Source organism: Chryseobacterium metallicongregator (genome assembly GCF_031324065.1).
In the GTDB taxonomy this organism is placed as follows: Bacteria; Bacteroidota; Bacteroidia; order Flavobacteriales; family Weeksellaceae; genus Chryseobacterium; species Chryseobacterium metallicongregator.
Genome location: NZ_JAVIXS010000008.1, coordinates 57,672 through 115,342, shown reverse-complemented (window position 1 = coordinate 115,342; position 57,671 = coordinate 57,672). Strand labels below are relative to the sequence as shown.

At 35.4% G+C, this 57,671-nt stretch carries 59 protein-coding genes, 1 tRNA gene and 1 pseudogene (2 of these 61 cut by a window edge); 16 read left to right on the top strand and 45 right to left on the bottom strand.

The genetic code is table 11. The features are described 5' to 3' along the window. From REB14_RS12315 to REB14_RS12290, 6 genes are all read left to right on the top strand, one after another. On the top strand, positions 1-445 hold the 3' portion of the coding sequence (locus REB14_RS12315; protein WP_079240384.1) for a lysophospholipid acyltransferase family protein. 293 nt of this gene lie to the left of the window's left edge; only the last 445 of its 738 coding nucleotides appear in the window; its start codon lies off the left edge, out of view; it ends in the stop codon at positions 443-445. 30 nt (positions 446-475) lie between these two features. Then, positions 476-1,921, top strand: coding sequence for an MFS transporter (locus tag REB14_RS12310; RefSeq protein ID WP_079240383.1), 1,446 nt, complete (start codon positions 476-478; stop codon positions 1,919-1,921). After that, positions 1,911-2,972, top strand: coding sequence for a DUF3810 domain-containing protein (locus REB14_RS12305; protein WP_079240382.1), 1,062 nt, complete (start codon positions 1,911-1,913; stop codon positions 2,970-2,972). The genes REB14_RS12310 and REB14_RS12305 overlap by 11 nt, the downstream gene beginning before the upstream one ends. A 719-nt stretch (positions 2,973-3,691) precedes the next feature. Then, positions 3,692-5,206, top strand: a complete 1,515-nt coding sequence (locus REB14_RS12300; protein WP_309522326.1) for a vitamin K epoxide reductase family protein — start codon at positions 3,692-3,694, stop codon at positions 5,204-5,206. Between the two features lie 190 nt (positions 5,207-5,396). After that, positions 5,397-7,592, top strand: a complete 2,196-nt coding sequence (locus REB14_RS12295) for a peptidase domain-containing ABC transporter (RefSeq protein WP_079240380.1) — start codon at positions 5,397-5,399, stop codon at positions 7,590-7,592. Positions 7,593-7,748: 156 nt separating this feature from the next. Continuing rightward, positions 7,749-9,047 (top strand): HlyD family secretion protein, encoded by a 1,299-nt coding sequence (locus tag REB14_RS12290; protein WP_079240379.1) that lies wholly within the window; start codon positions 7,749-7,751, stop codon positions 9,045-9,047. 418 nt (positions 9,048-9,465) lie between these two features. Here REB14_RS12290 and REB14_RS12285 read toward each other — a convergent pair. The 7 genes from REB14_RS12285 to greA form a co-directional block, all read right to left on the bottom strand. Then, positions 9,466-9,539, bottom strand: a tRNA-Met gene (locus REB14_RS12285). A gap of 44 nt (positions 9,540-9,583) precedes the next feature. Continuing rightward, positions 9,584-10,876 (bottom strand): TlpA family protein disulfide reductase, encoded by a 1,293-nt coding sequence (locus REB14_RS12280; protein ID WP_309522325.1) that lies wholly within the window; start codon positions 10,874-10,876, stop codon positions 9,584-9,586. Positions 10,877-10,937: 61 nt separating this feature from the next. Continuing rightward, complete coding sequence (locus REB14_RS12275; protein WP_309522324.1) at positions 10,938-11,135, bottom strand: signal peptidase; 198 nt, start codon at positions 11,133-11,135, stop codon at positions 10,938-10,940. A 29-nt stretch (positions 11,136-11,164) separates the two neighbouring features. Continuing rightward, complete coding sequence (locus REB14_RS12270; protein WP_079240376.1) at positions 11,165-13,141, bottom strand: T9SS type A sorting domain-containing protein; 1,977 nt, start codon at positions 13,139-13,141, stop codon at positions 11,165-11,167. A gap of 74 nt (positions 13,142-13,215) precedes the next feature. Beyond that, positions 13,216-14,403 carry an ATP-dependent Clp protease ATP-binding subunit ClpX gene (gene clpX, locus REB14_RS12265; protein WP_034695858.1) on the bottom strand — a complete coding sequence of 396 codons (1,188 nt, stop codon included), beginning with the start codon at positions 14,401-14,403 and terminating at the stop codon, positions 13,216-13,218. Positions 14,404-14,471: 68 nt separating this feature from the next. Continuing rightward, the gene (locus REB14_RS12260; protein ID WP_047429226.1) at positions 14,472-14,861 is read right to left on the bottom strand and encodes an HIT family protein; all 390 of its coding nucleotides are present in this window, start codon (positions 14,859-14,861) and stop codon (positions 14,472-14,474) included. Positions 14,862-14,918: 57 nt separating this feature from the next. Further along, a complete protein-coding gene (greA, locus tag REB14_RS12255; protein WP_034695856.1) occupies positions 14,919-15,389 on the bottom strand; it encodes a transcription elongation factor GreA in 471 nt (156 codons plus the stop codon). A gap of 109 nt (positions 15,390-15,498) precedes the next feature. Here greA and REB14_RS12250 point away from each other — a divergent pair, with 109 nt between their 5' ends. Further along, the gene (locus REB14_RS12250; protein ID WP_079240375.1) at positions 15,499-15,954 is read left to right on the top strand and encodes a hypothetical protein; all 456 of its coding nucleotides are present in this window, start codon (positions 15,499-15,501) and stop codon (positions 15,952-15,954) included. 35 nt (positions 15,955-15,989) lie between these two features. Here the strand turns inward: REB14_RS12250 and REB14_RS12245 are convergent, their stop codons facing one another. Together REB14_RS12245 and REB14_RS12240 are read right to left on the bottom strand one after the other, a co-directional pair. Continuing rightward, entirely contained in the window at positions 15,990-16,145 is a 156-nt protein-coding gene (locus tag REB14_RS12245; protein WP_158521337.1) for a hypothetical protein, read from the bottom strand. 10 nt (positions 16,146-16,155) lie between these two features. After that, the gene (locus tag REB14_RS12240; RefSeq protein ID WP_309522323.1) at positions 16,156-17,634 is read right to left on the bottom strand and encodes a hypothetical protein; all 1,479 of its coding nucleotides are present in this window, start codon (positions 17,632-17,634) and stop codon (positions 16,156-16,158) included. 159 nt (positions 17,635-17,793) lie between these two features. Here REB14_RS12240 and REB14_RS12235 point away from each other — a divergent pair, with 159 nt between their 5' ends. The 3 genes from REB14_RS12235 (at position 17,794) to REB14_RS12225 (ending at position 20,548) form a co-directional block, all read left to right on the top strand. Beyond that, positions 17,794-18,165 (top strand): helix-turn-helix domain-containing protein, encoded by a 372-nt coding sequence (locus tag REB14_RS12235; RefSeq protein ID WP_309522322.1) that lies wholly within the window; start codon positions 17,794-17,796, stop codon positions 18,163-18,165. A gap of 9 nt (positions 18,166-18,174) precedes the next feature. After that, on the top strand, positions 18,175-18,624 hold the full coding sequence (gene dtd / locus REB14_RS12230) for a D-aminoacyl-tRNA deacylase (RefSeq protein ID WP_079240372.1): 450 nt from the start codon (positions 18,175-18,177) through the stop codon (positions 18,622-18,624). A 265-nt stretch (positions 18,625-18,889) separates the two neighbouring features. Beyond that, positions 18,890-20,548 (top strand): S8 family peptidase, encoded by a 1,659-nt coding sequence (locus REB14_RS12225; protein ID WP_079240371.1) that lies wholly within the window; start codon positions 18,890-18,892, stop codon positions 20,546-20,548. A gap of 86 nt (positions 20,549-20,634) precedes the next feature. Here the strand turns inward: REB14_RS12225 and REB14_RS12220 are convergent, their stop codons facing one another. From REB14_RS12220 to REB14_RS12160, 13 genes are all read right to left on the bottom strand, one after another. After that, the gene (locus REB14_RS12220) at positions 20,635-21,147 is read right to left on the bottom strand and encodes a hypothetical protein (RefSeq protein ID WP_079240370.1); all 513 of its coding nucleotides are present in this window, start codon (positions 21,145-21,147) and stop codon (positions 20,635-20,637) included. A 60-nt stretch (positions 21,148-21,207) separates the two neighbouring features. After that, complete coding sequence (locus tag REB14_RS12215; protein WP_079240369.1) at positions 21,208-21,747, bottom strand: hypothetical protein; 540 nt, start codon at positions 21,745-21,747, stop codon at positions 21,208-21,210. A gap of 54 nt (positions 21,748-21,801) precedes the next feature. Next, positions 21,802-22,455 carry a DUF1361 domain-containing protein gene (locus tag REB14_RS12210; protein ID WP_309522321.1) on the bottom strand — a complete coding sequence of 218 codons (654 nt, stop codon included), beginning with the start codon at positions 22,453-22,455 and terminating at the stop codon, positions 21,802-21,804. Between the two features lie 57 nt (positions 22,456-22,512). Beyond that, entirely contained in the window at positions 22,513-23,883 is a 1,371-nt protein-coding gene (locus tag REB14_RS12205; RefSeq protein ID WP_309522320.1) for a DUF4153 domain-containing protein, read from the bottom strand. A 28-nt stretch (positions 23,884-23,911) separates the two neighbouring features. Beyond that, positions 23,912-24,232, bottom strand: coding sequence for a hypothetical protein (locus tag REB14_RS12200; RefSeq protein WP_309522319.1), 321 nt, complete (start codon positions 24,230-24,232; stop codon positions 23,912-23,914). 9 nt (positions 24,233-24,241) lie between these two features. After that, entirely contained in the window at positions 24,242-24,727 is a 486-nt protein-coding gene (locus tag REB14_RS12195) for a Coq4 family protein (protein WP_309522318.1), read from the bottom strand. A 44-nt stretch (positions 24,728-24,771) separates the two neighbouring features. Next, on the bottom strand, positions 24,772-25,062 hold the full coding sequence (locus REB14_RS12190) for a hypothetical protein (protein ID WP_079240364.1): 291 nt from the start codon (positions 25,060-25,062) through the stop codon (positions 24,772-24,774). 64 nt (positions 25,063-25,126) lie between these two features. After that, positions 25,127-25,417, bottom strand: coding sequence for a winged helix-turn-helix domain-containing protein (locus tag REB14_RS12185; protein ID WP_079240363.1), 291 nt, complete (start codon positions 25,415-25,417; stop codon positions 25,127-25,129). Between the two features lie 6 nt (positions 25,418-25,423). Beyond that, positions 25,424-26,038, bottom strand: coding sequence for a hypothetical protein (locus REB14_RS12180; RefSeq protein ID WP_145953197.1), 615 nt, complete (start codon positions 26,036-26,038; stop codon positions 25,424-25,426). 4 nt (positions 26,039-26,042) lie between these two features. Beyond that, positions 26,043-26,660 carry a hypothetical protein gene (locus REB14_RS12175; RefSeq protein ID WP_047429199.1) on the bottom strand — a complete coding sequence of 206 codons (618 nt, stop codon included), beginning with the start codon at positions 26,658-26,660 and terminating at the stop codon, positions 26,043-26,045. A gap of 166 nt (positions 26,661-26,826) precedes the next feature. Beyond that, entirely contained in the window at positions 26,827-28,332 is a 1,506-nt protein-coding gene (locus REB14_RS12170; protein WP_309522317.1) for a RagB/SusD family nutrient uptake outer membrane protein, read from the bottom strand. Positions 28,333-28,343: 11 nt separating this feature from the next. Next, a complete protein-coding gene (locus REB14_RS12165; protein ID WP_309522316.1) occupies positions 28,344-31,292 on the bottom strand; it encodes a SusC/RagA family TonB-linked outer membrane protein in 2,949 nt (982 codons plus the stop codon). A gap of 438 nt (positions 31,293-31,730) precedes the next feature. Further along, complete coding sequence (locus REB14_RS12160; protein WP_309522315.1) at positions 31,731-32,495, bottom strand: enoyl-CoA hydratase/isomerase family protein; 765 nt, start codon at positions 32,493-32,495, stop codon at positions 31,731-31,733. A 255-nt stretch (positions 32,496-32,750) separates the two neighbouring features. Here REB14_RS12160 and REB14_RS12155 point away from each other — a divergent pair, with 255 nt between their 5' ends. Together REB14_RS12155 and REB14_RS12150 are read left to right on the top strand one after the other, a co-directional pair. Then, positions 32,751-33,302 (top strand): phage tail protein, encoded by a 552-nt coding sequence (locus REB14_RS12155; RefSeq protein ID WP_079240359.1) that lies wholly within the window; start codon positions 32,751-32,753, stop codon positions 33,300-33,302. A gap of 36 nt (positions 33,303-33,338) precedes the next feature. Then, a complete protein-coding gene (locus REB14_RS12150) occupies positions 33,339-34,160 on the top strand; it encodes a T9SS type A sorting domain-containing protein (protein ID WP_079240358.1) in 822 nt (273 codons plus the stop codon). An 82-nt stretch (positions 34,161-34,242) separates the two neighbouring features. Here REB14_RS12150 and REB14_RS12145 read toward each other — a convergent pair whose 3' ends face one another. From REB14_RS12145 to REB14_RS12035, 23 genes and pseudogenes are all read right to left on the bottom strand, one after another. Further along, positions 34,243-34,929: an SMUG2 DNA glycosylase family protein gene (locus REB14_RS12145; RefSeq protein WP_079240357.1), complete on the bottom strand. Its 687-nt coding sequence runs from the start codon at positions 34,927-34,929 to the stop codon at positions 34,243-34,245. Positions 34,930-34,931: 2 nt separating this feature from the next. Beyond that, positions 34,932-35,702: a DUF4241 domain-containing protein gene (locus REB14_RS12140; RefSeq protein WP_309522314.1), complete on the bottom strand. Its 771-nt coding sequence runs from the start codon at positions 35,700-35,702 to the stop codon at positions 34,932-34,934. A 154-nt stretch (positions 35,703-35,856) separates the two neighbouring features. Continuing rightward, a complete protein-coding gene (locus tag REB14_RS12135; protein WP_156118866.1) occupies positions 35,857-36,018 on the bottom strand; it encodes a bacteriocin-like protein in 162 nt (53 codons plus the stop codon). A 120-nt stretch (positions 36,019-36,138) separates the two neighbouring features. Continuing rightward, positions 36,139-36,864, bottom strand: a complete 726-nt coding sequence (locus REB14_RS12130) for an XAC2610-related protein (RefSeq protein WP_309522313.1) — start codon at positions 36,862-36,864, stop codon at positions 36,139-36,141. Between the two features lie 119 nt (positions 36,865-36,983). Beyond that, positions 36,984-39,479, bottom strand: coding sequence for a phenylacetic acid degradation bifunctional protein PaaZ (paaZ, locus tag REB14_RS12125; RefSeq protein WP_309522312.1), 2,496 nt, complete (start codon positions 39,477-39,479; stop codon positions 36,984-36,986). A gap of 47 nt (positions 39,480-39,526) precedes the next feature. Then, a complete protein-coding gene (locus REB14_RS12120) occupies positions 39,527-40,354 on the bottom strand; it encodes an alpha/beta hydrolase (protein ID WP_309522311.1) in 828 nt (275 codons plus the stop codon). Positions 40,355-40,372: 18 nt separating this feature from the next. After that, on the bottom strand, positions 40,373-40,966 hold the full coding sequence (locus tag REB14_RS12115) for an acyltransferase (RefSeq protein WP_047429267.1): 594 nt from the start codon (positions 40,964-40,966) through the stop codon (positions 40,373-40,375). Between the two features lie 95 nt (positions 40,967-41,061). Beyond that, positions 41,062-42,267, bottom strand: coding sequence for a 3-oxoadipyl-CoA thiolase (gene pcaF / locus REB14_RS12110; RefSeq protein ID WP_309522310.1), 1,206 nt, complete (start codon positions 42,265-42,267; stop codon positions 41,062-41,064). An 89-nt stretch (positions 42,268-42,356) separates the two neighbouring features. Continuing rightward, on the bottom strand, positions 42,357-42,770 hold the full coding sequence (locus tag REB14_RS12105) for a PaaI family thioesterase (RefSeq protein WP_034695815.1): 414 nt from the start codon (positions 42,768-42,770) through the stop codon (positions 42,357-42,359). A gap of 9 nt (positions 42,771-42,779) precedes the next feature. Then, positions 42,780-43,088 (bottom strand): hypothetical protein, encoded by a 309-nt coding sequence (locus REB14_RS12100; protein WP_309522309.1) that lies wholly within the window; start codon positions 43,086-43,088, stop codon positions 42,780-42,782. Positions 43,089-43,103: 15 nt separating this feature from the next. Next, a complete protein-coding gene (locus tag REB14_RS12095) occupies positions 43,104-43,571 on the bottom strand; it encodes a hypothetical protein (RefSeq protein ID WP_280214215.1) in 468 nt (155 codons plus the stop codon). Between the two features lies 1 nt (position 43,572). Then, positions 43,573-44,703, bottom strand: a complete 1,131-nt coding sequence (locus REB14_RS12090) for a 3-hydroxyacyl-CoA dehydrogenase NAD-binding domain-containing protein (protein ID WP_309522308.1) — start codon at positions 44,701-44,703, stop codon at positions 43,573-43,575. 40 nt (positions 44,704-44,743) lie between these two features. Further along, a pseudogene (locus REB14_RS12085) lies at positions 44,744-45,093 on the bottom strand (four helix bundle protein). A 35-nt stretch (positions 45,094-45,128) separates the two neighbouring features. Continuing rightward, the gene (locus REB14_RS12080) at positions 45,129-45,929 is read right to left on the bottom strand and encodes an enoyl-CoA hydratase/isomerase family protein (RefSeq protein WP_079240349.1); all 801 of its coding nucleotides are present in this window, start codon (positions 45,927-45,929) and stop codon (positions 45,129-45,131) included. A 142-nt stretch (positions 45,930-46,071) separates the two neighbouring features. Then, positions 46,072-46,536 (bottom strand): 1,2-phenylacetyl-CoA epoxidase subunit PaaD, encoded by a 465-nt coding sequence (paaD, locus tag REB14_RS12075; protein ID WP_309522307.1) that lies wholly within the window; start codon positions 46,534-46,536, stop codon positions 46,072-46,074. A 3-nt stretch (positions 46,537-46,539) separates the two neighbouring features. Further along, positions 46,540-47,349 carry an alpha/beta hydrolase gene (locus REB14_RS12070; protein ID WP_309522306.1) on the bottom strand — a complete coding sequence of 270 codons (810 nt, stop codon included), beginning with the start codon at positions 47,347-47,349 and terminating at the stop codon, positions 46,540-46,542. Positions 47,350-47,355: 6 nt separating this feature from the next. Then, complete coding sequence (gene paaC, locus REB14_RS12065) at positions 47,356-48,105, bottom strand: 1,2-phenylacetyl-CoA epoxidase subunit PaaC (RefSeq protein ID WP_079240346.1); 750 nt, start codon at positions 48,103-48,105, stop codon at positions 47,356-47,358. A gap of 69 nt (positions 48,106-48,174) precedes the next feature. Further along, complete coding sequence (paaB, locus tag REB14_RS12060) at positions 48,175-48,456, bottom strand: 1,2-phenylacetyl-CoA epoxidase subunit PaaB (protein WP_309522305.1); 282 nt, start codon at positions 48,454-48,456, stop codon at positions 48,175-48,177. Positions 48,457-48,473: 17 nt separating this feature from the next. Further along, complete coding sequence (locus REB14_RS12055; protein WP_309522304.1) at positions 48,474-49,076, bottom strand: hypothetical protein; 603 nt, start codon at positions 49,074-49,076, stop codon at positions 48,474-48,476. 6 nt (positions 49,077-49,082) lie between these two features. Continuing rightward, a complete protein-coding gene (gene paaA / locus REB14_RS12050; protein ID WP_309522303.1) occupies positions 49,083-50,021 on the bottom strand; it encodes a 1,2-phenylacetyl-CoA epoxidase subunit PaaA in 939 nt (312 codons plus the stop codon). A 107-nt stretch (positions 50,022-50,128) separates the two neighbouring features. Continuing rightward, positions 50,129-51,214 (bottom strand): 2Fe-2S iron-sulfur cluster-binding protein, encoded by a 1,086-nt coding sequence (locus tag REB14_RS12045; protein ID WP_034695792.1) that lies wholly within the window; start codon positions 51,212-51,214, stop codon positions 50,129-50,131. Continuing rightward, positions 51,214-52,530 carry a phenylacetate--CoA ligase family protein gene (locus REB14_RS12040; protein ID WP_309522302.1) on the bottom strand — a complete coding sequence of 439 codons (1,317 nt, stop codon included), beginning with the start codon at positions 52,528-52,530 and terminating at the stop codon, positions 51,214-51,216. The genes REB14_RS12045 and REB14_RS12040 overlap by 1 nt, the downstream gene beginning before the upstream one ends. Positions 52,531-52,808: 278 nt before the next feature. Further along, positions 52,809-53,387, bottom strand: coding sequence for a TetR/AcrR family transcriptional regulator (locus REB14_RS12035; RefSeq protein ID WP_079240343.1), 579 nt, complete (start codon positions 53,385-53,387; stop codon positions 52,809-52,811). A gap of 372 nt (positions 53,388-53,759) precedes the next feature. On the opposite strand from REB14_RS12035, the gene clpB reads away from it, so the two are divergent. The 4 genes from clpB to REB14_RS12015 form a co-directional block, all read left to right on the top strand. Continuing rightward, on the top strand, positions 53,760-56,354 hold the full coding sequence (gene clpB / locus REB14_RS12030) for an ATP-dependent chaperone ClpB (protein WP_309522301.1): 2,595 nt from the start codon (positions 53,760-53,762) through the stop codon (positions 56,352-56,354). A gap of 138 nt (positions 56,355-56,492) precedes the next feature. After that, on the top strand, positions 56,493-56,645 hold the full coding sequence (locus tag REB14_RS12025) for a hypothetical protein (RefSeq protein ID WP_309522300.1): 153 nt from the start codon (positions 56,493-56,495) through the stop codon (positions 56,643-56,645). A 201-nt stretch (positions 56,646-56,846) separates the two neighbouring features. After that, a complete protein-coding gene (locus REB14_RS12020) occupies positions 56,847-57,383 on the top strand; it encodes a hypothetical protein (protein WP_309522299.1) in 537 nt (178 codons plus the stop codon). A gap of 18 nt (positions 57,384-57,401) precedes the next feature. Then, on the top strand, positions 57,402-57,671 hold the 5' portion of the coding sequence (locus tag REB14_RS12015) for a hypothetical protein (RefSeq protein ID WP_079240340.1). Its footprint extends 375 nt past the window's final position; 270 of the gene's 645 nt are visible here — the first part of the coding sequence; it begins with the start codon at positions 57,402-57,404; its stop codon lies beyond the right edge, outside the window.

Genomic DNA, 57,671 nt, shown 5'->3' with positions numbered 1-57,671 from the left:
TCCGATCTGTTTTGTAGGAAAAAAAGAGCTGGTAAAAATTCCGATTTTCGGAACCATATATAAAAGGATATGTGTAATGGTAGACAGAGCCAGCGCAAAAAGCCGTGCAGATGTATACCGCAGATGTGCAGAGAAGATGGAAGAAGGTAACAGTATTGCCATTTTTCCGGAAGGTGGTGTACCTGACGATACTTCTATCATCCTGGATGATTTTAAGGACGGTGCATTTATGCTGTCTTCAAAACACCATTCTCCAATAGCTGTTTATACCTTTGTGGGACTCAAGGAAATGTTCCCTTTTGAAAACTCAAAAGGCTTCCCCGGAAGAGTAAAGGTATATTTTAATGGAATCATTGAGCCTACAGATTCGCCAAAAGACTTAAAGGCAGAGGCTTATGAGAAAATAAAAAAAACCTTAATCAGGTATTCCGTTGAAAGGAAATAGTTATATTTGTTTGTGAAATCTATAATAAATATGTCAAATTATTCTAAACAAACCAATTGGGCCCAATTCATTCCGTTGGTTACTGTATTCTTCTTTTGGGGATTTGTAGCAGCCAGTAATGATATTCTGATCCCAGTTTTTCAAAAAGCCTTCAATTTATCTCAAACCGAGAGTATGCTGGTACAGATATGCTTCTATGTAGCGTACACTGTAGGTTCTTTAATTTATATGCTTGTATCAAAGAGCCTGAAACAGGATTTGATCAACAAAATCGGGTACAAAAACGGTCTTATTGTGGGACTTTTGATTTCCGCAATGGGAACTTTATTATTTTATCCGGCGGCTAATATGCATTCTTTCCCGTTAATGATCTCCGGATTATTTATTGTAGGTTTAGGATTTTCTCTTCAGCAGATTGTTGCTAATCCGCTTGCTATTGAAGTAGGTCCTACAGAAACGGGATCTCAGAGATTAACAATGGCTGGAGGAATCAACAACTTAGGAACGACTATCGGACCGCTTATCGTTGCATTTGCTATTTTTGGTTCTGCAAGTGCCGGTAATACGGAAGCGAGTATAGAAAGTGTAAAAGTACCTTACCTTATATTAGGAGCAGCTTTTGCTCTGGTAGCTTTAATGCTTAAATTCTCTTCCCTTCCTGCGGTAACTCCCACGAATACTGAGAATACAGATGATACAACTCCGGGAGAACACAGAACTTCGGCTTTCCAGTATCCTCAATTGGTAATGGGAATGATTGCCATCTTCGTTTATGTAGGTGTGGAAGTTTCTACCGCAAGTAACCTTCCTGCCTATATGGAAAAAAATCTAGGATTTGAAACAAAAGATGTAGCTCCCTATATCTCTCTATACTGGGCATCATTAATGATTGGCCGTTGGACAGGTGCTGTAGAAGCATTTGACGTGAATGCCGGCTTTAAAAAGATTTTAAGATTCTTAGCCCCTTATCTTGCGTTTGGAGTGTTTTTATTCGTGAATGCACTTGCCAAGCATGACCTTTCTCCTTTCTATGTATATGGATTCATCATCGTTGCAATGATTATCTGTGACATCTTAAGCAAAGGAAATCCGGCAAGAATGCTTCTAATCTTCTCTCTGGCAGGGATCACTGCATTGCTTATCGGTATGTTTACTACAGGAATGGTATCTGTGTATGCATTTACCAGCGTAGGACTTTTCTGCTCTACTTTATGGCCTTGTATTTTCGCATTGGCTATCAACGGACTTGGAAAGCACACTAACCAAGGTTCAGGATACCTTATTATGATGATTATGGGGGGAGGTATTGTAAGCTTTATACAGGGTTATATTGCAGATATTACCAATATTCATTTCAGTTATATCGTAGGGGTTATTTGTTTTGCTTATCTTGCATTCTATGCGATCCGTGTAAGTGGGATTCTGAAAGCTCAGGGCATTGATCTGGATAAAGTATCTAAAGGTAATGGTCATTAATATAACAACAAAAATATATAAGAAAAAGAGATTTTGGGCAGGTGTTTTACTTGCCCAATTTCTTTTGTTCTATGGATTCTCAAAATCCAAAGTGATGATTTCTTTTTTTGAAAGCTTTTTTGAATTTCAAAAAGGAATTCATCAGATGCTGTTCAGCTGGATTACATTTTCTGTTGGAGATCTTATATACATTCTACTGGGAGCTTTCCTTCTGTATTATGTGATCTCTTTATTCAGGAAAGAGAAAAGAAATCATTCCTTAATCAGAATTCTGATCATCATTAATATTTTTTATCTCATTTATCAGATATTTTGGGGAATGCTGTATTTCCAGACTCCGATTATTAAAAAACTTTCCAGTCAGGAGGATCCCAATATAAATAAGGCAAAAAAATTAGCCGTTGTCTATCTTGAACGATGTAAGCAAACCAGACAGTCTGTTCATGAGGATAAAAATGGAGTTTTTATCATTACCAACCTTACGGATATACAAAAGGAAATCTTGCACCAACAGGCAAAACTACCTTCTTATATTTCAGATAAAAAAGCAACTCAAATTCTGGATATCAAGCCCAGTTTATTCAAAAAAGTAATGAACTTTACAGGAATTTTGGGATACTACAATCCTTTTACTGCTGAAGCTCAATATAACAGTGAATTACCTCATACATTCATCCCTTTCACCACAGCCCATGAAAGCTCTCATCAATTGGGTTTTGCAAGAGAACAGGAGGCTAATTTTGTGGGATATCTGATAGGTATTCACTCTACTAACTCTGAACTGAGATACAGTACTGAATTTTTCACTTTAAAAAGTCTTTTAAGGTTCATTGTTGAGGAAGACCCACAGTTTGTAAAGAATATTCTTCATCAGTACTCTCCTGCCATGAAAAGAGACCGTGCCTATGAAAAAAGTTTTGTTTTTCAGCATCAGGGATGGCTGGATGACTTCTTTGGATTTACCAATAACCTGTTTCTGAAAAGTAATCAACAAGAAGGTTCTGTTACCTATTCTTACTTTATTGATCTGCTCTTAAATTATGAATCATAAATAAAAAAAGAATCGTATCAGGCGATACGATTCTAAAAACACAAATGATGAAAAAAAATTTATTACCTTGACTTGTTCCCTCATTCAAGGCGATGTAAAAGTACGACATATTTTATAAATACAAAAACATTTCCCTCCTTTTTTAAAACTTTATGAAAACTTTATGATTTTTTAAGTTTTTTTGAGTTCATCCCGTATTGTCACAAATCACACAAAACAGCGGCATTACACAACCAAATCAAGGATAAAAGTCATATAAGTTATGAAAAAATCAAAAAACCAAACATTTGTTTAGATAAAAACCATTTCAATTTCATCCTGTTTTCACTGTTTTAAAAATTGGAGTTATCTCTTATATTCTATAGGATATTTCTACAATTTCAAATTCAAAAATTTAAAATATATCCATCATTCTTGTAGCGATTATTAATTCTGTTTTTAATTTAAAAACAAGTATATTTTACCTGCATGAGGAAACTCAATCTATACTTCATCCTGAAAACGTTCAAACACCAGATTGTTGAAATCAAAACTTGTTTCTTCAAAAGAGAATCTATTATTAGTATCAATACCATACTATATTGTAAAGCTCTAAATTCAATACAATAAAATACTGAGGATCAAATAAAATCTACCAACACCCATTTATATCTCACTAATAAAGGAAAATTTTTTTTGTATATTTAAAACATCTGTGTATTTTAGATAAAAATATTAATATGATTTTTGACAAACTAATTAACCATCTAAAACTCGATAAACAGGAATTTATTTTCCAGTTCAACTCCCATCCCAATTATCCATCTGCACTGGCATTTAGTGACACACTCAACTTTATGGGAGTAAAAAATGATGCTTACGAACTTGACAAAGAATATTGGGACGAACTTCCGGAAGAATTTATTGCCATTGTTGAGAACTCATTTTCGCTGGTAAAAAAGTCAGGAAGCAATTATTCCGTATATTCAGAAAAAGCAAAAACCTTCGGTAAAGAAGAACTTTATAATAAATCAACAGATTTTGTACTGCTGTTTGAGAAAACAGAAAATGCAGAAAGTAAACTGGCTTTTAATTTCAAACCGGTTCTTTATCTCATTTTTGCAACTGTTCTTGCCTATTCTTTTATTAGCCAAACCATTTACGAAGCTCTATTTAATGTACTTTCCTTAGCAGGAGTTTATATTTCCCTGGAAATTTTCAATCAGAAATTCGGGAATACTTCTACTGTCATCGGAAGTATATGTGGAGGCGGAGGCGCTACAGCAAGTCAGACAGCCAACTCGTGTGATAAGATCATCAAACAGGATAAAACCAGTATTATGGGCTTAAAGTTTGCAGATTTTTCTCTGATTTATTTTGCAGGACTTGCCGTATTAGGTCTGTTCTTACCAGCAACAGCGTATATCGTAAAAGGTTTCACATTCGTTTCTGTAATTGCCATCGGATATTCTTTATACATCCAGGCATTTGTAGAAAAAACATTTTGTAGAGTATGTCTTTTGATTATTTCAATCCTGGTAGGACAAATTGTAATCAGTAGTTTATTTTTTGAGAATCTGTCTTTCAGTGTGGGGACTCTTTTATTGACTGTTATTCTTTGGGCTCTTGTATTTTCTGCAGTTATCTATTTCAACACTCTTCTTGAGCAAAAAGAAGCTCTTCAAAAATCGAATGCGAAAAATCTCAGATTCAAGAGAAACTATGAGCTTTTTAAAAACCAGATGGAACAAAATCCAAAAATAGAATTTCATGATACTGAAACTTTTGCTGTTGGAAAAAGAGATGCTAAACTTCGTATTTCTATCGTTTCCAATCCATATTGTGGCTTCTGTAAAGATGCGCATAAGCTTGTTGAAGGACTTTTGGAAAAATATCCGGAGAATATTTCACTACAGATGAGATTCAATTACAGCCCAGACAGAGCTCCTGAAAAATACACTCAGCTTATTTCAGATTTAACTCATATCTATCATAACAAACCTGAAAAAGAATTTTTACATGCTGTAGAAGAATGGTTTGAAACTAAGGATGAAAGCAAAATCAATGCGCTTTCCGGAGGAAACGTAACTTCAGAGAATCTGAATCCATTAGTAGACATGTCCATAGAAAACAGTAATGCAGGATTAAGCTTTACTCCTATCTTTATCATCAATGGATATCAGTTTCCAGACAAGTATGATCGTGAAGATATTTTATTCTTTATTGATGAATTAATAGAGGATGATGAGATCTAGTAAATAAATCTCATTCATTTAAAAATTTCACTATCTTAGGAAAAACAAAATAACCATCTGAAAAGATGTAAAAGAGTAGAAAAACGGTGATCAATGGGACTATTTCCAGTTTACCATTTCATTGAATTATAATTGAATTAAAGTAAAAATGTCGTCATTTATTGACGGCATTTTATAATGAGTAGTAGTTTTGAAAAAAAAGTTTCCTTTTTATAAGCAACCAGATACCAAAGATTGTGGCCCTACATGCCTCAGAATCGTCAGTAAGTATTATGGTAAAAGTATATCTCTGCAGCAGATTCGTAACCTTTCCGAAACAACACGTGAAGGAAGCAGCCTTCTTGGCCTGAGCGACGCCGCAGAAAATCTTGGATTCCGGTCAATGGGAGTCCAGATCGATTTCAATACCCTTACAGAAGAAGTTCCTTTTCCATGTATAGCACACTGGAATAAAAATCATTTTGTTGTTGTATACAAAATCGACAAAAATAACAAAGTCTATATTTCAGATCCCAGCTATGGACTGATCACTTATACCAGAGAAGAATTCATCAAGTCCTGGATTGGAGAAAATGCCAACGAAAATACAGAAGAAGGAATTGTCCTGATTCTTGAAACCACTCCTGCATTCTTCCAGACAGAGTTTGATGCTGAAGAGAGTAAGGCAAGCTTTACATTCTTGTCCAAATATCTTCTTAAGTATAAAACACTTGTTATACAATTGGCTATTGGTCTATTAGGAGGAAGTTTACTTTCCCTGATATTCCCGTTTCTTACCCAAAGTATTGTAGACGTCGGGATCCAGAATCAGGATATTAATTTTATCTATGTAGTTCTCCTTGCCCAAATTATGCTATTCCTGGGAAGAATGGGAATTGAGACAATCCGAAGCTGGATTCTTCTTCACCTTTCGGCAAGGATCAATATTTCGATCATCTCCGATTTCTTTATCAAATTAATGAAACTTCCGATAAGTTTCTTTGATACCAGAATGACAGGAGATATCATGCAAAGAATTAATGACCACCACAGAATTGAACAGCTTCTTACAAGCTCTTCACTGAATACATTATTCTCTTTGGTCAACCTTATTATTTTCAGTATTGTATTATTATTTTACGATTACAGACTTTTCATCGTTTATCTTGTAGGAGCTGTATTATATATTGGCTGGATCAGTTTTTTCCTCAAAAAGAGAAAAGAGCTAGATTATAAAAGATTCTCACAGGTATCTCAGGAACAAAGTAAAGTAATTGAGCTTATCAACGGTATGCAGGAAATCAAAATGCATAATGCCGAGAAGCAAAAAAGATGGGACTGGGAATTTCTACAGGTAAAACTATTTAAGATCCGAATAAAATCTCTTTCATTAGAACAATGGCAGTCTGTTGGAGGAAACTTTATCAATCAGATGAAAGATATTCTGGTGAGTTTCCTTTCTGCAAAACTTGTTTTAAGTGGAAACCTTACTTTGGGGATGATGCTTTCCGTTCAGTATATTATTGGACAATTAAACAGCCCGCTTCTTCAGCTTATCGACTTTATCAAACAAACTCAGGATGCCAAGATTTCCCTTGAAAGATTAGGAGAAATCCATGATAAAGATGATGAAGAAGATAAAAATGAGCAGTACGTCACAGATGTTCCGAAGCAAGATATCGAAATCAAAGATATGTCGTTCAGGTACATTGGTTCTGATGTTCCGGTTTTTGAAAACTTAAGCCTTACGATTCCTTATCAGCAGACAACAGCCATTGTGGGAGCCAGCGGAAGTGGAAAAACTACTTTATTGAAACTGTTGATGAAATTCTATGATCCGGACCAGGGTGAAATCAGAATCGGAAATACCAATATGAAAAATATTTCTCCGAGATACTGGAGAGATCATTGTGGAGTTGTAATGCAGGAAGGATATGTATTCAATGATACCATCGCCAATAATATTGCTGTAGGTGAAGATCATATAGATAAACAAAAACTAAGACGTGCTGTAGAGATAGCCAATATCAAAGATTTTATTGAAAGTCTTCCATTAAGTTATAATACAAAGATCGGAAATGAAGGAGTTGGCGTAAGTGGAGGTCAAAAACAGAGACTTTTCATTGCAAGAGCCGTTTACAAATCCCCTGAATATATTTTATTTGATGAAGCTACCTCTGCATTAGATGCCAATAATGAGAAAGTAATTATGGAAAATCTTGAACAGTTCTTTAAAGGCAAAACAGCAGTGGTGATTGCCCACAGACTTTCAACAGTAAGACATGCTGATAAAATCATTGTACTGGATCAAGGAAAAGTAGTTGAAGAAGGAAGTCATGCCGATCTGGTAGATTTAAGGGGAGAGTATTACAGACTTGTAAGAAATCAGCTTGAATTAGGCAGCTAATGGAATTCGAAAAACTTATTAAAGACTAATATTAATAATGAAAAATATAAAATACCTTCCTGATGCAAATACTTCCGCACCGGATAGGTATGACGGGAACTTCCCAATTATTTAAATTATATTCCCAAAATATTGGGAAAATTTTACCTCAAAACAATGAAAGAAGACGTTTTAGACAATATTGAACTCCGCTCAGAGAGTGTACAGGATATTCTTACCCAGCCACCACATTGGATGATCCGCTGGGGAAATACCGCGATATTTATTATCCTCCTGTTGATTCTCTTAATGAGCTACATTATAAAATATCCGGAATTTGTACCGGCTCCTATTATTGTAACTTCCCAGAATCCTCCTGAGAAAATAGAAGCACGAACCAGTTCCAAAATTGAAAAAATATTCATAAAAGACCATCAGGAAGTTAAAAAGAATGATGTTCTGATGGTGATGCAGTCTGCAGCTAACTATAAAGACATTTTAGAGCTTAAAAAACTGGTAGACTCTATCACACCTGATAAATTATATACCTTCCCTATTGCCCAGGCTTCAAGATTTAAACTGGGTGAATTGCAGGGTGAATATAACAGTTTCGCAAAAGCATTTCAGGATGAAGCTCTTTTTACAAGACTACAGCCTTATGCTCCTGAAAATCTGGCCGCCAATCAGAGCATTTCAGAATATAAAATAAGAATTGCTACTTTGAAACAGCAGAAGAACCTGGAATCTATAAAATATGATCTGACAAAGAAAAACTTCAACAGATCTCAGGAATTATTCAACCAAGGGGTTATTTCAGCCATGGAACTTGAAAACGAAAAGATCAAATATCTTCAGGCACAGCAAAACCTTGAGAATATCAAAATCTCCATATCTCAAATGGATGAAGGAATTTCCAATCTGAATAAGACCAAAAGCGGAACTGCCATAAATACAGAAAAAGACAGAATTACATACTCTTCCCAAACTCTACAGCTTCTTGAACAGCTTCGAAAATCTCTAAAACAGTGGGAACTGAATTATCTTGTAATCTCATCCACTGATGGTGTTGCCAGTTTCCAACAATTCTTTGGTGAGAATCAGTTTGTAAAGGTAGGAGAACCCATCCTTTCTATTCTTCCTAAAAATAAAGAGCAACTAGTGGGCAGGATGTCTGTTCCTACCACAAATTCAGGAAAAATAACTCCTGGTGAGAAAGTCCTGATTAAACTGGACAATTACCGATTCCAGGAATACGGTATCATCGAAGGAAAGGTACAGAATATCTCTCTGATTCCTGATGATAAAGGAAATTACTATGTAGATGTAATTTTACCAAAAGGATTAAAAACAAGCTACAATAAAACACTTACATTCGATAAAGAGCTTAGAGGCAGTGCAGAAATTGTAACACAAGACCTGCGACTGATTGAAAGATTCTTCTATCAAATCAGAAAGTTACTTGGATATCAGGTTTAATAACCCTTTTATTAAAAACTAACCCCGTTTTGCAAATTGTAAAACGGGGTTTTTATTATTTATTTTTAAAATTCCGAGTCATCTGATAATGTTTTGCAGAAGTCCAATCAATCTCATTTGTTTAAATTGCCTATTACAGCCACAATCTAACTAAGTAAAGGATTTTATCGCAAAAAATATGATCATTCAAAAAAAGGCAAGAAAACGACGGATATGAGGGCAATCATAGCATTAGTTGGTCATAAAAATTAACCGGACATTATAATGAAGCTAAAGTAGTATAATTATTCCCTTAATATTCCATTAGAAGAATAAAATCGTTAAAAAGTAAAATTCATTGGAAAGAATTAAAAGATAAAAAGACAATTCTTTTAAAAGTAAAAACCGCAATCATTAAATTAATGATTGCGGTTTATTGTAGCGAAGACGGGAATTGAACCCGTGACCTCAGGGTTATGAATCCTGCGCTCTAACCAACTGAGCTACCTCGCCGTTTTGGTGGTGCAAATATAGAAAATATTTCTTTACCTCCAAAATTATTTTAGCTTAAAATATTCTAAAACATCACCAACGTGATCTGGTTTGCTGATTATCTTATTGTTAGCATCCAAAATAAAATACGTCGGAGTTGCATGAATATTATATAAATCTGTATAACTACTATTCCATCCTCTCAATTCTGAATCATTCACCCAAGGAAATGCAGCAATTTTTTTGGTATATGAATTCTTATCCACATCTAAAGACAGCCCTACAATCTGAATATTTTTTGATTTTAAATCATTATATTTTTCCAAAAGTTTTGGAAGTTCACTTTCACAGTGTGAGCATGTAGATGACCAGAACACAACGACCTTCTTATCTGCCTTTATATCGTGTAAAGATTTTGCAGTGGTATTGACAGGTGACTGGAACTTATAATTAGGGAAAACAGCCCCCATTTCAATGTTTGCGTTCGATTTCAATGTAGAAGCAAGCCTGTCAGTAATGGTACATTTAAGATTTTTAGCTAGAGACAGATATTTGCTCTTGTATTCATCCATCTGATAGACATCAAAAATATCAATCAATTCTGACAATACAGTCTGTCCTCTTGGAGTTTCTACTTTTAAACGATCCAGCAACTTATCAACAGAAGCTGTAACATTAGCATTTCCTCCTGAATTCAGATAAGCTACTAATACAGGTCTCAATAACGATGAGCTTTCAAGCATATCATTTGATTTGTCCAAAAAGTTGATTATTTCTTCCTGATCTACTTTCTTGGCTGAATCGGGTGAGTTAGAAAGAAACTTGCTGTAATTCATATTATAATAAGCAATAAATGGGTGTTGCGCAGCATCAATAGAACCTGAAGCACCAGAAAGTCTGTCAATTTCTGTTTTCAAAGCTTTTCCAAAATCTGTATTGTCTTTGTAATATTCTTTGATTTGTGCTAAAGCTGGCAAAATAAGCTCTTTCTTTTGGGAGCCTTCCTGTTGTTTGCTCATCAGATTATTGGCATCGTCCTGATAAATAACATCTTTTACTTTGCTATTCTGAATATCCAATTTAAAGTTGACATTTTTATTTTCAGAAATAAAGCTTACAGTATTATTAGAGCCAGGAAAATAAACTTTCATCATCCCCATATAATGACCTGGATATTTAAAAGTCCATGTACTATTCTTACTTTGTTCTTTAGTAACAATAATATCTTTTGATCCGTTAAGTGTATATAGAATAGCATCCTGGTCTTTAAAGTCTGCCGGAGCCTGAATTGTAACAGTAAATTGAGCCTGTAAAGCAAATGCAGCCAAAACCGCTGATAGCGTATAAATCTTTTTCATAAAGTAAAAATAAAAAAACTCCCTGACTAATCAGAGAGTTTAATATTATTTTAATAAAATTTTATGCTTTTACGCTCTTGTACTTTTTTGTAAAGTAAACAATAAATCCTATTGCTACTATACCCAGTACATATACATACATATCAATTGGTGAGGCAGGTGACCCGGTACCGTTTCCTCCGTTACCTCCTCCTCCCGGGATTGCTGGTTGTGGTGGAGCAGCATTTGCTATAGATACAGCAAATAGGAAAAATGCCAAGACTAGTTTATTAATAGTTTTCATGTGGTTTATTTTAAGATTTTAGTGTTAACAGTTTCTCCCTTATCAGAAACGATTTTTACAACATATGAATTTTTAACTGAGCCATCAAGCTCGATTACAAAATCTCTGGATGTTTCAACCGCTTTTTTAGAGATTACCAGTTTACCGCTCATATCATAAACTTGAATGTCTGCTTTTTTCCATTTTGGATCAAATCTAACAATGTAATTTGTAATAGATGGATCGTAAACAACAAGTGTTCTGGAAACACTAGGAGTTGCTTTATCCACACCTAAAGTAATATTACTTGGTTCACCATAATACAAGTTAGCTTCTTCATTTGTTACAGCTACCACATCTCCCTGTTTAGCCTGTACTAAATTTCCATTTTCCGCTTTATAGTAGAAACCAATTCCTGAAGATAACTGGTGTGCACCAGCAGGAATAAGTTCTGCATTTTCTCTGATCTCGAACTTATAAGATTTAACCTGATCAAGTTTGTAATTAACTAACTTAACATTTTTACCTTGGAAGTTACCCTCATTAGCTTCGTTAATATATAACCAATAGTTAGTATAATTATTATCATACCCACCATTCAATGCTTCTTCGTAAGTACCAATAATTCTGGTACCAGCTGAACTTTGAACTGTTGTAGCAGTAGAAACCTGGTGTCCAGTTGTAAATGATGGAGAAACCACGTAGTACGTTCTGGAAATCTCATTACCATTAGCATCAAGACCAATTACTCCAAGCTGTTTTACAGTATTGGCTGTATTCTTACCAGCCATTTTAGCTGCATTTACACCGTTAGGAGTACCTGCTGTTCTAGCTGTTGATTTGAATCTTCTTAGTGTATTAAAGTCTAAAGTCTGAGCTGTATTATCTCTTAACTTTATTTTAAACGACTGCATAGGTTTGATAACCATTTTATCCAAGTTCACATCTCCAACTGCCGGAGCAACTCCGTCACCTGTAGTAACGTAAGTAACTACCTGAGCACCTGTAGCATAAGTAGAACCTCCAGGAAGTGTAACAACAGTACCTGGATTATATTCAATACCCCAGATATTCTTCACTGCATTTCCGTCTGATCCTGTAACGCTTTCAGTATATCCAATATTAGATAAATCTAAGTTGGTAAGGAAAGGGTTACCGAATTGGTAGAAATTTTGTCCAAATGTTCCAGCCCATGGAGTTGTAGTAAATTCAAATGAATCATCAAGATAAGTATTATACTTTTCGTTGTAAGAATTCACAGCATTACCACCATTTCCGAATACAACATTGGAAGCTCCTAAATTAGATTTTCCTGCATTTTGCAATGACACAGTTCCTGTTAGTGGAGCATACGGTTTTCCATTGATATTGAAAACAGTTCCTGTTGCAGGTGTGCTTGGATTCCAGTCATTACTGGAAACTTTCAACATATAATACCCTGAACCATCAGCAGTAGTAGATGCTAAATTTGTAAAATGTGCAGAAACCGCATTGGCGTTATCCCACTTTAGAATTGGATTACTATATCTACCAGTATTAAAAGTTTTACCAACTTCAGTAGATAATGAACTTAAAGCTTTACCAAAGAAAGGTAAAGCAACTTGTTGGAAATAATTGCCACTACCGTTACTTGTAGTTCTGTACTCTTTGGTGACAATACCTGTAATGTTGGACTGGGATAGTCCATCGATGTACAACTGGCCATACGTGGAAGTAGCAAAAGAAGCAGGGGTATTAAGTCTTAAGATGATATTTCCACCGTCAGTCTTATCAGCACCACCGGCATCAATTGTTTTAAAACCATCTGTAGCAGATCCTACAACCATGATATTTCCATGCACGTCCAAAAGGCCATTACCTTTTGTTTGTACACCTCCACCGCTATAAACTAGGGTGCCTTCGCTCACATACATATTAGCATTAGTGTCAACATGACATAGTATCTGCGCCTGAACAGAATAACTAATTGCTAAAAGACCTATAGCAAATAAACTTTTTCTCATTGTATAAATTATTTGTGTGTTAATACAATCTTCACCCGCAAAGGTATTATTAATTTTCTTAAAAAAAAAATATTTTATCTATTAATCAAAACATTATCTTCATTTAAGATGATATCTTTCTCCTCTCCTATTGAAAACATATAGTCTTCTAGAACTTTTTCGGTGGTCCCTCTAAGCCCTCTTGCACCTAATCCTTTTTCAATAGTTTCCTCTACGATTTTTTCAATTGCTCCGTCTGTAATAACCAAATTTGTGCCATCCATTTTAAAAAGTTCCACAAATTGATTCACGATAGAGTTTTTAGGTTCCTTCATGATTCTTACCAGTGTCTCTTTTGTGAGTTTATCGAGGTAAGTAATAATTGGAAATCTTCCCAAAAGTTCCGGAATTAATCCGAAAGTACGAAGGTCAATTGCATTAATATTTGTTAATATATATTCGTCCTCGTCTGTTTTATTGATTTTTTCAGAGCTGAAACCAATGGCCTGCTTGTTCATTCTTCTTTCGATGATCTCTTTGATCCCGTCAAAAGCTCCTCCTGCAATAAATAGGATGTTTTGGGTATTTACCTGGATATATTTCTGATCCGGGTGTTTTCTTCCTCCTTGTGGCGGAACATTCACAATACTTCCTTCCAGCAGTTTTAATAATCCCTGCTGTACGCCTTCTCCTGAAACGTCTCTTGTAATACTTGGATTGTCCGATTTTCTGGCAATCTTATCAATCTCATCGATGAAAACAATTCCTTTTTCAGCTTTTTCCACATCGTAATCTGCGACCATTAAAAGTCTTGAAAGAATACTTTCAACGTCTTCTCCTACATATCCTGCCTCAGTTAAAATAGTAGCATCCACGATACAGAAAGGAACATTAAGTTCTCTTGCAATAGTTTTTGCCAGAAGCGTTTTACCTGTTCCTGTCTCTCCTATCATGATAATGTTTGACTTTTCAAGCTCTACTTCTCTGTTTTCGTCCTTGGCGTGAAGCAGTCTTTTATAATGGTTATACACAGCAATGGAAAGTTGCTTTTTTGCCTGATCTTGTCCGATCACATACTGATCAAGAAATTCTTTGATCTCTTTTGGCTTTTTAAGCTCCTCCATGCTATTAGCAGGTGAATATTCTGTTTTTGATGCACCATCTTTTACGATAGCATGTGCCTGCTCTATACAATTTTCACAAATAAAACCATTCTGCCCAGAAATCAGCATCTGTACTTCATTTCTTTTTCTGCCACAGAAAGAACATTGGTTGGAATTCATATGATATAATATATATGTATATGTTAAAGAAAATCGTAAAAAATTACTTTTTTACGATTTTCTGGTTGTTAAGAATTAATAATTGAGTGTTGAATCTCTGTATATTCTTCGTTCGTTAATTTTAATCTTTCATTTCTGAAATTCATGTCTTCCATCTTATTTAAAGGAATCAGATGGATGTGTGCATGAGGAACTTCAAGTCCAACCACTGCTACTCCTACTCTTACACATGGAACTGCAGTTTTGATCTTCTTGGCTACCTCTTGGGCAAATCCCCAAAGGTTTTTGTATTCTTCACTTTCAAGATCAAAAATCAAATCCACTTCTTTTTTAGGTACTACTAAAGTATGTCCCTTCACTAAAGGCATTGCGTCTAAGAATGCAATAAAGTTTTCATTTTCTGCAATCTTATAAGAGGGAATTTCGCCATTAATGATTTTTGTGAATATAGTGCTCATTTTATCAGAAGTTTGGGTTAGATATTTAGAAGTTCAGAAATAGAAAGGAATATCAGACTATAAAGAGATGTCTAATACTTCGAAAGACAGTTTGTTTCCGTTAGGTAAAGTAATTTCAGCAATTTCGCCAATAGCTTTTCCTAACAGTCCTTTTGCGATAGGTGTGTTCACAGAAATCTTTCCTGTCTTCAGGTCGCTTTCGTTATCCGGTACCAATGTAAATACCTGCTCTTGCTTGGTAGCATTGTTTTTAAGTTTCACTGTTGTTAAGATTGAAACTTTTGAAGTATCTAATTGGCTTTCGTCTATAATTTTAGAAGTAGAGATAACATCTTTCAGCTTAGAAATTCTCATTTCAAGCATCCCCTGAGCCTCTTTAGCCGCGTCGTATTCTGCATTTTCAGATAAATCTCCTTTATCTCTTGCTTCTGCGATCTGCTGAGTAATTTTTGGTCTCTCCACAGTTTCCAACTGTTCCAGCTCAGCTTTCATTTTCTCTAGGCCCTCCTTAGTAACATAGCTTGCCATAATTTTCAAAATTTAGTTTTAGTATAAAAAAATAATCCGACATTTGCCGGACAATGTTTTCGTGTTGTAATCGTTTAATTTTTACAAATATATAAAAATTTAAATTGAAATGAAAAAAACTTTTTCAATCTTATCCATTTTCATTTTATTGATTTTCAGTAATTTAACCATAAACTCATGTGGAAGCAGAGAAGATACCGTGAACTGTTTCCCCAATGTTCCTATTAATGTATCTCTTAATTTAAACCTGCCTGCTTATTACGCTCTGAACAATATTAACGGCTGGATTTATGTGAACGAGCAACAATCGGGAACCAGAGGATTGATTATTGTCCGGACAGCAAACGGATTTAAAGTCTATGACAGGAATGCCCCGCATCTATGCCCCGATAACAATACAACTCTTGAGGTAAAAGACAATATTGCCATTATATGTCCGCAGGATAATACAAGATGGATCTTAAGTACAGGGCAGCCGGAAGATGGAGCAAAAACGTCTCTTCCTCCTAAAACTTATCCTTACAGTTATGATGCTGCAAGTAAAACTTTAAATGTTTATTATTAGAAAATAGAAACCGCAGAGACTTTCTGCGGTTTATTTTATTTTTCTTTTTCTAATACATCCAATCTCTTCTTTATTGATTTAATTGATCTAACAAGATAAATTCCTCCAATTAATATAGCAATGTATAAAATAAAAGTTAAAGTTTGAATAATTATAGCAATGGTACTTGATGATGAAATTGTAGTTTCCATGTAAAAGGTTTTAATTTGGTAAATCTATGAAAGATGCTGAAATTATTTGACCTGTAGTTTGATTTATTTTTACCAAAACTTTTGCATAGTTTTTATATTTGACATCGATACCAACAAGTGAAACACCTACTTTCTCATACCCAAAAACTTCTAATGATAAAACATTATTGTTAGTATTTGAAGTATAATTTGATTGCGCCCATTCATATACGAAACCTATTCCAATATATTCTTCGGAAGTTACAGAATCATATGTCCATAAATTATTTGTCTTTTTTAATTTAATTTCAATATTAATACCTGTATTATAAATTCCCATTCTGTTAACTCTAAGTCTGGTAATTTTTTCTTGTCCATTATCAAAAATTGTAGCTTCAGAATATGATGAATTATTTATGTCATTAGCTAGAAAATTTTCAAACTCACTCATTGTATGAAATGTTAATACATTATTTGAGTTTGTAAAATTTTCAAACGTAATATTAGGATTGCCATTTGGATCTATAAACCAATTTTGAAATTGCTTATAAGCTGCATTAGGTGATATATTGAGATCAGCATAATTCTTAAAATAATTAATGCTCCAATGTAAAAACTGTGAATTATTTTGATTTAAATTATTATAAAAATACGAGAGCAGCTGGCCTCCAATATATTGATTATTCTGGATATATGTATATTCATCAGATGTAAGTTCTGGAAGACCTGCTTCACCTAACATATAATTGAAACTGTCCTGAATTGACATTTCATTGGTAGTGCCACCTCCTGTACTACTTCCTCCCCCGTCATATGTTCCCATATTGGGAAATCCTTTAGGAGGCTGCCCTCCACCTGAGCATACTTCTGTAATTTCTACAATATAATAAGGTTTCTGACTTGCTGTACATTGAGCTATTTGGCTCGGACTGTGATGTTCACCATTACATTCTACCTCAATAAGTCTGATGCTAAAAGAGCAACCTGCTTTATTCATAGAATTCTTTGACATTGCAACCTTATCAGGAAGCGGTGCTCCATTAGAGAATTCTTTCATTCCCATTGGCCTCCCATCCAGCGCTGTAAATTCTACTGTTCCTGTAAAATTATCAATCTGATAGTTTTTAGTTCTGTCTTCAGGAGTATATTTTGCAGTAAATCCTATACTTTTATTTTCATTATCAATACTATACACTAAAACATCTGAGGATCGGTCTAAATGCCTCACTACTGTACTGTAAGAGGTGACATTATTCTGTACAATAACAGTTACTGTACTTTCATCAGATAAAGCAGAAAAGGAATCTACATTTTTACTGTAAACCTGTGAGGGATTGCTTTTAGCTTCTGTAAGATAGTTTTTGAAGGCTAAAGCTTCTTTAAGCTTGACTGTTTTTCTGTAATCAGATTGGGAAATATTGGTTTCAGAATTATCTGAGAGTTCTGTTCTACACCCAAACAGAAAGAGTGCTAATGCCATGAGCATTAATAATTTAATTTTTTCCATCATGTGTTGATTTAATTTAACGTTTCAAATATAAAATTTATCCAAGTACTTTACTGCTCTATTTTCGGGAATCTTATCCCTTTTTTCGGGAGAAAGAATTTTTGTGAATTGGAAAGAGAGTTTTTGTTACTTTTGTTATAAATAAATTTATTACATATTGCTATGAATATTCAGATAGGAAGTAAAATAAGAAGATTGAGAGAAAATAAGGGCTTTTCTCAGGAAGAAATGGCTGAAAGATTACAAATTTCCCGTTCAGCATATAGCCGTATAGAAAGTGGTGAGACAAACTCTTGGGTTAATCATATTCAAAAACTGTGCGAAAATTTTGATATCAAACCTGAAGATTTTTTTATTAATTCCGATAACAATATAAATACAAATCAGGATAATGCTTCTGCAGTTCAAGCCAATACACATCATGATACTCATATAACCATTAATCAACTCTCTGAAAAAGTAATTGAATTATATGAAGAGCGCATCAGAGAGCTAAAAGAACAGGTAGAATTCTGGAAAACCAAAAACAGCTAAATATTTGTAATGAAAGCAGTTATACAAAGGGTCTCCGAAGCCAGTGTAAAAGTAGACGGAAAAATTGTTGGCGAAATCGGGAAAGGATTAATGCTGCTGGTAGGCATAGATGAAAATGATGAAAAGACAGATGCTGACTGGCTTGTACAAAAGGTTTTAAACCTTAGAATCTTTGGCGATGAAGATGACAAGCTTAATCTTTCAGTGAAAGATATTTCGGGAGAAATCCTTTGTATTAGTCAGTTTACATTGATTGCAGATTATAAAAAAGGTAACAGACCTTCTTTCATAAAGGCTGCAAAACCGGATAAAGCCGTACCGCTTTTTGATTATTTTAAGGAAGAAATAGCCAAATCGGGATTAAGAATCGAAAGTGGAATCTTCGGTGCTGATATGAAGGTTTCTCTGATCAATGACGGGCCGGTTACCATCGTAATGGATTCTATTACCAAAAGCTAAGCAGAGAAAGACAAAAGTGTAAAATATACCTAATACGTTTCATCAATTGAAGCGTATTTTTTTGATGAGTAAGTATAAATTTGCGCTCTTAAACCTCACAGGTTTTGAAAACCTGTGAGGTTATCACTTAAAAACAAAAAAGCCTTTCTACAAAAGAAAAGAGTAAAAAATTTAAAATTAAATTCACAAAAACGTGATTTGTTTTTATTTTATTATTATTTTTGGTATAAATCAAAACTGATTTACAACCATTTAACAAAAATATATGAAAACAAAAATCAACCTTTTCGCATTATTTGCGTTCTGTTCTACTCTGTCTTTCGGACAGGACAGCCAGCCCAAAATGGCTAATGATCAAAATTCAATTATTTATGTATGCTTTTCAAAAGGCATCAATTCAGAAAAAACAGCTTTCAGCAGAAACGCTGATCTGGAAAGATTTTCAAGAGAAAACCACATCTCATTTAAGTATGATCTGGACTTTACAGACAGCAAACTTGATGAAATGGCCAGGAGCAGCAAAGCCATTGGTAATTCCGGAGAATCTGTGGAAAAGCTGAAAAGAATTTATAAGGCTGATATTCCTCTTCAAAATAAAGAAGCTTCAGAAAAAATTATCCATACTCTTGAGAGATTTCCTGAAATAGAATATGTTTCTGTAATGAGTGCCGAGCCTATCGAACCACCATTGGTAAATGCTTTTGTGGCGACTCCTGATCTGGAAAGCTTGCAGACCTACCTGAATGACAATCCGGGAATCAACGCCAAATATGCATGGTCAAGAGGAATCACAGGACAGAATATCCGTGTGCGTGATGTAGAATATGGTTTCTATAAAACTCACGAGATGCTTTCTAACCAAAACTCTATACAACTTGAGCCCGGTTATTCTCCTAATGCAGGATTGGCCAATAATAACTATCGTGACCATGGAACTGCTGTAGTAAGTATTTTAGGTTCTATAAAAGACAATATAGGACTTACCGGAGCTGCTTACAGTGCTTCTGAAATAAAAGGTTATATGGAATGGACTACGGTAGGATACAATAGAGCTTCTGCTGTGAGCAGATCTATCAATGCATCTCAGGCCGGAGATATTATATTATACGAAATGCAGACTGGTGGAAAAGACGGTCAGTATTGTCCGGCAGAATATGATAAAGTAATCTGGGATCTTACAAAAGCAGCTACTGATTCAGGAATTATTATCATTGCAGCGGCAGGTAATGGAAATCAGAATCTGGATGATCCGTTTTATGCAACGTATCTTGCAAGAGGAAACAGTGGTGCTATTATTGTAGGTGCAGGATCTCCTAATACTACCCATTCGAAATTAAGCTTCAGTACTTTTGGAAACAGAGTGGATGTTCAGGGTTGGGGAAGCAGTGTAATGGCAGCAGGTTATGGATCTTATGCGAAATATGACAATGACAACAACAGAACTTATAATTATTTCAGCGGTACAAGTTCTGCAACACCTGTGGTTTCTTCTGCAGCTATTTTGATTCAGTCTTTCTATCGCCAGACTACAGGTCAATATTTAACACCTTCAGCGATGAAAAACCTTTTAATTTCAACAGGAATTCCTCAGGGAGGAACAGTGACGGGCCAAAAAATCGGACCTCTTCCTAATGTGAAGAATGCTATCCTTCAACTGGAAAGTAATTTTGTAGCACCTGTTAAGACTTTGCCATCATTAGAGGTTAAAATTTATCCTAATCCATCCAGCAGTTCCATTGCTATTAAAAGCAGTGAAAATAAAAAACTGGATCTAGAGATTATTAACCTTCAGGGACGTACAGTGATTAAAAATTCGGTTTTACCGAATGAAAAGATTGATATTTCACAACTTCCTACTGGGCAGTATATCATCAATATTAATGAAGGCCAGAGAAGAGTTGTTGAGAAATTAACCAAACTCTAAAATATAAGATTTTTATACATTTTACTTCACATCAAACCCTCTTCCAGAAAACTGAAAGAGGGTTTTTAATAGTATTTTTTATTTAATTATTTCGCAGGAACGCTGCTGAAATTAAGCGCTACTTTGATATTCATATCTGAAGAAGTCTGATTCTTCAATTCATAAACTGTTCTTACCGTTAATCCTGAACTTTTCACAATTTCATCCAGAAATCCTGTATCATTAAGATCAAGATTTAAGCTGGAAGAATTGGTAGAAATATTGGAACGTGAAGCTATTAACCTTTCTCCTGTTCCGTTAGATGAAACGTATATTTTTACAGTTTTGAATGTGCTCAGGTTTCCTCCTGAAGGAGACGCTACAGAGATTTTCGCATCTGAAATTCTTACATCTTTAATTTTTGCATTGTTATTTCCTCCGAACCAGGTTTGTACATTAGTAGCCGTTGCAGTGGAAGAAACTTCTTTATCTGCAGGAACTCCTGTAGACACTAAAACATTCGTTGTGTAGGGAAATGTATTCTGAACCAGCGACTGTACAGTTCCGCAACTTACAAGTACAGCTGAAGCGGCCATTGCTGTTAGAACTATATTTTTCATAATTTTTAATTTTAAACTTCAAGGTTTAGTTTGCAGAAATTGTACCAAATTGATTGGACCTTATTCCACAGTTACCGTAAAACTTCCCTTGGTATTTCCGGAAGCCATGTTACTTTTTCCGATAATCAGCCATACTTCACCTTGTCCTGGAGTATCATAAGTAATTTCTCTTCCAAAAGGTCCGTCGTAGTTCCCGTTTGGAAGTCTGATCTGATTGAAACGGATATTAAAATCTTTCTCTTTAGTTGAAATTTTCGCTTTGATATTGGGACGATCATAACGGGTCAATTTTAAAATCAAATCCTGATCATCCTTTGTAAATTCTTCTCCAATTGTAAAAGGTAACTGGTTGGCGTCTGCAGTTCTTATAATCTGTCCGTCTTTTTCATCTCTCATTACGCCTTTGCGCAATACTTCCTTAGTGGCCGGGGCATTGTTAATAATTGAATCTTTTTTCCTTAATGCTACAGAATCTTTTTTTACCACAGAGTCCGGCATTTCTGTTACCACTGTAGAGTCCTTATCCGGAACATTTGTCACAGCGGGTTCTTTTTTACAGGCAACAATAATCAAAGGAATTAACAATAAGCTTTTTTTCATAATAATTAATTTTAAGCATGGGTCAACATATATTATGCTGAGCTCATTGAAATGCTAAAATTGTTCCAATCCGTTTAATGTTTTATTTTCCGGTTGTAATTCTTTTTCATCATTTGTTCCTGCCCATTTAAATGTAAAGTACATAAAGTTGAGCATTATTCCCATTAAAAGAGTAATACCCCATGTTTTGGTATATTCCATCGGACAGATGAATCTCACCACAATATCAGAGAACAGACTAAAAGGATTATTGAGAACATCCCAGCTATTCCATCTCAAAAACCGACCAAGATAGACTCCGAAACTGCTCATGAAAAGGAAAAGAACAACTAACCCGCTGATGATATTTCTATTCATATAATCAGAAAGTCTCTTTTCAATATCATTAAGACTTATAAAGCCACAGATCAGTCCCGTCCAAGCATAGGAAAGAATCACAATGAGGTCATACCAGATCGGTTTCTCATTTCTTGCTCTGAGGTGAAAAAGATCCGTCAGAATGTAAGGAGAATTGGGAAAGAATAATATCCAGACTATTATAATGATAATAAGGGAAATTTTACTTTTGATATTAAAAGCAAGTATGAATGAACTCAGTAATAAAGAAATCCACGCCAGAAAAAGATTCCAGTTGAGAAACAAAAATACTTTTGTATCGCTGATATAGTATCTGAAAGCAGAAAGACTGAAACAGAATATCGTCATCATTATCAACAATATATTAATTTTAAATCTAGAGGATTCCGCTAAGTTTTTCATGATCTTTTATTGTATAGTCTGATAATATATGATCTTTGAAAGGAATGTTTTGGATGTTTCATTTTTCACTTTATCCTGCAAGGTCTTTTTAAGCTTCTGATCATTTTTTTCCTCTGCATATTTCAGGAGTGCTTTTTCACTGAAGTTGAGGGAAGTTAAATGATAATTGACCACAAAATCCTTTCGTTTCATATTCTGAGAAGTAATAAACCCTCCCCAATTGAAATAACTGCACACCAGAATGGTTCCATAAAAATACCAGATCATAGAGTTGACAAGGAAAATATTTCTTTTTTGCTTTTTGATTTTAATAAAAGTCAAACCCAAACCAACTAATGATAACAACAGGAAAGCAAGAACCCCTAATCTTTTATAAGTAAATCCATAATTAATAATATACTCATAGTTTTTAAGAGCTGCAGAAACAACAAGAACAGCATTGAGGAGAATCCATATTTTGGCTAAAACCTTCAACAGTCCTGCTTTTGGATCAAAATTAAATCCTGATTTAAAGTAGAACATAATCACCAGAATTGCCATTATAATAGACATGATTACAGCATTCACTCTTTCATGGGTTTCTTCGGAAAGCTGAACTGGTGTTTTTACTACTTCATAAAATTGTTCATAATTGTAAGTAATAATAAAAAACACCAATAAAATATTCAATAAAACAAAAGAGATTACTCCACTCATTCTTTCTGCACCAAGATCAAGAAAAGAATAAGTAGCCTTGGGAATCCGGGAATCTTTGCCAAACTCATTATTCAGAACATGATTATTTTTATAGATTAGCTTTTCTACGGCATAATTCCAGTAATTAAAGGCGATAAAAAATCCTAAAACAGACAGACAGAACACCTGCCAAATGTTAAGATCCAGCTCATAATCTGTGAAAAGGGCTGCAAAATGATTGCTTCCTGCAGAATAAATTCCAAAGAAAACAGAAACCAGTATCAGCGGGATCAGGATGAAAGCCAATGTCTTTTGCCATAATCCTGGAATATTCTTCTTAGGCAGCCATTCATCAAAGCTGAAAAAACGACAGAATGAAGTACAGCAGTTTACGATAAAAACCGGAATTAAAAAGAGAATTTTCAATCTTCTGTTCTTTGATTTATAGCCAAGCAAAAGCAGTGAGCTCGCCACCGCAATAAAGGATGGAAAATCTCCGAACCACGCAAATGCAATACTGGACAGGATACTTGTTCCAAAAAGTACATACAATGTTCTTGTTTTATTTTTTTCCTGTGTTCTAAACAGCGTTAATACAGCATAGACAATTCCCAGAATTCCAAGGTTCAGCCCTACTTCCTGATCATAAAAGACGATGACAAAGAGAATAGCTGTAAGAAATATATAATGATGTGTTTTCATAAGGTTTATTATTTAAGAATTAAAAGATTTAAATTTTGAGAACTGCTTCCAACCAGGGAAACAGTGTCATTATATAGAGGTATAAGGTTGTAATCGGAATATTGACAAGCAGGAGAAGGACCGAATTACCAGAAGCTTTCTGTTCTGAAACATCAGTAAGATAGATAATCAACTCGTGCAGAAGGATAAACATATTAATCACAGCAGTTACCAGTACATAATAAAAGCCTAGCTCAAGAAGAAATTCTGCTCTTATCAACCAAAATGCAAACAGTAGAAGGGCTCCCAGCAGAAAAGAAACAATGAATGATCTTTTCCCTAACGGACTGAATTTTATTTTTCCCATCATCTTTAGTTTTTAATGAAGAACTATTGTTTCTTTCTGTTGAATAAAGTCTTTCACATGTTCATAATTCTGCCATAGCAATTCTTCAAAGTCCCAATGATGAAAGGTTCTCATATTTTGTCCCTTTTTATAAGCTTTGATATAAATTTTCACATATTCAGGGAGAATAATTGTTCCTAATACGATTGCAGCCAGAAGGTGCGCATTGAGCTTACCATTTCCTAGAAGCAGATACTGCATGGCGATTTCATCTTCGAAGTTGGTTCCACAACCTGTAATCAGATGATGGACATCGTGGTTTTCCATCTTTGGTATCATTGAGAAGCCATGTTTCCTGTAAAACTCCCCCAATTTCCGACCTAAAGAATCTTCCTGAAACTCCAGCAGTTGTTTTTCATTGAACTGCCATTGCCTTTTTTTCTTTTTGAAATATTTTCTGTATAATTTTTGAGTTTTATCATACACAAAAAGCAGAAACTGAACACGTATTTTTTTCATGCTGTATTTATTTGAAATTTAAAATTAATGAGCTAACCCAATGTTTAACTTCCAGCAAACGGACTTCCGAAAATTCCTACTGCTAATTCAAGCCATATCAATGCTAGAGCCAGCAAAATGAAAATACATATCATCACTTTCTGACTTTGTTTTTTAACCCTGTTTCTTACCAGATTGATGAGAAAAGCAGTTGTAAAAAGCAAAGCTCCTGCAATCAGGAAATCTGATCCTGACCAGTTTACTTCTTTAGACACTAGATTTCCAACCAATGGAATACTGAGTAAAGCCAATGGAAGGGCATAAATTGTGAGTGTTTTTTGTTTTTGTGTTATCATTTTATTTAATTTTAAAATATAAAGTACTTTGTAATTCAAAGTTAATTTTCAAAAAAATATAGGACTATCGCCCTAATAATTTTTCCAGTGCATCCAAATGTTCAGTAAAAGCTTGTCTTCCACTTTGTGTAACGCGATAAGAGGTTTTAGGCTTCTTCCCGACAAATTCTTTTTTCACTTCTATATATCCCGCTTTTTCGAGTGCATTGCTATGACTCGCCAGATTTCCATCGGTTATTTCGAGCAGGTTTTTCATTTCGGAAAAATCAACCCAGTCGTTAACCATAAGAACAGACATAATGCCCAATCTTACACGGCTTTCGAATTCTTTATTGAGCTGACTTATTTTGATCATAATTTCTTAATTCTTATCAGGAAAACACTGATTTCCGATTGCTCCTCCTCCATATTGAAGAGCCAAATATCTATTTACCAAGATATATTGACATCCATCATTGTATTCTCCCCTATTGGTATTTGCCTTTTGAAAAATGTTAAAAGAAAACATTCCCATTCCACTTCTTTTAAAACCAATTGTTAAAGGCTCTCCATCTTCTACAGAGATACAATTAGCCTTATCTAATTTATTTTTTAAAATTTTAACTTCACTTTCTTCCCATCCTACTAAATCTCTAATTTTTTTTGATTGTAAAACATTGGAACTTACATCCCAATTTTGATACATAATTTTTGTTGAATCTTTAGTTGTTATCGTTAAACGATTCAATACTCTATCATTTTTAAATTCAATATCTACAGAATAGTTTTCAGGCTTAATTGTATTATAATATTTAATTAAATCTGCGATTTCAACTTCTCTCAAGGAATATTCTTCTTTCAGGTCAGAAACTGAATAGCTTTTATCAAAACTTCCAAAAGCATAACCAATCATTAAAGTCACTGCAATAAAACCTACTAAAAATAAACCTCCAATGGCACAAAGTATTATAATGAAATACTTGAATACTTTATTCATTTTACTATTTATACTTCTTATGCATGATCAATCCATACACAATATGTAAAACACCGAAACCAATTGCCCAGAACAGCAATCCCCATCCTAAAAAGAACAAAGAAATAAGTCCTAAGATAATCTCAAGATATCCTAAATACTTGACATCCGTTAATGTATATCGTTCTGCTGCTACCAGAGCCAATCCATAAAAAATAAGAGTAGCTGGTGCAATGAAAACAAAAAGATGATGATAAAGAAGTGCGAGACAAAAGACACCGCCTGCTACCAAAGGCACTGCAAAGGTAATCAAAAGTCGCTTTGTAGTGGCATCCCAGATCTTCAAACCTTTCTTTTTGCTTTTATGGGCTGTAAAAATATAACCACTAAGGACAGCTACAACCAAAATAACAATTCCGATCAGGACAAGTTCTTTCACCAAGGCCGGGCCTAAAATATTTCTGTCCCCATCAAAATAGCTGATTCCTTCGCGCTGAAAAACAAAATACACATATACAGCTCCAATAATAGCCGTTAACCCCGCAACAACTCCGGATAAACCACTTAGAGAAATAAATCTGGAAGACCGTTCCATCATAGAACGGATATGGGATAAGTCTTCGTGATAGTTTTTTGAATCCATAAAAAGAACTTTGAATTACAAAGTTAAAATTTATTTTTAATCTGCCAACCCTTTATTTTAAATTTTAAAATATTTTTTTCTGAAGACCTCATCGTTTATTTACCCATAAAAAAAAGAGAACCCCGCTAAAGCAGGATTCTCAATCATATATTAAAATCTGTACGTGTTATAAAGGATTCTGAACAATCAATGGGTTGGCATTGATTTCAGTTCTTGGAATCAGGAATTCCCAACGTAAGTCTGTATTAGCCACTGTCATTACGTTATTAGTCACTACTGAAGAATGGTTGGCTCCTGTTCTGTCCAAACCTAAATTCAATCTCTTAAGATCTAGGAATCTGAAACCTTCACCCCAGAATTCCAGCCTTCTGCTGTCAAGAATTTCTGTAATATAGGCAGCTCCTGTTGTAGTAGCTCCTGTATAAGATGGGTTTCTATTTTTTGCAAATACGTTGAAAACAGCTTTAGAACCAGCTTCGTCACCGGATCTGGCCAAAGCTTCCGCTTCAATAAGATACATTTCTGCAGATCTCATGTAAGGAACATCTACTCTACTGTCTGCCTGGCTTGCAGCAAGAAACTTCTGTCCCGTGTAAGGGAATTTAGAATATGTTGAAGGTAAAGCAAGTGCTGTATGCGCACCTGTAGGATCAAAATTCTTAGTTCTAATATCTGTTGATGGGAATGAAAGGAATAATTTACTATTAATCGCTTTAGGAGCCTGACGAATATTGGTAGAGTTGAAGTTTCTTGACATATACGCTCCAAAATTCGAAAACGTGTCTCCCTGATCTGCTATAATAGTAGCACCCCACATCCATTCAGCAACACCAGCTAAATTATTAAATCCAGCGGTATAGGTTGCATTATCCATCAAAGCAAATCCTACACGTGCTGATTGCGCAGCTGTTACAGCCGCCGCATAATTACCTTGTGTTAATGCAATTCTAGCTTTTAATCCTAAAACTACTTTGTCATTAAAATGCGACTTTGTAGCTCTTGTTATCCCTGTAAGCCTTGTTGATGCTTCATTAAGGTCTTTATTGATTTGGGTATATACTTCTTCAACAGTATTTCTCGCCAAAGGTATTTCATTTGCCACCAGTCTGATCGGAACACCAAGCTGGGTATTGTTCGCTCCCGGCACATATCTTTTACCATAGATTTGAACTAACATATAATAACAGAAAGCTCTGAATGCATAAGCCTCCCCAATAGCTGCTTTAATGGTAGTAGCATCAGCAGCAGTAGGAGCAGGAACCGAAGGACCATTTGCAATAACCAGATTTGCATTTCGGATTAGCGCATAATAAAACTGATAAGGATAAAAATCATTGGCAGCATTATCATTTACCTGATCCTGCCATCTCACAGTTGAAACATACCAACCGTTACCTGTAGAAGGAAATACAAGATCATCTGCCAAAGCATCCATCATGATCATAATTCCACCCTGACCATTTTGTCCCTGATTATCATTTTGTCTGAAATACATATCTCTATGCATTCCGTTTACAATGGCCATAAGGTTGGCAGCACTTGAGTAAGCAGCTTCCTCAGAGGCTGCAGTGGTAGGATCCGTTTCAAGATAATCACTCTCACATGAAACTGTTCCCGTAAAGACTGAAAGAACAACAGCCCATTTTATATATTGTTTTGCGATATTTTTCATTACTTAATTATTTAAAAAGATACATTAAATCCTATTGTTACTACTCTCGCCGGTGTATATCTGTTTGATGCCGTACCGTTAAATGCCTGAGCAGGCTCCAATCCTTTTCTTGCTGTTTTGCTCCATAAGTTTTCACCTGAAACAAGGATTCTTAATCCTGAAACTCCCAGCTGAGATAAAGTTTCCGGAGTAAAGCTATAACTTAAAGTAGCTTGTCTAAATGTAAGAAAATCTGAGCTTACCAGCCATCTTGATGAAGCAGCATTAGAACTTGTATATGTTGAAGAGTTTAATGCCGGCACATCTGTGATTTGCCCAGGCGTTGTCCATCTATCCAGAATATCTGTACTTAAAGCTCCTCCCTGTGAGTAACTGGACATCAAAGCAGCATAGTTGGAGTCATATGTTTTTCCACCTAACTGATAAGTAAACATCGCAGATAAAGACCATTGTTTATAGGTAATCGTAGTTCCGAAACTTCCGAATAAGTCAGGAATTGCAGTACCGGAATAGTCATATTTTGCTTTGTTGAAATTGGTAGTAACTTTTTGACCATTCACCGTTCTGATATCAGCAGCTGTTGTATTAGCATAAGCATCAGCTACCAGGAATAAAGGAGAACCGTCAGCCGGATCTACCCCATACCATTGTCTTAACCAATAATCATACACTGAGTGGCCTACAGAAATTTTCTTAGTTCCATTGATAATTTCCGTGATACCATTAGAAAGTTCTGTAATCTGATTTTTAAGTGTAGAGGCATTGGCATTAATATTCCATGTGAAATTCTGATTTTTAATCACATCTGCATTAATACTGAATTCAAATCCACGATTATACATCGTTCCTACATTTCTGCTGATTGTATTATCGGGAACCCCTGAAGAAACGGGAACCGGAACCGGGAAAATCAGATCTTCAGTAACCCTGTTATAGTATTCTACGGATCCTGTAATTCTATTATTTAAAAAGCCAAAATCAATTCCTACATCGGTTTGTTTATTAGCTTCCCAGGTAATGGTAGGATCAGCTAAAAAGCCAAATAAGATTCCAGGCTCCTGAGCATTATTATATCCTAAAGTATAAGTACTTTTATACATATAATAACTATCTGTCCTGTCATTTCCTACTTCACCATATGACGCTCTCAATTTCAATTCACTGATAAGATTGGAATTACTTAAGAACTCTTCTCCTTTCAGCCTCCATCCTGCACCTAGAGACCAGAATGAATCCCATCTTACATCTTTAGCAAATCTGGACGAACCATCCCAACGGATAGAACCTGAAAGTAAGTATTTTGATTTATAATCATAATTTAATCTTGAGAATACCCCTTCTTTTCTGTAGTTATCTGTACGTGAAGTAAGCGATGATGGAGTTACAAAGTTAACCAACTCATCATTATCATCTACAATCTGACCTTTTTTATATCCATATAGGTATTCATACATGAATTTATAGTTTTCATGCCCTAAAAGGAATTCAAAATTATGATCTCCGAATTTTCTTTTGTAGTTTAAGAGCTGATTCCAGGTAAAGGTTTGCTCTGTAAAACTAAATTTTTCTGCTGAACCTCCCGGAGCTGCATCCCCGATAATTTTATTTCCATAGGTACTTCTTCTGTTATTTCTGATATCGTACCCTACGTTTGTAGATAAAGTAAGATAAGGATCAACTTTAATTTCAGCATAGGCTCTGGAAATGATATAATAGTTTTTGGAAAGGTCTTTATTTAAAAGTGTCTCCTGAATTACGTTTCTTCCTGCCGCTGCATCAGCACCTCTGGCACTTCCTGCATCATACACTATGTTTCCATCATTATCATAAAGGGTAGCAAATGTATTAGGATCATGAGCATAAGGACTGTAAATAGGTCCCATTGTTCTTGTCCATCTGTATGGGTTGATATAAGCAGAATTATTATCTACACCTTCTACTGAGTTATTTCCGTTAGAAGACACTCCACTGATACTACTTCCTAATTTCAACCAGCTTTTAACCTGAGAATCTACTTTTAATCTTGCCGTAAATCTTTCAAAATCTGATTTGATAAGATATCCGGTTTCATTGGTATATCCTACTGAAGAAAAATAGGTTGTTGTATTACTTCCTCCACTGTAATTTAATTCATAATTCTGTCTGAAACCTGTATTCATCAATGGTTTTTGCCAATCCAGGTCTGTATATTTTAACTGAGCATTTGAGTTCAGAAGTCCATTGACAACCAATTGATTATCCGGCACATTAAAAACATTGGTCTTAAGAACACCTGAAATCAATTGTGCCGTAGCGTAAGCGTTGGCATCCGCAACACTAGTACCTGGTACAGAAGTCATTCTACCGTTTCTTATTGACTCCCAAACAAGAGGATAATATTGATAAACATTCACTCTGTCATATTCCGGAATTGATCTTCCTACCGCTCCGGTACTCATGCTAAAGTTAAATGCATCTTTTCCTTTTCTACCAGATTTTGTAGTGATCAAAACAACACCATTAGCTGCAGCAGAACCATACAAAGAAGTAGAAGCTGCATCTTTCAGGATATTGAATGATGCAATATCATTGGGATTAATTGCCGCAAGAGATCCAGTATATACTGTACCATCAACTACATATAAAGGCGCCGTTGTAATTCCATAAGAACCTATCCCACGGATTTGAATACTTGGCGAACTTCCCGGTTGACCTGTACCCGTACTTACTTTTACACCGGCACTGGCTCCATCCAAAGCCTGTCCGATACTTGTTATCGGTCTATCGGCAAATTGTTTCGCCTTAATTTCTGTATTGGAGCCAACCATTGTTTCTCTTTTCTGGCTTCCGTAAGCTACTACAACGATTTCATCAATCTTAGTATCCTGTGGTATGGTGTCACGCTTAGCCTTTTGGGCTTCTACCATGTGCCCTCCTGCAAAGAATAACACAGCAGTACTCAATATTAACTTCATTTTCATATTTAACATATTTTAACAGTATGAACGCAAATATATGTAATAAAAAATAATAAAAAGCCAATAAAAAAGAACTTTAATTGAATTAAACATAATTAGTTAATAATTTTAACATTTTATTGATTATTCATTAAAAAAATAAGTTAAAATTCAACTAAACAAGTTTAATAAAAACTAAACACTTATTTAAAATAAGTTAAAATACTATTGATAAATCATAAAAACTAACATTTATTTGCGCAAAAACACAAAGAATACAAAATAATATAACAATAATGTAATTTCCGAAAACATGTAGAATATACTATCATTTCTGTTTGAAAAAAATCAAACAACCACTATAAAAGCACAATAAAGCATAAAAAAATCCGTAGAAAACAATTATTTCTACGGATAACATATGGATCAGAATCCACTTATTTTCTAACCATTAAAGACAAATTATTTTGCCCTTAATCTTTCTTTAATAGACTCAATATTTTTCTTTGCAGAATCTTCAAGGATAAGACTGGCACTCATATGAATTCTTGCAGGCATTAGTTCATTGAAGTGATCTGTTCCTTCCCAAGAAACTTTTTTGATTAACGCTAGAGCATCGCTGCTTCTTGATGCTAAAGTATGTAAAAACTTCTCTAGCTTTTCATCCATTTCTTCAATAGTATCTGAAACAGAATGGTAAATATTATGTTGCTCAGCCCATTCTGCAGATCTGAAGTCTGCGTCAATGGCCATTGCAGAGAATTGCGACTTCCCTATTTTTCTTTCAACATAAGGCCCAATTACAAAAGGCCCGATTCCAAGATTGATTTCAGTAAGTGCCAGAGCTGAATCTTTAGTAGCAAAACAATAATCTGCTCCGCAAGCAATTCCTACTCCTCCTCCAGTTGTTTTCCCCTGAACTCTTACCACTACAATTTTCCCGCAGTTTCTCATTGCATTTAAAACTTTAGCAAAACCTCCGAAAAATTTCGTAGAAGCTTCAAGTTCCTCAATTGCTAAAAGCTCGTCAAAACTTGCTCCTGCACAAAAAGCTTTCTCACCTGCACTTTTTACTAAAATAGCTTTCACTTCGTCTTTTGCCCCTTCTTCAAGAATAGTTTCTGCCAGTTTTTCTAAAATTGCTCCCGGAAGAGAATTACTTTTGGGTGTTCCGAAAGTGATTTCGGCAATATTATTTTTAATTTCTGATGCTACAAATTCGCTCATTTTTATTTTATTGGATTCTTACAAAAATACGAAATACAGCTCGTTCAGAGAAACTTAAAGTATAAATTTTCTTTTTAAACCCGCATATCTCACAACATCTATTACGTAGAAATACGGAGTTTTTAATTTGGTATTTTCTACTCTAGCACCACCCTACTATTAATCGTTCCTTTGAACTGAGAATAAATAATCAAAAGGCGGATTCTGAAAAGCCTGTAAAAGAGTAAGAAATCTAAAAACTAAAAAAATATCATCATGGAAGAGTACATTGGAATTGTAAAATTATTTGCAGGAAATTTCGCACCTAGAGGCTGGATGTTTTGCGACGGAAGTCTAATAAGCATTTCAAGAAATTCTGCCTTATTCTCTATTTTAGGAACAACTTATGGTGGAGACGGTATTACTACGTTTGCTCTCCCCAACTTAAAAGGACGTATGGCTTTAGGTGCAGGGAATGTAAATGCGAACCAATTTTATCCTTTGGGAGTGGTGTCCGGAACTACACAAAATACACTTTTAGCATCCAACCTTCCAAGTCTAGGTGCAGGATTTCAGCTTAAGGTAGCAAATAAGAATGCTAATTCATCTACTCCTACGGCCACTTCAACAATTGCCATCTCAGGTACACAAGTGGGAAGAGATTTCAATGCTGTACCAAGTTTTGTGAATGATGCTAACCCTGACACGATTATTAATAATCAAAGCATTGCCTTCATAGGACAAAATCTGCCTGTGAATAATATGCCACCTTATCTAGGTTTAAATTATATCATTTGTGTTGAAGGTATTTATCCTCCAAGAGATTAATATCTATACAATAACCTAACATTTAAAACAAAAATCATGAAAAGCACTACTTTTTTAACAATCTGTAGTCTGCTCATTTCAATTTTCTCATTCGGGCAGACCAGTACGGAACAATTTGAGACAGAATCGAACGGGAGTACAAGCTTCACCGATAATGGAGTCATTTTCAATATCATTTCACATGTAAGTGTTTTTGATATTCAGGGGAATTTCCCGGGAACCGGCTGGAGCGGAACAGCTAATGATAACAGATACATTGATAATTCCAACGATACTCAATCTCCGCCATCATTCAGTATAAAAACTACTTCTAATTTATTTAAAGTAAACAGATTCTGGATGTATCTTTCTGCATTGAACCTGGATCTGAATGTAACAGGAAATCTGACTATAACCGGAAAATTAAGCGGAGTAACAAAATTCTCCCAAATAAAAACTACCGGATTTGCAACCAGCTTAGGCAGCACAAATGGATACACATTAATTGATCTTACCAACTTAAATGGTCAGAATTACTCGAACATTGTGATTGATGAGTTACAAATCACCGCAAACGGAGCTTTCCGATATGTAGGTTTGGATGCTTTCACCTGGGTAAAAGACAGTAATCTGGTATTGGGTACTTCGGAAGCTAAAAGCATTAAAAAAGACTTGACTGTTTATCCTAATCCGACCCACGGGCCTATTTCTATTACTACAGAAAAAGCCAGTGAGGCTAAAATTTATGGTCTGGATGGTAAAATGCTGAAAACTATACAAACTCAAAAGGGGAATAATGAAATCAATATTTCAGAGCTTCCAAAAGGAGTTTACATTATTAAAACAGCTACAGAATCTACCAAAGTCATTAAAAACTAATCGTAAGAAATTTCACAAGTTCCATATTCCCATAAAGATTCTAATTCATGAATGACAAATCCCTTTCGACGAAGGGATTTTGTCATTTCTGCAAAGCTAAAATGTACTTGTCTATATAAAGCTGTTTTTCTTTTAATTTGTACTGTTGGATATATCTTGGATGTTCCAGCACTGTCATTTTATCAAACAATTTTGCTTCTTTATTTAATTTTGAAATAAAATCGGCATTCTTCTTACCCAGAATAAAAACCTCTGATGTATCGAGAGTAAGACTGATATGCTTCTTCAGAGATTCGACCATAAAGTCTTTTACCGCTTCGAAGAGTCTTTTATCATCATAGTAATTAGCATTCAGCCATCCGTTTTTTGTTTTCCTTACAATAGCCAACGGAAATGGAGAATTGATATAAATATCTTTATAAAAAAGATCAGCTCCACCATAGCTTTCCATCATGTCATACATAAACACGGAAGAAATTTCATGGGTATGGGCAGATTCCATTTTGATTCCGCAGACACTTTCCAATCTTTTGGTATCGGTAAACGGAACTCCTGTTACTCCAGCGCCATGACGGCTGGGATTGATTCCAATAATAAATTTTCTTCGAGATGAATCATTGTAATATTTATGATAAAACTTCTGCATTACCATTAATGTTTCAGGGTTTTCCAGATACGGATTCAGAACATCAAAACCTTCAGGTAAATTTCCAGTATAGTTCAGACTTTCATTGAACGTAATAACATGGTCTGCAAAAGTTGTATTCATATTTAGTTTTTAGAAAAAATAAAGTTTTCAGGTTGATCATCGTCAAGATCCTCATCTTCATCTTCTTCACTTAAAGCCAACTCAATATCAATAAATTGAATGTATAAACCACAGATCTCTCCGTTATTATCATAAGCAAAATAAACAGGATAACTACCGTCGCCAAAACCACTTGCAAACATCGGAATCTGATAGCTGGTATCAGGAATCATCCAATTGATCCAGTCTCCTGCTTCTCTCTGATTGTTGGGATAATCTTTATAGCTTTGTGAAAAAAGCCCGGCAAAATAATCATCATAAATATTGTCGACATTTATTTCATCAATAAATTGATCTACAAAAGGAAGTACTTCTTTATCCGCAATACAACCTAAACCAGCATCTACCTCAAAACCAAAAAAATCATCTTCAGTGACTCCTTCTAACTCTTCTATTCCAACTAAGGCTTCTCTATAAACAACGGGCTTTTCTTTAGTAAATTCAACTTTTACTACGGCATATCTGTCTCCCCAATCTTCAGATTTTACTACAGCAATAGTTACAGGAAAATTTCCTTTCGGAGCCTGAATAAAATAAGGTGATTGATTGGCATTTAGAGACACCAGCGGATCTCTTACCACCACTTTTCCGGAAGGAAGAGAAACATTTCCGATTTCCATCACTTCCATTTTCTGCCCCAGAATTTCATCAGAATTAAAATACGCTTCCAGATCTGCAGGACAAACCAGAATATTTTTCACTTCTTCCCATTTTTGCATCCAGCTTTCGTTCATTATTTCTATATTTTTTTGAGTTGATTTAAAGTTTGAAAATAATGAATAAATCTAAAGGCATCAAACAGGAAAGAATTTTTAACACAAGATTATAAAAATAAAGCTGCAAACCATGGGAGCTGCAGCTTTATGTATTGTTTTAAGTGAAAAAAATCTAAGAATCAGCACATATATAACATGCTCTTGCAATATCAGGCCATCTTCCAGGAAGACAACAGCTTCCGGGAGGGCAAGGATTAAGGACACAAGACCAGTTTGGTCCGGAGCCTTTAAGAGATCTCAACTCATGTCTTGAAAGTTTTTTTAAGTTTTTCATAGTGGTTTGTTTTGATATTCTCTCCTACTCTATATGCTTTTCGGATTTCGCCTATTAAAGTTAATAATTTTTCAAATAAAAAGTATAACTAATTGAAATTATGAACATTTATAGATATTATTAATATTCTAAAGGTTTGTAATTTTTAAAAGCATTATAGAAATCTTCATCATTTCCTTTGAATGGTTTTTCTTCAATAATTTTAAACTTTCCTGTAGAATCTTTTTCTTCTACTATTATTTTATCTGAAACATCCACTCTGGCAAATTCTTGCAGAGAATCTTTTTTAATTTTTAGAAATACGGTTGTTGTAGAGCCAGTTAAAATGAGTGAATTAATACAATCTAATTTTGCGTTGTAAGTTAAATTCGGATAAAATTCAGAATTTTTGATGTGGATGAAATCTTTATTCCCAGGATTATAAACAAATAATGTCATCACTATATTTCCCCCTCTTCCAGCGATAGCACTCTGATAGGTTATATCATTAAATCCGTCGTTATTGAAATCACCAATTTGAACATCCATATCAGATATTCCATCTTTATCAAATTTAAAACTGTTGGTCAGTCGCCAGATGTCAACATCCGTTTTCTCACCTTTTACCCACTTCTTTTCCGATTTATAAAAATTAATTGACACAAATACATCTCCGTTACCTGTATGCCTGAATTTCTCAAACTCAACTTTAGTTTTTCCTTTTCTTCCCACATTGAGGCTATCCACAAATTTTTCTTCAGAAAAATAACCTTCTTTATCCGGTTTATGACTTCCCGAACAGGAAAAAAGAAATAAAATTAAGAAAGTCCAGAAGGCAATATTAAAAGGGGTTTTTAAAGATTTCATGATTAAAAAATATTTCTGATTCTCTTACCATATTAAGGTTTCAAACCTTGACATGAAGTATTAAAAAGTCCCTTTCAGTTTATACTGAAAGGGACTATAAATTTATATTTTATTTTGAATTAAATCAATCCAAACTGTTGGAAGTGGTGCGTAAAATGCTTTTTATGCATCAGTTCCCACATTTCTTTATTCAGTTTTCCGAAAACGTAATTCATGTGTTCTGCCTGTGGATTTTCTTTGTAATAGATTACAAATTTCTTCAGGTTATCCATGAATGACAGTTTTGCCGCTTCCAGATTTTTGTGTGTTAGCTCAGGAAGTGAGCCATCCTGTGGAAGGAATGGAGCTGTAAATTCTTTTGGCATTGCTCTGTGGTTATAAAGAGAATCCTGCCATTTTTCAAGATTTTCTTCCGGAGTAAAGCATTTTTCGGCTTCTGGTTCTCCAAAACTCACCAATACCGCCTGCTCAAGATGTTCCAACATCTGCTGTGGAGACATTTTTCCCCAAAGAGAAGGTGTAGTTTCTGTTAGTCCATTCAGTATTTTCTGAACGTTTTTCACATTCAGATCGATGAAAGGAGATTGTTTTGCTACCAATGTTAAAATTGTTGCCACGCAAACGACCTCATCTCTTTGATTAACAACTTCAACCAGCCATTTTACAACACCGGAAGGAATATTTCTTCCTTTTACTCCTCTGTTGATTTTTTCTTTTGCTGTTAAATAAACAGTAATGGTATCTCCGGCATATACAGGTTTGAAGAAACTACATTCTTCCAATCCATAGTTAGCAATAACAGGTCCTTTTTTACCTGAAACGAATAATCCTGCTGCTGCTGAAAGGATAAAATATCCGTGAGCAACAGTTTTATCAAAGATGGTACCTGTTAAACTTGTAGCATCTGTATGCGCATAGAAATGATCCCATGAAACATTGGAGAAATTTACAATATCTGCATCCGTAACTGTTCTTCCCGCTGTTTCTAAAGAGTCACCTACTTCTACTTCCTCAAAATATTTCTGGAAAGGATGTTTATCTGAGTATTTTTTCTCTGCTCCCTGCTGGTAAATCTTAGTAATTGCTTTCAACACATCCGGTGATCCCTGGATTGCTGTTTTCTGTAGGAAGAAATGAAGACCGCTCAGTCCGCCCATTTCCTCTCCGCCACCTGCTCTACCAGGACCTCCGTGCATCAATGTAGGAAGTGGGGAACCATGACCTGTGCTTTCTTTCGCGTTATCTCTGTTCAATACAAAGATTCTTCCGTGCTGGGAAGCCATTTTCCAGGAAGTTTCTGCAATAAAGTTCTCGTCATGAGAAACAATAGATCCTACCAAACTTCCTTTTCCTCTTTTTGCCAATGCAGCTGCTTCTTCAGCATCTTTATATGGCATTAATGTAGATACCGGCCCGAAAGCTTCTACATCGTGAGAGATATTTTTTTCGAAAGGCTTATCGTTCAGGAATAATTTCGGACTCATAAATGCTCCATTTTCATAGTTAGCATCTACCAGTTCGTGTTTTCCATCATAAACAAGTTCTGTTTCTGATTTTAAAATATTTACTTTTCTCAGAACTTCTTCATACTGCTGTCTTCCTACTAAAGATCCCATTTTGGTTTCTCTGCTTAATGGGTTTCCGATTTTTGTTTGATCCAACGCTTTAGACAAAGCATTCTGAACGTCACCAATTAAGTGCTCAGGAACAATGATTCTTCTTATTGCAGTACACTTCTGTCCTGCTTTTGTCGTCATTTCGTTACGAACTTCTTTGATGAATAGATCGAATTCAGGTGTTCCCGGTTTTGCTTCCAATCCAAGAATTGAACAGTTCAGGGAATCTGCTTCCATATTGAAACGCACGGCATTTCCTGCAATAGATGGAAGTGATTTTAATTTTCTTCCTGTATTGGCTGAACCTGTGAACAATACAGAATCTCCATCCTGTACATAATCCAAGATATTTCCCGGTTCTCCGCACACTAACTGCACAGCTCCTTCAGGCAATACTCCACTTTCAATCATATCCTGAAATACCGCATTGGTAAGGTAAGATCCAAAAGGAGATGGTTTTACAATAGAAGGGACACCTGCTAATAACGAGGTAGAAAGTTTTTCCAACATTCCCCAAACTGGAAAGTTATAAGCGTTAATCTGTACAGAAACTCCTTCACTAGGTGTTAAAATATGAGTTCCTAAGAAAGTTCCGTTAGCAGAAATCTTCTGAGTGTCTCCATCTACCCAAAATGAAGTATTCGGAAGCATTCTTTTTGCCAATCCCGAATAAGTAAAGAAAGTTCCGAAACCTCCTTCAATATCCACCCAAGAATCAACGTGTGTAGCTCCTGTTTTGTATGATAAATCGTAATATTTTTTCTTTCTTTCTAACAGATAAAGAGCTACTTTTTTCAGCATTTCCCCACGGTCGTAGAAAGTCATTGAAGAAAGGTTTTTATATCCTACGGTTCTTCCGTAGTCAAGAGCCTGTTCAAAATTAAGTCCTTCTGTATCGGAAACAGCTACCTGCTCTCCTGTAACGGCATTGTACAAGGGAACTCCGCTTCCGGTACCTTCTACCCATTGTCCGTAGATATAGTTTTTTAACTTTTCCATATAGTTTTTTACTTTTTGCTTAGATAAGTTTATTCTTTCAGTTAAAATTATTTCGGTTCCTGATAGGGAAACATTTTCACCAATCCTTCATATAAACTTCTGTGAAGAATGGTTGCGTGATTGTCTGTTTCCATCATTTTATATTCCAATGTCCAGTTTTTCTTTCCTGCTTTTTTCAAAACATCATAGAAAGCTTCTGCGTCTTTTACCATCACGGGATGTTCTCCTTTCCCTACGGAAACATAAACGAATTTTTTAGTATCCGGAGATTTTGAAAGTAATGCTCCTGCCTGCTTTAGAAGGCTTTCATCATCCCACCACAAACTTGGGCTGATGATAAAGTAGTTGTTAAACATTTCCGGTTTTCTCAAAAGGATTTCTGTGGCCAAAAGCCCTCCTAAAGATTGACCGAAAAGGTATTTGTCTGTGGTTTTGAACTGACTTTCCACATAAGGTTTTAATTCTTTTTCAACAAATGCAATAAACTTATCTGAATGTCCTGTTGTAGGATAGTCTTTCTGTAAGTCTTTTAAATCCGTGTGAAAAGTAAAATCTCTTTTTCTATCTACATTAGCAACTCCCACCACAATAGTTTCCGGCATGGAATACATCTGATTAAAGAATTGTACTAATCCTGTAACGTGAATAAAATCTTCGTTCATACTTCCATCCAATAAATAGATCACCGGGTATGATTTTGTTTTATCATATCCTTGTGGAAGATAAATATTCAGCGTTCTGTCTTCATTTAATGTTTTGGACTTAATGATCCTCACTTCTCCTATTGTAAGCGGTTTGGTATCAACAGTCTGTGCTGATAACGTACACCCCACCGCAAACATTATGCTGCATGCAAGCGCAATTTTTTTAATCATATTTAATTGTAATGGTTATTATTTTATATCATCCCAGATGCTGTAATCCACAATTTTAGTTGGAATCTGCTGAACATATTCTGTAAACGGTTCACAAGGCAGAATAGCTTCTTTTCCTTCTCTTGCCAGCTCCTGATATAGTTTTGTTCCTTCTGTTTTCCAGTGAATCATTTCGTCGGAAACATCACGGATAATTTTTGCTGGGCTTCCTACCACCAGTTTTCTTGGTTCACATCTGAAATTGGCTGGTACAAAAGCTAATGCCCCGACAATACTTTCATCACCGATATAAGCTTTGTCCATTACCACAGAATTCATTCCGATCAGACAGTTTTTTCCAATGTGTCCTGAGTGAATGATCGCTCCATGTCCGATGTGCGCAGATTCTTCCAGAATAGTTTCTATATTTGGGAAAACGTGAAGGGTACAGTTTTCCTGTACATTGGCTCCATCTTTAATGATAATTTTCCCCCAGTCGCCGCGGATTACCGCATTGGGACCGATATATACTTCCTCCCCTATTTCTACATTCCCGATAATGACTGCCTGCGGATGAATGTAGGCAGAAGGTTTTATAATGGGACGAATCCCATGGTATGAGTAGATGTTCATAATTTTAATTTGAAAATCTGAGAATGAGTTAATTTGAAAATTAATAATGTCCTCAAACATTTTCAAATTCTCAAATTAGCACATTTTCAAATTAATTATACTTTTTCGATAACCATTGCATATCCCTGTCCGACACCGATACAAAGGGTACACAATGCATATTTTTTATCCTGCTTCTGAAGTTCCATTGCTGCAGAACCTACGATTCTTGCTCCGGAAACTCCCAGTGGGTGGCCAATGGCAATAGCACCTCCGTTCGGATTTATTCTTGAGTCATCATCTTTTAATCCTAAACTTCTTGTCACAGCAAGTGCCTGTGCTGCAAATGCTTCGTTTAATTCGATGATATCCATATCTTGCAGAGAAAGGTTTAATCTTTTCAATAGTTTTTGGGTAGCTTCTACAGGTCCGATTCCCATGATTCTTGGCTCAACACCTGCTACGGAAGATCCCAGAATTTTTGCTTTTGGTTTCAACCCATATTTTTTCACCGCTTCTTCGCTTGCTAAAATCAAAGCAGCTGCTCCGTCATTCATTCCTGAAGCATTTCCGGCAGTTACCGTTCCTTCTTTTCTGAAAGCCGGACGAAGTTTTGCAAGACCTTCCATAGAAGAAGTTGGTTTAATGAATTCATCTTTTTCAAAAACGACAGGTTCTCCTTTTCTCTGAGGAATTTCAACTTTTACAATTTCTTCTGCCAGTCTTCCGCTTTCCTGTGCTTTTGTAGCTTTCTGCTGAGACCAAAGGGCAAATTTATCCTGATCTTCTCTGTTGATCTGGTGGATATCTGCTAAGTTTTCAGCAGTTTCACCCATTCCGTCAACCCCATATAATTCTTTCATCTTAGGGTTGATGAAACGCCATCCGAAAGTAGTATCAAACATCTGACTGTCTCTTCCGAAAGCAGCACCAGGTTTTGACATCACATATGGAGAACGTGTCATATGTTCTACTCCTCCAGCGATATAAATTTCTCCTTCTCCGGCAGCAATAGAACGAAATGCATTTGCTACAGCAGACATTCCTGATGCACATAGCCTGTTTACCGTCTCACCTCCAATTTTATAAGGAAGACCAGCCAACAAAAGTCCCATTCTTGCTACGTTTCTGTTATCTTCTCCCGCCTGATTGGCACATCCGAAAATAACGTCTTCAATTTCCTCTACAGGAACTTCAGGATTTCTTGCTACTACTTCTTTAATAACAATAGCAGCCAAGTCATCGGCTCTTACTTCTGATAATCCTCCCTGCAGTTTCGAGATGGGAGTTCTGACATAGTCTATGATGTATACGTTGTTCATTTTTATTTGCTTTAGGCTATAAGCTATATGCAGTAGGCTCTATCAGCTTCAAAAAAGCTTAATGCCTATTGCTTCAAGCTTACTGCTTATTATAATTCTGTTACTTTTTTTCCGATTTTGTAAACTGTTCCTACAAATTTTGCAATCAGTTCTTTATTTTGATTGGTAATCTGAATGTCATAAACAGCTGTTTTCCTCGTATCATTGACCAAAACACTTTCTGCTCTGAAAACATCACCTTCCTTTCCTGCTTTGGTAAAATTGATGATACAGTTCAATGCTACAGCTGCATCTCCGGTATTATTAGAGGAAAATGCCAGCGCAGAGTCTGCAAACGCAAAGGTAACTCCGCCATGAACTGTTTTAAGCCCGTTCAGCATGTCCTTCTTAATTGGCATTTCTATTAAACAGTAATTTTCTTTTACTTCAATCATCTTAATATTCATCCACTGGGAAAAATAATCCTGATTGAACATATAATCTGCTACTTGTCTTGGATTCATTTCTGTTAATTATATGTTTATTATTTCTTCATACAGCTCATCGGATAATCTGTCGTAAACACTCATGGTTTTCCCAAGAATAATCTGCCCGTATGAAAGGTTTTCTGAGTCTGATGAATTTTCAGAGGGATAGGATTCGTTTAAATCAATTCCATTTTCGCTGGCTAATCTTTTGATCAGTTCTTTATATTTTTCATTAAACTTTCCTAATAGCTCAAGTCTTTCCTGCTCATTAACGGAGGAGGCTTCCTGAGTTAAATACTGTTTCTCAATTAAAAGTCTGGTTTCCAGCTCTGCCCTGAATTCATCTATATTCATGATAATGACTTAATTTTACTTATTAATAATCCTATTCAAATCTTTAATTCCATTTTCATAAGATTTTTTGAAATAAAATTTAATTAAGAAATAGATTATTGTATAAAATATAGCAATTGGTAATAATAATGCTAATGCTATTGCTCCACTTTGAAAACAATTAATAATTATCGCAAAAACTGGAAGAATACCCCACACACATAATATTATTCTAAAAGTTTTATGAAATTTTGAATTCAACTTTATTATTGTCTCATATTCCTTTTGGACCAATTGACCTTCAAAAACACAAAAAGCTCCCAATGGTACTTCAGCACTTATTACTTTAAAAAAATTTTTATCTGTATATCCTCTTAAGAATTTATTAGTGCGTTTCATCGTTAGAGAATAACTTTTATCACTATTGCCATTTATATTAGATAAAATCTTTTCAACAGAGTTTAAAGATTTTATTTCATCATATCTTTTAGGAAAATATCTCATATTACATTTTCCTTAGCAAAGGGCTTTGTCTGTATCTTTCTTCCTGATATTCTTCATAAAGATTCTGAAGGGTTTCGGAGATTTTTGCATATCCGATTTCTTTCCCCCAGCTTAATAATCCTTTTGGATAGTTAACGCCTTTCTGCATGGCCAGCTCGATATCTTCGTCATTGGCTACTCCTAATCTTTTCGCTTCAACAGCCTCATTGATCAACATGGAAATGATTCTTAAAAAGATCTGCTGGTATAAAGCATCGTCTTTCTGAGGAATAGGTTTTTCTGCTCCTTCGCTGTAATCGTAGAAACCTTTTCCTGTTTTTCTGCCGTGAAGTTTGGCTTCAGACATTCTTTGCTGTAATAAAGACGGCTTGTATTTGGGATCGTAGAAATAATCTTTGTAAACAGTAGTTGTTACTGCAAAGTTGACATCCACTCCAATAAGGTCCATCAATTCGAAAGGTCCCATTTTGAAGTTCCCCAATGTTTTCATAGCATCATCTACCTGTTCAGGTGTGGCGATGTTTTCTTCAACAATTCTCAAGCCTTCTCCATAATAAGGTCTGGCGATTCTGTTGACGATGAATCCTGGAATATCTTTGGCAATAACAGGAGTCTTTCCCCATTCTTTCATGAGGTTGTAGATTTTTTCTGCTAATGTTTTTTCAGTTAATAAGGATGGAATAACTTCCACTAAAGGCATCAATGGAGCCGGATTGAAAAAGTGAATTCCGATGAAACGCTCCGGTTTCTTTAGTTCTGCACCAAGAGAGGTGATAGAGATAGATGAGGTATTGGAACTGAGAACACAACTTTCAGAAACATAGTTTTCAAGTTCTGTAAACACTTTGGTTTTGATCTCTTTGTTTTCGATAATGGCTTCTATAATCAGCTCACAATCTTTGAAATCTTTCAATTCCGTAGCAATGGAAATATTAGCTAAAATTTCAGTCATTTTCTCTGCCGAAATTTTTTGTTTATCAACCAATTTGGTCAAGGTTTTTTCCAAACCTACCGTTGCCGTTTCTACTTGTTTTGCGTTGGCGTCGTACACCCATACTTTGCATCCGTTCGTTGCGGCTACTTGTGCAATGCCGATTCCCATGGTTCCGGCACCGATAATTCCTACATTCATATTTTAAATTTGAAAATTTGAAAATGAGTTAATTTGAAAATTATTTTAATTTTGAGCTTGAAATAATTTTAGACAGAATTAATAGGATTTCTTTTAAATCAGATATTAACCTCTCGTTCGGAGATTTCAAATATGGAGACTTTAAGCACAGCAAAAGCCAATATTCTATCTCATCAGCTTCTTTAGCTGCAATTTTCAATTTATGAATACTGCCTTACTTTCTGCATTTTGAGCCTCTCTAACATTGGCTCCAATCGAAGTTCCTGATTTAAAAATTTGATTTGCCAAAGGAAATTTTTTATCCTCATATAAATCTTCTGAAAATTCAATAATATTGAGTGCAAAATCAAAAGTCTTATTTACAATAATATTTTCTTTGCCATTTCTCATTTTCAAATTCTCAAATTAACTCATTTTCAAATTAATTATCTTCCTTTATAATTAGGTTTTCTTTTCTGTAAAAAGGCATTTACTCCTTCAATGAAGTCTTCTGTGCCTGCTGCTTCCTGCTGAAGATCTCCTTCCAGTTCAAGCTGCTCTTTCAATGTGTTGGTATAAGAATTGGCAAACGCTTTTTTTGTAAGCTTAATGGCGGCTGTTGGCATGTTCGCCATTCTTTCAAGAATTTCCATAGATTTTGGAACGAATTCTTCTTCAGTGAACACTTCTGCTACAAGACCATGCGCTTTAGACTCTTCTGCAGATAATTTTTTACCTGTAAATGCTAAATAATTGGCTAATTGTCTACCTAAAAGTTTCGGTAAGAAGTAAGTTCCTCCTGTATCAGGAATCAACCCGATATTTGAAAATGCCTGAGCAAAATATGCTTTCTCATTCGCTAAAACGAAGTCAGAGATTAAAGCCAACATTGCTCCAGCTCCTACTGCAGGACCGTTTACTAAAGCAATAACCGGTTTTTTGCAACGGGTAACTTCCATTACTAATGGATTGTAATAGTCTACCACAATTTTTCTGATGATGTCATGATCATGGTGTTCTTTACCTACTACAAAAGCTTCATCCAGATTCTGACCTGAGCAGAATGCTCTTCCTCTTCCGGAAATGGCAACACATCTTACCGTTTCGTCTTCGCTGCACTCTTTAACAAAGTCTCTAAGATCTGATAAAGCCGGCTTAGTAAGGGCGTTCATCGTTTCCGGTTGATTAAGATATGCGATTTTCAGCTTTCCGTCAAAATGCGTTTCAATATCAAGTTGTGTATACATAGTTTTTATTAATTTATTATTTAACAACGCACTAATTTAACAATATAAATTAATGTAACCGTCTAATAATTTAACATTCTAACAATTCCTTCGTTATGCTTTGCATAGCCGTAAAATTTGTTGTAGATTGATGAATAACTCATCAATGGCATTTAAAATAATCAAATGGCTCCAGGCAGTCTAAACACTGATAAGATGCCTTACACAAAGTAGACCCAAATCTGCTGATCTGCTTGGTATGCTCGGAACCGCAACGCGGGCATTTTTTCGGTTTCCCGATGTGATGTTCGTCTGCTCCTTTTTCCGGAGGTGTAATCCCGTAAATACGGAGTTTTTCTCTCGCTTCATCAGTAATCCAGTCTGTTGTCCAGATGGGAAACATCTTCGTCACTACTTTCGCATCCCATCCGTTTTCTTTCATCATTTTGATAATGTCCTCCTCAATGGTAAACATAGCAGGACAGGCAGAATAAGTAGGTGTAATGATCACTTCGCAGGTATTTTCTCCTGTAACCTGTGCATCTCTTACAATTCCTAATTCCACAATATCAATGACCGGAATTTCCGGATCGGGAATTGTTTTTAATAAATCTAAAAGCTGATTCATACTTTATTTTTTATCAGAATCAAGAATGGCTTTCATTGCATTCTGATAATCCAAATTATCTGTTATTCCGTTGTGATACTGATCTTTTAATATAATCAGACGATCACCTTTTTTAAAGTTATTTTTAAGCTTTAAAGAGGCTTTATAGTTAATAACCTCATCTTTATCCCCATGAAAAATAACGACTGGCGATTGAACGGTTTTTAAATATTCACCAGTCTCAAAATTATATTTCAGTAAAAACTTCGGAAGGAATGAGAATTTCTGACTCATTTCATCTTCTATACTGTAATAAGGTGCCTGTAAAATCAATAATCCTGCCTTATGCATGGATGCTAAGTTTGCGGCTAATCCTGTACCTACAGAATATCCTAAAATAATAATTCTGTTTTCCGGATATCTTTTCAAAAGCTCTTTGTAAGCATTCTCAACATCCGAAAAGATCTGATTTTTACTATTAATTTTATCTTCACTTTTTCCGTAACCACGGTAATCAAGTATGAAAGTATCATAATTCATACTTCGATAGAACTGAGCTACTTCTCCCCAGCCTTTTATTGATCCTCCGTTTCCGTGAAGATAAAAGATGACTCCTTTTGGATTTTGAGCTTTGAATAAAACAGAACTCAAATGCTTTCCATCCTGCATTTTGATGGGTACTTCTTCAAAATTACCTTTAAATGTAAACTTGTAATTTTCCGGTAATTTTTCAGGATAAAAAATAATTTTCTCCTGATAGAAATAGATTCCAACACATAGTATCACATATGCTGCAAGAAAAAAAGCCAATATCCCAAGAAGCAACTTCTTCATAATTTATTACCACGTACATCCAGGATACGCTCTCTGCATATACTGAAGCTCACAAAGAATAAATCCGAAATATTCTGTATGATATCCTGTTCTTGATTTGGGCTGCATAAAAGCATTTTCAGGATATTCTAAACCAAAATCTGCAAAATCTTTCTTGGTAATTGCAAGGAATTCTTCGTAAAGCGCATCTGAATTGGGAGCAATATTTAAAGCAACAAGATCATCTTCACCTTCTGTTTTAGCAAAAAGACCTTTCGTGTATTCCCAGATATTTTCAATCGCTTTTACCAAACGTCCACGGCTTTCTTCTGTTCCCTGAGCAAAGATTTTCATCCATGATGCAGCGTGGGTATAGTGATATCTTACTTCTTTCAATGATTTTTGAGCAATGGCAGCCAATTCTTCATTAGAAGAATTTGATAAAGCCTCATACATCAGTTTCTGATACACAGACAATACATATACTTTCAGAATAGTCTGTGCATAATCTTCATTAGGAAGTTCTACCCAATGGGCGTTGACGTATTCGTGCTCGTATCTTAAAAATGCGATATCATCTTCATTTTTTCCGTTGTCTATCACTCTTGAAGCGTAAACGTAAAAGTTATTCGCCTGACCTAGTTCATCCAACGCAATATTAGTCAATGCAATATCTTCCTCTAAGTAAGGACCTTCACCGCACCACGCAGACAAACGCTGTCCCATAATGAAACTGTCGTCTGCTAGTTTTAATAAATAATTATATAATGGGTTCATTATTTTAGCTTTTGGCTTTTGGCATATAGCTTTTGGCAAATTGCAAGCAGCTAATAGCCATTAGCTATTTTACATATTTTTTACATCGTTTGGAATCTCATAGAACGTTGGATGACGGTATAGTTTATCATCAGCCGGATCAAAGAATGCTTCTTTATCAATCCCTTCTGAAGTCACAATATATTTACTTGGAACGACCCAAACAGAAGTTCCTTCTTTTCTTCTTGTATAAACGTCTCTTGCGTTCTGCAAAGCCATTTCTGCTGTTGGTGCCTGTACAATTCCAACGTGTTTGTGAGATAATCCCGGTTTAGTCTGAATAAACACTTCCCACATATCTAATTGACTCATTATCTATTTTTATTTTTTTAATTTAATTTGATATTGAAGCTATCTTCAACATATTTTAAAATTTTAATGAAGCTTTCATATTCATCAATTCCCGGATATTTATTTAAATAACTTTCAGGATTAGAATAATCAAATTCATTTTCTTTCTTATTTGATTTGTATTTTACTAAAAAGTCTTTTCCATCTAAAACACTTATTCTCCTTGACATTAAAACATAATCATTTTCATCTTTGTCAAAAACCACCTCATTTTTTGATTTCTTGTATTCAAAAAGCTCTTCTTTGGGAAGATATTCAATATCAAGTGCTTCAATGTTTAAAAACACCAACTCTAACGGTGTTTTTGATGTAAGCTTAGTAACTCTAGCTGGAATTATTTCAAACTCATCTTCACTTTTCCTTGCAGGAAGAAACCATTGTATCAACTCAGCTTTCCAATTCTTATCTTCTCCCTGATAAACTCTGAAAATCTGTCCTCCGTTTGAGATACCTCTTCCTTTATATATCCTTATTTCTTTTTCATTTTCCAATTTGAAAGAAATATTGGCCAGTTTATTAACGTCTTGCCCTTTCAATATCGAAACAATAAGGAAAAATAAAATTTGAAGTGAGTTTTTCATTACTTCTTAGTTTACCTTTTCACTCTGCTTTTCTGCAAAAGCCACCGCAGCCTCTTTTACCCACGAATTTTCTCTTTGCGCTTTTCTCTTCGTTTCGATACGCTTTTTGTTGCAAGGTCCGTTTCCTTTTAAGATTTCCATGAATTCATCCCAGGGAAGCTCTCCGAAATCGTAATGCTGTCTTTCCTCATTCCATTTCAGATCTTTATCCGGAATGGTTAATCCCAGGAATTCAGCCTGAGAAACAGTAACATCAATAAACCTCTGACGAAGACTGTCATTACTTTCTCTTTTCACTCTGTAGTTCATAGAGATTTTAGAGTTAGGTGAACTGTCATCATTAGGCCCGAACATCATCAGAGCTGGCCACCAGAAACGGTTTAATGAAGCCTGGGCCATTTCTTTCTGTTGTTTTGTACCACGGCACAATGCCATAAGAATTTCATACCCTTGTCTTTGGTGGAATGATTCTTCCTTACAGATTTTCACCATCGCTCTTGAATAAGGACCGTAGGAATTCCCCATCAGCATTACCTGATTCATAATGGCAGCACCGTCTACTAACCAACCGATGGCTCCGATATCAGCCCAGCTTAAGGTAGGATAGTTGAAAATACTTGAATATTTTGCTTTTCCTTCCAGCATATCATCATAAGTAGCATCTCTGTCTGCTCTGATGCTTCCGTCTCCTAACGTTTCAGTGGCAGAATAAAGATACAGGCCGTGACCAGCCTCATCCTGAACTTTCGCTAAAAGAGCCATTTTTCTTCTCAATGAAGGCGCTCTGGAAATCCAGTTGGCTTCCGGCAGCATTCCTACAATTTCAGAATGCGCGTGCTGTGAAATCTGACGAACCAATAGTTTTCTGTAATCATCCGGCATTACATCTTTTGGTTCTACTTTATTTTCTTCGTGAACGTATTGAACAAATTTTTCTAAGTCCATCTTTTTTGAATTTGAAAATTAAATAATTTGAGAATTTGAGAATTTGGAAATTTTAAATACGATAATGGCATTTTCAAATTATCACATTTTCTCATTTTCAAATTGTCTTAAACATCATAATTTAGCATCACCACATTGGTTGTAGGGTGACATTGGCAAGTAAGAACGAAGCCTCTGGCTACTTCTTCTTCGGTAAGTGCATAGTTTTTCTCCATGAAAACCTCTCCTTCCAGAACCTGCGCCTTACACGTACAGCAAACGCCTCCCTTACATGCGAAAGGAACCGGAAGCTGATCTTTCAATGCTTTATCTAAGATACTCTCTTTTTTAGAATTAAGGTGGAACGAATATTCATCATCATCAATGATTACCGTTACCATACTTTCAATATTGGCAATCGCCTTGAATTCATCACTCATTTCCTCCGTATTTTCTTCATCCGGAGCGGTGAAATATTCAAATAAAACCTGAATAGCAGGTACTTTTTTGTCTTTCTTCAGATAGTCTGCAATTCCCTTAATCATTTCCGAAGGTCCGCAAATGAAATAGGTAGCTTCTTTTACATCAATATCTGTATATCTTTCAAACAGCTGCTCTAATTTTTCTGACGAAATTCTTCCTTCAAAAACAGGATCTTCGTGCTTCTCACGGCTTACCAGGTAAATCACCTTAAGTCTTCCGTTGAAATGCTCTACAAGTTTATCAATCTCTGCCTTTCTTAAAACATGATTCATGCTTCTGTTACTGTAAAACAGATAAGCATTACTCTTAGGCTCCTGATAAAGACTTTCTTTAATATTGGATAATACAGGAGTAATTCCGCTTCCTGCCGCCAGACCAACGTAAGTTTTTACGTTTGTGGGGTGATAAGAAGTATTGAAGCCACCCATCGGAGGCATTACTTCCAGCACTTCATCCATGTGAAGGTGTTCATTGAAATACCCTGACACTTTTCCGCCTTCCAGCAACTTTACCAATACTTCCAGCGTATTTCCCTTTTCACTTGGAGCATTACAGATAGAGTAAGAACGTCTTTCTTCATTTCCGTTGATTGTCATTCGGAAATTCAGATACTGTCCCTGCTTGAACCTGAACTTATCTTTCAGTTCTTCAGGGATTTCTACCGCCACATTCACTGCTTCGGAAGTATCTTTCTGAACTTTAACTGTTTTAAGTTTATAAAATGAATTCATTATTTTTTAAGTATTCTATTAATTTTTCCACCTTCACACTTCGGCAGGCTGTCCTGAGCATGAACTTTTACTTTCGTAGTAATTCCTACTCTCTTTTTTATTTCGTTTTCTATGTTTTTCCCAAAGTTGCCGACAAAATTAAAATAATCATCGGTATTTGATTCTATTTTTTGAGATTTTACCAATTCATCATCTATTTCAACATCAATATCCAAAGCAATGCACATATGTTCTTTCTCTACAGGCGTAAGATAGTAGTTAGGAACCACTCCTTTTACATAAGAAAAAGCATCTTCAATCTGACTTGGATAAACATTGACTCCTCTTACGATCAGCATATCATCTGCTCTCCCGACGATGGGTTTCATTTTTACCATGGTTCTTTTGGCATTTGCATCGTAGTAAAGACTTGTGATATCGTTTGTCCAGTAACGTAAAAGCGGCATTGCTTTTTTGGTTAAAGTGGTTATCACCAATACTCCTTCTTCCCCAAAAGGAACCGGTTGTTTGGTAACCGGATCTAAAATCTCCGGATAAAAATGATCTTCCCAGATATAAACTCCGCCTTTCTCTTCGAAATCCTCCATAGAAACTCCCGGACCGATAATTTCACTTAACCCATAGATATTGGTTGCATGAACGCCTAATCTTTCTTCAATATGACCTCTGATAATCTCCGTCCATGGCTCTGAACCCAGCACTGCATATTGAAGACTGATCTCTTCTGCAGTAATTCCTCTTCTGGCAAATTCATCTGCAATCGTTAAAGCGTATGATGGCGAACAGCAGATTACTTCAGGTTTGAAATCCACAATCAAGTCTACCTGTCTTGCCGTCATTCCCCCAGAAATAGGAAGGACGCTCATTCCCAACATTTCGGCTCCGTAATGAAGGCCTAAACCTCCTGTAAAAATCCCGTAGCCATAGGCATTATGCAACTGCATTCCTGGTCTTGCGCCTGCCGCATGTAAAGATCTTGCCACCACTTCACTGAAAAGGTCAACATCTTCTTTAGTATACCCTACTACCGTTGGTTTTCCCGTAGTTCCGCTTGAACAGTGTATACGTTGAAGCTCACTTTTAGGAACAGCAAATAACCCGAACGGATAGTTATCTCTTAAATCCTGTTTGTAAGTAATAGGAAGTTTAGCGATATCTTCAATCGACCTTATATCCTGTGGAGATATTTGCAATTCATCAAATTTCTTTTTATAAAATTCCGACTTCTCTCCCAAATAGCTGATCAGGCTGATCAACCGGTCGGATTGAAGCTGTCTCAACTGACCCAGCTCCAGATATTCAACTGAAAAATCCATAAAACTAACTAACATTTGTTAGGTGTAAATTTAAAAAGATTTTGCTAGCTGGCAAAATTTTTATGACTTTTGTCATATTTTGAATGATTCTAAATAAGAAAGATAGTTAAAATTATGCCCAATGTCATTCTGAGCGGAACGAAGTGTAGAGAAGAATCTCATATTAAATACATGAATGAATCATTTCTCTATCTCGAAATAACAAACGTAGTATTAAAATTCGTGACTAAAAAGTATAATTATGAGATTCTTCCTTCGTCAGAATGACACAGGGGTGATTAATTTTTCTGGTTACCCAATAATCCAAAAAGAATTTTTTCTCTGATCTCATCGGTAATTTCATCTGTAGAATCACTGCTTCTCTTGAACCAGAAATAAGAATTATTTAAAGTATGAAGGATAAATCTTGTGGTAAATGATGGTGATTTCAGCTCCCATTTTTCAGCTTTGTAGATCTCGGAAATCAGTTCTTCTACTTCCTGCTGATAGTTTTTTCTCAATTCTACAAATTCGGGAAGTCTTTCTTCAAGATGTTTCCACTCATTGGAATAAATATGGGTAACATCACGGTTTTTAAGAACAACAGAAAGATGCTTATCCAGTAATAGATTCAGCTTTTCCTTTGGAGCAATATCTGTATTTTTTACTTCCTGAAGCTCATCGAAAAACTCCTGAGCAATGCCAAAACAAATCCATTCCAGAATTTCTTCCTTTGAACGGATGTGTGCATATAGCGATGCTGCCTTGATATTGAGTTTGGTAGCCAGGTCTCTTACTGAGCTTCCCATATACCCTTTCTCTTTGAAAAGTTCTACGGCTACGTCTAATATTTTTCTCTGTTTTTCTTTTAATTCCATCTGGTAAAATGCAAAAGTAATTATTCTGAATTAAACTGTTCATTTTTTGAGCATAAAAAGAAAAAAGACCCATCATCTTCAGTCTCAATCTTTAGCTATTTTACCTTGCTATGACTTTTTGTTCATGGATTTCCAAGAAATAATTACGAAATCGGAAATTTTGTCAAGTTAAATTTCCGTTAAAAATACAATATCCGGAAAATTTGTCCTATTTTTTTGTAAATTTAATAATTGAACAGTTTTTGCGATACAGTCATCGAATAAATGATTAAATAATTGATGGCATTAAGAAACTAAGCCTCAGAATTTGGTTTCTTGATGTTTTTTAAAAACTAAACGTTAAACAAACCATTACCAAAAATATATAAAAATATGAACTTAAACCAATATACTGTAAAATCACAGGAAGCCATCCAGGCAGCACAACAGGTTGCTATGGAACTGGGCAATCAAAGTATCGAACCTCAACATCTTCTTGAAGGAATCTTCCAGGTAGATGAAAACATATCGCCTTTCTTATTAAAAAAATCTGAAGCAGATGCTAATTTAGTAAGAGAGCGCAACCGCGAAAATTTAGAAAAGCTTCCTAAAGTACAGGGAGGAAACATTTATCTTTCACAATCTGCTAATAAAGTATTGCTGGATGCACCCAACATCGCTAAGAAAATGGGTGACGAATATGTAACGATTGAGCATTTATGGTTATCCCTTTTGGAAACAACTTCTGAAGTATCCAAAATGCTGAAAGATATGGGTGTTACCAAAAATCTTTTGGAAGGCGCAATCAAAGAATTAAGAAAAGGAAGCAAAGCAACTTCTGCCAGCTCAGAGGAAACGTATCAGTCTTTAAATAAATATGCTAAAAATTTCAACGAGTTAGCAGCAGAGGGAAAACTGGATCCGGTAATCGGGCGTGATGAAGAAATCAGAAGGGTTTTACAGATCCTTTCCAGAAGAACTAAAAACAACCCAATCCTTATTGGAGAACCGGGTGTAGGTAAAACTGCAATTGCCGAGGGAATTGCCCACAGAATTATCAGTGGTGACGTTCCTGAAAACCTGATGGATAAAACTTTATTCTCATTGGATATGGGAGCTTTGATCGCCGGAGCAAAATATAAAGGTGAATTTGAAGAGCGTTTAAAATCCGTTGTAAATGAAGTAATCAAGTCTGATGGGCAGATTATTCTTTTCATTGATGAGATCCACACTTTGGTTGGAGCCGGAGGTGGTGAAGGAGCAATGGACGCAGCCAATATCTTAAAGCCTGCCTTGGCAAGAGGAGAATTAAGAGCCATTGGCGCCACTACTTTGAATGAATACCAAAAGTATTTTGAAAAAGACAAAGCGTTGGAAAGACGTTTCCAGAAAGTAATGGTGGAAGAACCGGATACTGAATCTGCAATTTCTATCCTTCGTGGTATTAAAGATAAATATGAAGCCCACCACAAAGTAAGAATTAAAGATGAAGCAATTATTGCTGCGGTGGAAATGTCTCAAAGATATATTTCAGATCGTTTCTTACCGGATAAAGCGATTGACCTTATTGATGAAGCTTCTGCAAAACTGAGAATGGAAATCAATTCAAAGCCGGAAGAACTGGACGTTCTGGACAGAAAATTAATGCAGCTAGAAATTGAATTAGCAGCCATTTCAAGAGAAGGAAATCAGACTAAAATTGATCATCTGAAGGAAGATATTGCTAAAATTTCCGAACAGAGAAATGAGATCAATGCCAAATGGCTGAAAGAAAAACAGAAAAGTGAAGATCTTACCCAAATCAAAAAAGATATTGAATCTCTGAAACACGAAGCAGAAAGAGCTTCCAGAGCAGGAGATTATGCAAAAGTAGCAGAGATCCAATACGGGAAACTTCGTGAAAAAGAGGAAGAACTAGCCAAAGTAGAGCTGGAAATGCAGAATCATCAGAATGAGCTGATCAAAGAAGAAGTTACTGCAGAAAACATCTCTGAAGTAATTGGTAAATGGACAGGTATTCCCGTAACCAAATTACTGCAATCAGAAAGAGAAAAATTATTGAATCTTGAAACTGAGCTACACCACAGAGTTGTAGGACAGGATGAAGCGATTCAGGCGGTGGCAGATGCCATCAGAAGAAACAGAGCAGGATTGAGCGATGATAAAAAACCTATCGGTTCATTCTTATTCCTGGGAACAACCGGAGTAGGTAAAACTGAGCTGGCAAAAGCATTGGCAGAATTCTTATTCGATGATGAAAACAATATGACGAGAATTGATATGAGTGAGTATCAGGAACGTCACAGTGTTTCAAGATTGGTAGGAGCTCCTCCGGGATATGTAGGTTATGATGAAGGCGGACAATTGACTGAGGCAGTAAGAAGAAGACCTTATTCTGTAGTGCTTTTAGACGAGATTGAAAAAGCGCACCCTGATGTTTTCAACACATTGCTTCAGGTTCTGGATGATGGACGTCTGACGGATAATAAGGGACGAGTAGTGAATTTTAAAAATTCTATTATTATCATGACTTCGAATTTAGGTTCGCATCTGATTCAGGAGAATTTTGAAAACCTTACTGAGGAAAATCAGGATGAAGTTGTGGATAAAACAAAAGATGAAGTTTTTGATCTTTTAAAACAGACGCTTCGTCCGGAATTCCTGAACAGAATTGATGAGATTGTACTCTTCCAGCCTTTAAGAAAAAAAGAGATCGGAAAAATCGTTCAGTATCAATTAAGAGGATTCAATGAAATGTTATCTAAACGAAACATCATTATGACTTTCACTCAGGATGCGGTAGATTATCTGATGGATAAAGGATATGATCCTGCCTTCGGAGCAAGACCATTGAAAAGGGTAATCCAACAGGAAGTTTTAAACAAATTGTCTAAAGAAATTCTTGCGGGAAATGTGAATGACGGAGACAGAATTACGCTGGATTATTTTGTAGAAACAGGATTAGTTTTCCGACCTACTGAACAATAAAATAGTTTTTTTTCATATACATTATTTTTGTGAATAAGTGCTGTAGAATAATCTGCAGCACTTATTTTTTATTCAATTTATCCTTTTTAGGTGAAATATAATTATATTTACTATTCTAATAACTTAAACAAAATCAACATGAAAAAATTAAAAAGAAATCAATTAAAGAAAATTGAGGGTGGAATTGAACCATTCCCAATTGCGTGTGGCGAAGACTGGAGCTGCCCTCAAGGCCTCTGTTGTACTGTAGATTATACTTGCAGGGACTGGAGAAAGTATCCATGTATTTAAAAAAAGCGGGGAAAACATATTTCTCCGCTTTTTTATAGTGTGAATTCTCTTTTGAGTAAGATCTAAATCATTATAGTTTTCATGCAATCCGTAAAAACACGGTAAAAATAACAGTGTAATTCCCAATTCGCGAATACATTTTCTAGGATATTTTTTACGAGATTTGCATATTAATTGAGTTTTACCGTAAACCACTAAGCTATGAATACAGAATCAAACAATCCATTACAGCCTGGGACCATGTCAAAAACCCTTATCCAGGCTCTGATTGACAACTACCGTCAAAATCATCTAAATGTTATTAACACTGCTTTAGGAACACAAGATGCTCATTCCATCTGGTTCGATCTTCCGAAATTAAAAAATTTCATCGCTACAATTGAAGCTGAAGCTGCTAAAGTAAATCCAGATGTATCTACGGAAGATTTAGGTATAAGATTTTATTATGCTGCTTATCCAAAAGAAGAAAACTGGTCTATAATGGACTCTCACCCTGTTCCTACCGAATATGCAGGAAAGCATACATTAGTAATGATTCCGACCCTAAAAAAAGCTGATGAAACAGGAGAGTTTCATGATTACGATTTCAATCAATCTCCAGATACGGATGGCAAACCTTTAGCGTTAAATGCACGATCTGCCAAAGGCATTGGAGGAGAAGAAGATGATGATACAGGTCTTGGAGAAAACAATGGACAACTAACGCCTCCTAAGAACTCGTTTGGTGAATTATATTAATAATTAAATAACAAATACATGACGGATTTCCAAGAGTTTGCAAGCAAAAGCATGCTTTGGGCTGAGGGACTTGCTGCGTTTGTTGGCCTTTTGTATTACAATCGTATAAGAAAAGAATATTGGAAATTTTTTGTATTTTTCTTAGTTTTTATCTTTCTTAGTGAAGCATATGGTAGATGGGGAAAATTTGCTTATTTTTCTAAAGCTTATTTCTATAATTATTTTTTAATGCCTATCCAGTTTATTTTTTTTTACTGGTTATATGCAGCCAAATCTTTAGGAAAGCCA

Coding starts and splice junctions, on each gene's coding strand:
- paaB (WP_309522305.1), bottom strand. CDS start 48,456: ATGAGTCAATTAGATATGTGGGAAGTGTTTATTCAGACTAAACCGGGA.
- REB14_RS12070 (WP_309522306.1), bottom strand. CDS start 47,349: ATGAAGAAGTTGCTTCTTGGGATATTGGCTTTTTTTCTTGCAGCATAT.
- REB14_RS12190 (WP_079240364.1), bottom strand. CDS start 25,062: ATGATAACACAAAAACAAAAAACACTCACAATTTATGCCCTTCCATTG.
- REB14_RS12270 (WP_079240376.1), bottom strand. CDS start 13,141: ATGAGAAAAAGTTTATTTGCTATAGGTCTTTTAGCAATTAGTTATTCT.
- REB14_RS12205 (WP_309522320.1), bottom strand. CDS start 23,883: ATGAAAACACATCATTATATATTTCTTACAGCTATTCTCTTTGTCATC.
- REB14_RS12130 (WP_309522313.1), bottom strand. CDS start 36,864: ATGAAATCTTTAAAAACCCCTTTTAATATTGCCTTCTGGACTTTCTTA.
- REB14_RS12135 (WP_156118866.1), bottom strand. CDS start 36,018: ATGAAAAACTTAAAAAAACTTTCAAGACATGAGTTGAGATCTCTTAAA.
- REB14_RS12020 (WP_309522299.1), top strand. CDS start 56,847: ATGAATACAGAATCAAACAATCCATTACAGCCTGGGACCATGTCAAAA.
- paaZ (WP_309522312.1), bottom strand. CDS start 39,479: ATGGAAAAGTTAAAAAACTATATCTACGGACAATGGGTAGAAGGTACC.
- pcaF (WP_309522310.1), bottom strand. CDS start 42,267: ATGAACAACGTATACATCATAGACTATGTCAGAACTCCCATCTCGAAA.
- REB14_RS12120 (WP_309522311.1), bottom strand. CDS start 40,354: ATGATTAAAAAAATTGCGCTTGCATGCAGCATAATGTTTGCGGTGGGG.
- REB14_RS12210 (WP_309522321.1), bottom strand. CDS start 22,455: ATGATGACGATATTCTGTTTCAGTCTTTCTGCTTTCAGATACTATATC.
- REB14_RS12200 (WP_309522319.1), bottom strand. CDS start 24,232: ATGATGGGAAAAATAAAATTCAGTCCGTTAGGGAAAAGATCATTCATT.
- paaC (WP_079240346.1), bottom strand. CDS start 48,105: ATGAACCCATTATATAATTATTTATTAAAACTAGCAGACGACAGTTTC.
- REB14_RS12300 (WP_309522326.1), top strand. CDS start 3,692: ATGATTTTTGACAAACTAATTAACCATCTAAAACTCGATAAACAGGAA.
- REB14_RS12155 (WP_079240359.1), top strand. CDS start 32,751: ATGGAAGAGTACATTGGAATTGTAAAATTATTTGCAGGAAATTTCGCA.
- REB14_RS12215 (WP_079240369.1), bottom strand. CDS start 21,747: ATGAAAAAAAGCTTATTGTTAATTCCTTTGATTATTGTTGCCTGTAAA.
- REB14_RS12175 (WP_047429199.1), bottom strand. CDS start 26,660: ATGGATTCAAAAAACTATCACGAAGACTTATCCCATATCCGTTCTATG.
- REB14_RS12035 (WP_079240343.1), bottom strand. CDS start 53,387: ATGGAATTAAAAGAAAAACAGAGAAAAATATTAGACGTAGCCGTAGAA.
- REB14_RS12160 (WP_309522315.1), bottom strand. CDS start 32,495: ATGAGCGAATTTGTAGCATCAGAAATTAAAAATAATATTGCCGAAATC.
- REB14_RS12245 (WP_158521337.1), bottom strand. CDS start 16,145: ATGGAAACTACAATTTCATCATCAAGTACCATTGCTATAATTATTCAA.
- clpX (WP_034695858.1), bottom strand. CDS start 14,403: ATGAATTCCAACCAATGTTCTTTCTGTGGCAGAAAAAGAAATGAAGTA.
- REB14_RS12095 (WP_280214215.1), bottom strand. CDS start 43,571: ATGAGATATTTTCCTAAAAGATATGATGAAATAAAATCTTTAAACTCT.
- paaA (WP_309522303.1), bottom strand. CDS start 50,021: ATGGACTTAGAAAAATTTGTTCAATACGTTCACGAAGAAAATAAAGTA.
- REB14_RS12235 (WP_309522322.1), top strand. CDS start 17,794: ATGAATATTCAGATAGGAAGTAAAATAAGAAGATTGAGAGAAAATAAG.
- REB14_RS12180 (WP_145953197.1), bottom strand. CDS start 26,038: ATGAATAAAGTATTCAAGTATTTCATTATAATACTTTGTGCCATTGGA.
- REB14_RS12145 (WP_079240357.1), bottom strand. CDS start 34,929: ATGAATACAACTTTTGCAGACCATGTTATTACGTTCAATGAAAGTCTG.
- REB14_RS12100 (WP_309522309.1), bottom strand. CDS start 43,088: ATGAATATAGATGAATTCAGGGCAGAGCTGGAAACCAGACTTTTAATT.
- REB14_RS12040 (WP_309522302.1), bottom strand. CDS start 52,530: ATGGATTTTTCAGTTGAATATCTGGAGCTGGGTCAGTTGAGACAGCTT.
- dtd (WP_079240372.1), top strand. CDS start 18,175: ATGAAAGCAGTTATACAAAGGGTCTCCGAAGCCAGTGTAAAAGTAGAC.
- REB14_RS12240 (WP_309522323.1), bottom strand. CDS start 17,634: ATGATGGAAAAAATTAAATTATTAATGCTCATGGCATTAGCACTCTTT.
- greA (WP_034695856.1), bottom strand. CDS start 15,389: ATGGCAAGCTATGTTACTAAGGAGGGCCTAGAGAAAATGAAAGCTGAG.
- REB14_RS12165 (WP_309522316.1), bottom strand. CDS start 31,292: ATGAAAATGAAGTTAATATTGAGTACTGCTGTGTTATTCTTTGCAGGA.
- REB14_RS12080 (WP_079240349.1), bottom strand. CDS start 45,929: ATGTATACACAACTTGATATTGAAACGCATTTTGACGGAAAGCTGAAA.
- REB14_RS12045 (WP_034695792.1), bottom strand. CDS start 51,214: ATGAATTCATTTTATAAACTTAAAACAGTTAAAGTTCAGAAAGATACT.
- REB14_RS12105 (WP_034695815.1), bottom strand. CDS start 42,770: ATGAATCCAAGACAAGTAGCAGATTATATGTTCAATCAGGATTATTTT.
- REB14_RS12025 (WP_309522300.1), top strand. CDS start 56,493: ATGAAAAAATTAAAAAGAAATCAATTAAAGAAAATTGAGGGTGGAATT.
- REB14_RS12220 (WP_079240370.1), bottom strand. CDS start 21,147: ATGAAAAATATAGTTCTAACAGCAATGGCCGCTTCAGCTGTACTTGTA.
- clpB (WP_309522301.1), top strand. CDS start 53,760: ATGAACTTAAACCAATATACTGTAAAATCACAGGAAGCCATCCAGGCA.
- REB14_RS12150 (WP_079240358.1), top strand. CDS start 33,339: ATGAAAAGCACTACTTTTTTAACAATCTGTAGTCTGCTCATTTCAATT.
- REB14_RS12290 (WP_079240379.1), top strand. CDS start 7,749: ATGAAAGAAGACGTTTTAGACAATATTGAACTCCGCTCAGAGAGTGTA.
- REB14_RS12225 (WP_079240371.1), top strand. CDS start 18,890: ATGAAAACAAAAATCAACCTTTTCGCATTATTTGCGTTCTGTTCTACT.
- REB14_RS12170 (WP_309522317.1), bottom strand. CDS start 28,332: ATGAAAAATATCGCAAAACAATATATAAAATGGGCTGTTGTTCTTTCA.
- REB14_RS12140 (WP_309522314.1), bottom strand. CDS start 35,702: ATGAACGAAAGCTGGATGCAAAAATGGGAAGAAGTGAAAAATATTCTG.
- REB14_RS12195 (WP_309522318.1), bottom strand. CDS start 24,727: ATGAAAAAAATACGTGTTCAGTTTCTGCTTTTTGTGTATGATAAAACT.
- REB14_RS12250 (WP_079240375.1), top strand. CDS start 15,499: ATGAAAAAAACTTTTTCAATCTTATCCATTTTCATTTTATTGATTTTC.
- REB14_RS12090 (WP_309522308.1), bottom strand. CDS start 44,703: ATGAATGTAGGAATTATCGGTGCCGGAACCATGGGAATCGGCATTGCA.
- REB14_RS12260 (WP_047429226.1), bottom strand. CDS start 14,861: ATGAGCACTATATTCACAAAAATCATTAATGGCGAAATTCCCTCTTAT.
- REB14_RS12305 (WP_079240382.1), top strand. CDS start 1,911: ATGGTCATTAATATAACAACAAAAATATATAAGAAAAAGAGATTTTGG.
- REB14_RS12185 (WP_079240363.1), bottom strand. CDS start 25,417: ATGATCAAAATAAGTCAGCTCAATAAAGAATTCGAAAGCCGTGTAAGA.
- REB14_RS12115 (WP_047429267.1), bottom strand. CDS start 40,966: ATGAACATCTACTCATACCATGGGATTCGTCCCATTATAAAACCTTCT.
- REB14_RS12310 (WP_079240383.1), top strand. CDS start 476: ATGTCAAATTATTCTAAACAAACCAATTGGGCCCAATTCATTCCGTTG.
- paaD (WP_309522307.1), bottom strand. CDS start 46,536: ATGAATCAGCTTTTAGATTTATTAAAAACAATTCCCGATCCGGAAATT.
- REB14_RS12280 (WP_309522325.1), bottom strand. CDS start 10,876: ATGAAAAAGATTTATACGCTATCAGCGGTTTTGGCTGCATTTGCTTTA.
- REB14_RS12055 (WP_309522304.1), bottom strand. CDS start 49,076: ATGAAAAACTCACTTCAAATTTTATTTTTCCTTATTGTTTCGATATTG.